Source organism: Rhodanobacter sp. OR87 (assembly GCF_000473345.1).
Taxonomy (GTDB): Bacteria; Pseudomonadota; Gammaproteobacteria; order Xanthomonadales; family Rhodanobacteraceae; genus Rhodanobacter; species Rhodanobacter denitrificans.
Genome location: NZ_AXBJ01000005.1, coordinates 1 through 56,700, shown reverse-complemented (window position 1 = coordinate 56,700; position 56,700 = coordinate 1). Strand labels below are relative to the sequence as shown.

46 protein-coding genes and 1 pseudogene (1 of these 47 only partly in view) are annotated in these 56,700 nt (G+C 68.9%); 27 read left to right on the top strand and 20 right to left on the bottom strand.

The window, feature by feature from the left end; translation table 11 throughout:
* From rsmH to lpxC, 14 genes are all read left to right on the top strand, one after another.
* Positions 1–361: the end of a 16S rRNA (cytosine(1402)-N(4))-methyltransferase RsmH gene (rsmH, locus tag RHOOR87_RS0106190; RefSeq protein ID WP_027484528.1), read on the top strand. It extends 581 nt beyond the left edge of the window; the window shows 361 of its 942 coding nt (coding positions 582–942); its start codon lies off the left edge, out of view; the stop codon is at positions 359–361.
* Positions 358–627: a cell division protein FtsL gene (gene ftsL, locus RHOOR87_RS0106185; RefSeq protein ID WP_007509352.1), complete on the top strand. Its 270-nt coding sequence runs from the start codon at positions 358–360 to the stop codon at positions 625–627. Before rsmH ends, ftsL begins: the two co-directional genes overlap by 4 nt.
* Complete coding sequence (locus RHOOR87_RS0106180) at positions 624–2,441, top strand: penicillin-binding transpeptidase domain-containing protein (protein WP_007509350.1); 1,818 nt, start codon at positions 624–626, stop codon at positions 2,439–2,441. The genes ftsL and RHOOR87_RS0106180 overlap by 4 nt, the downstream gene beginning before the upstream one ends.
* Positions 2,438–3,946: a UDP-N-acetylmuramoyl-L-alanyl-D-glutamate--2,6-diaminopimelate ligase gene (locus RHOOR87_RS0106175; protein ID WP_007509348.1), complete on the top strand. Its 1,509-nt coding sequence runs from the start codon at positions 2,438–2,440 to the stop codon at positions 3,944–3,946. Before RHOOR87_RS0106180 ends, RHOOR87_RS0106175 begins: the two co-directional genes overlap by 4 nt.
* Positions 3,943–5,325 (top strand): UDP-N-acetylmuramoyl-tripeptide--D-alanyl-D-alanine ligase, encoded by a 1,383-nt coding sequence (murF, locus tag RHOOR87_RS0106170; RefSeq protein WP_027484527.1) that lies wholly within the window; start codon positions 3,943–3,945, stop codon positions 5,323–5,325. Before RHOOR87_RS0106175 ends, murF begins: the two co-directional genes overlap by 4 nt.
* Entirely contained in the window at positions 5,315–6,397 is a 1,083-nt protein-coding gene (mraY, locus tag RHOOR87_RS0106165; protein ID WP_015448706.1) for a phospho-N-acetylmuramoyl-pentapeptide-transferase, read from the top strand. The genes murF and mraY overlap by 11 nt, the downstream gene beginning before the upstream one ends.
* Entirely contained in the window at positions 6,397–7,638 is a 1,242-nt protein-coding gene (gene ftsW, locus RHOOR87_RS0106160; protein ID WP_027484526.1) for a putative lipid II flippase FtsW, read from the top strand. The genes mraY and ftsW overlap by 1 nt, the downstream gene beginning before the upstream one ends.
* Positions 7,635–8,708, top strand: coding sequence for an undecaprenyldiphospho-muramoylpentapeptide beta-N-acetylglucosaminyltransferase (gene murG, locus RHOOR87_RS0106155; RefSeq protein ID WP_027484525.1), 1,074 nt, complete (start codon positions 7,635–7,637; stop codon positions 8,706–8,708). Before ftsW ends, murG begins: the two co-directional genes overlap by 4 nt.
* A complete protein-coding gene (murC, locus tag RHOOR87_RS0106150; RefSeq protein ID WP_027484524.1) occupies positions 8,705–10,144 on the top strand; it encodes a UDP-N-acetylmuramate--L-alanine ligase in 1,440 nt (479 codons plus the stop codon). The genes murG and murC overlap by 4 nt, the downstream gene beginning before the upstream one ends.
* Before the next feature lie 2 nt (positions 10,145–10,146).
* Positions 10,147–11,097, top strand: a complete 951-nt coding sequence (locus tag RHOOR87_RS0106145; protein WP_196806972.1) for a D-alanine--D-alanine ligase — start codon at positions 10,147–10,149, stop codon at positions 11,095–11,097.
* Positions 11,094–11,828, top strand: a complete 735-nt coding sequence (locus tag RHOOR87_RS0106140) for a cell division protein FtsQ/DivIB (protein WP_027484522.1) — start codon at positions 11,094–11,096, stop codon at positions 11,826–11,828. The genes RHOOR87_RS0106145 and RHOOR87_RS0106140 overlap by 4 nt, the downstream gene beginning before the upstream one ends.
* Entirely contained in the window at positions 11,825–13,057 is a 1,233-nt protein-coding gene (gene ftsA, locus RHOOR87_RS0106135) for a cell division protein FtsA (protein WP_027484521.1), read from the top strand. The genes RHOOR87_RS0106140 and ftsA overlap by 4 nt, the downstream gene beginning before the upstream one ends.
* Before the next feature lie 123 nt (positions 13,058–13,180).
* The gene (gene ftsZ, locus RHOOR87_RS0106130; protein WP_027484520.1) at positions 13,181–14,368 is read left to right on the top strand and encodes a cell division protein FtsZ; all 1,188 of its coding nucleotides are present in this window, start codon (positions 13,181–13,183) and stop codon (positions 14,366–14,368) included.
* A gap of 453 nt (positions 14,369–14,821) precedes the next feature.
* On the top strand, positions 14,822–15,736 hold the full coding sequence (lpxC, locus tag RHOOR87_RS0106125) for a UDP-3-O-acyl-N-acetylglucosamine deacetylase (RefSeq protein WP_007509325.1): 915 nt from the start codon (positions 14,822–14,824) through the stop codon (positions 15,734–15,736).
* Positions 15,737–15,922: 186 nt separating this feature from the next.
* On the opposite strand, the gene RHOOR87_RS0106120 is transcribed toward lpxC, so the two are convergent.
* The gene (locus RHOOR87_RS0106120; protein WP_027484519.1) at positions 15,923–16,405 is read right to left on the bottom strand and encodes a DUF721 domain-containing protein; all 483 of its coding nucleotides are present in this window, start codon (positions 16,403–16,405) and stop codon (positions 15,923–15,925) included.
* Positions 16,406–16,432: 27 nt separating this feature from the next.
* On the opposite strand from RHOOR87_RS0106120, the gene RHOOR87_RS0106115 reads away from it, so the two are divergent.
* Both RHOOR87_RS0106115 and secA read left to right on the top strand, forming a co-directional pair.
* Positions 16,433–17,362 carry a M23 family metallopeptidase gene (locus RHOOR87_RS0106115; protein ID WP_027484518.1) on the top strand — a complete coding sequence of 310 codons (930 nt, stop codon included), beginning with the start codon at positions 16,433–16,435 and terminating at the stop codon, positions 17,360–17,362.
* Between the two features lie 191 nt (positions 17,363–17,553).
* Positions 17,554–20,295: a preprotein translocase subunit SecA gene (gene secA / locus RHOOR87_RS0106110; RefSeq protein WP_027484517.1), complete on the top strand. Its 2,742-nt coding sequence runs from the start codon at positions 17,554–17,556 to the stop codon at positions 20,293–20,295.
* A gap of 64 nt (positions 20,296–20,359) precedes the next feature.
* Here secA and RHOOR87_RS0106105 read toward each other — a convergent pair whose 3' ends face one another.
* The 10 genes from RHOOR87_RS0106105 to RHOOR87_RS0106060 all read right to left on the bottom strand — a co-directional run bounded on the left by RHOOR87_RS0106105 (position 20,360) and on the right by RHOOR87_RS0106060 (position 30,129).
* Entirely contained in the window at positions 20,360–20,845 is a 486-nt protein-coding gene (locus RHOOR87_RS0106105; protein ID WP_027484516.1) for a hypothetical protein, read from the bottom strand.
* Positions 20,846–20,936: 91 nt separating this feature from the next.
* The gene (locus tag RHOOR87_RS0106100) at positions 20,937–21,788 is read right to left on the bottom strand and encodes a symmetrical bis(5'-nucleosyl)-tetraphosphatase (RefSeq protein ID WP_027484515.1); all 852 of its coding nucleotides are present in this window, start codon (positions 21,786–21,788) and stop codon (positions 20,937–20,939) included.
* Between the two features lie 15 nt (positions 21,789–21,803).
* Complete coding sequence (gene apaG / locus RHOOR87_RS0106095) at positions 21,804–22,187, bottom strand: Co2+/Mg2+ efflux protein ApaG (RefSeq protein WP_007509311.1); 384 nt, start codon at positions 22,185–22,187, stop codon at positions 21,804–21,806.
* A gap of 69 nt (positions 22,188–22,256) precedes the next feature.
* Positions 22,257–23,045 carry a 16S rRNA (adenine(1518)-N(6)/adenine(1519)-N(6))-dimethyltransferase RsmA gene (gene rsmA / locus RHOOR87_RS0106090; RefSeq protein WP_027484514.1) on the bottom strand — a complete coding sequence of 263 codons (789 nt, stop codon included), beginning with the start codon at positions 23,043–23,045 and terminating at the stop codon, positions 22,257–22,259.
* Positions 23,046–23,099: 54 nt separating this feature from the next.
* Positions 23,100–24,104, bottom strand: coding sequence for a 4-hydroxythreonine-4-phosphate dehydrogenase PdxA (gene pdxA / locus RHOOR87_RS0106085; protein ID WP_043795404.1), 1,005 nt, complete (start codon positions 24,102–24,104; stop codon positions 23,100–23,102).
* A gap of 15 nt (positions 24,105–24,119) precedes the next feature.
* On the bottom strand, positions 24,120–25,460 hold the full coding sequence (locus RHOOR87_RS0106080; protein ID WP_027484512.1) for a peptidylprolyl isomerase: 1,341 nt from the start codon (positions 25,458–25,460) through the stop codon (positions 24,120–24,122).
* Positions 25,461–25,495: 35 nt separating this feature from the next.
* On the bottom strand, positions 25,496–27,877 hold the full coding sequence (gene lptD, locus RHOOR87_RS0106075; protein ID WP_027484511.1) for an LPS assembly protein LptD: 2,382 nt from the start codon (positions 27,875–27,877) through the stop codon (positions 25,496–25,498).
* A gap of 150 nt (positions 27,878–28,027) precedes the next feature.
* On the bottom strand, positions 28,028–28,948 hold the full coding sequence (locus tag RHOOR87_RS0106070; RefSeq protein WP_027484510.1) for a histone deacetylase family protein: 921 nt from the start codon (positions 28,946–28,948) through the stop codon (positions 28,028–28,030).
* Positions 28,949–28,958: 10 nt separating this feature from the next.
* The gene (locus RHOOR87_RS0106065) at positions 28,959–29,528 is read right to left on the bottom strand and encodes a cob(I)yrinic acid a,c-diamide adenosyltransferase (RefSeq protein WP_015448697.1); all 570 of its coding nucleotides are present in this window, start codon (positions 29,526–29,528) and stop codon (positions 28,959–28,961) included.
* 1 nt (position 29,529) lies between these two features.
* Positions 29,530–30,129, bottom strand: a complete 600-nt coding sequence (locus tag RHOOR87_RS0106060; protein WP_027484509.1) for a hypothetical protein — start codon at positions 30,127–30,129, stop codon at positions 29,530–29,532.
* Positions 30,130–30,229: 100 nt separating this feature from the next.
* Here RHOOR87_RS0106060 and ubiH point away from each other — a divergent pair, with 100 nt between their 5' ends.
* From ubiH to RHOOR87_RS0106045, 3 genes are all read left to right on the top strand, one after another.
* On the top strand, positions 30,230–31,453 hold the full coding sequence (gene ubiH, locus RHOOR87_RS0106055; RefSeq protein ID WP_015448695.1) for a 2-octaprenyl-6-methoxyphenyl hydroxylase: 1,224 nt from the start codon (positions 30,230–30,232) through the stop codon (positions 31,451–31,453).
* Positions 31,450–32,661, top strand: a complete 1,212-nt coding sequence (locus RHOOR87_RS0106050) for a UbiH/UbiF/VisC/COQ6 family ubiquinone biosynthesis hydroxylase (RefSeq protein WP_015448694.1) — start codon at positions 31,450–31,452, stop codon at positions 32,659–32,661. Before ubiH ends, RHOOR87_RS0106050 begins: the two co-directional genes overlap by 4 nt.
* Positions 32,662–32,741: 80 nt before the next feature.
* A complete protein-coding gene (locus RHOOR87_RS0106045) occupies positions 32,742–33,536 on the top strand; it encodes a dienelactone hydrolase family protein (protein ID WP_007514819.1) in 795 nt (264 codons plus the stop codon).
* Positions 33,537–33,787: 251 nt separating this feature from the next.
* Here the strand turns inward: RHOOR87_RS0106045 and RHOOR87_RS0106040 are convergent, their stop codons facing one another.
* Together RHOOR87_RS0106040 and RHOOR87_RS20710 are read right to left on the bottom strand one after the other, a co-directional pair.
* The gene (locus tag RHOOR87_RS0106040; RefSeq protein WP_015448693.1) at positions 33,788–35,248 is read right to left on the bottom strand and encodes a GTPase; all 1,461 of its coding nucleotides are present in this window, start codon (positions 35,246–35,248) and stop codon (positions 33,788–33,790) included.
* A gap of 695 nt (positions 35,249–35,943) precedes the next feature.
* Positions 35,944–36,510 (bottom strand): hypothetical protein, encoded by a 567-nt coding sequence (locus tag RHOOR87_RS20710; RefSeq protein ID WP_231381736.1) that lies wholly within the window; start codon positions 36,508–36,510, stop codon positions 35,944–35,946.
* Between RHOOR87_RS20710 and RHOOR87_RS0106035 the strand changes: the two genes are divergently transcribed.
* On the top strand, positions 36,505–39,384 hold the full coding sequence (locus RHOOR87_RS0106035; RefSeq protein ID WP_231381735.1) for a hybrid sensor histidine kinase/response regulator: 2,880 nt from the start codon (positions 36,505–36,507) through the stop codon (positions 39,382–39,384). The genes RHOOR87_RS20710 and RHOOR87_RS0106035 overlap by 6 nt on opposite strands.
* 1 nt (position 39,385) lies before the next feature.
* Here RHOOR87_RS0106035 and RHOOR87_RS0106030 read toward each other — a convergent pair whose 3' ends face one another.
* A complete protein-coding gene (locus RHOOR87_RS0106030) occupies positions 39,386–39,805 on the bottom strand; it encodes a DNA polymerase III subunit chi (RefSeq protein WP_007513425.1) in 420 nt (139 codons plus the stop codon).
* A 95-nt stretch (positions 39,806–39,900) separates the two neighbouring features.
* Complete coding sequence (locus RHOOR87_RS0106025; RefSeq protein WP_027484507.1) at positions 39,901–41,391, bottom strand: leucyl aminopeptidase; 1,491 nt, start codon at positions 41,389–41,391, stop codon at positions 39,901–39,903.
* A 102-nt stretch (positions 41,392–41,493) separates the two neighbouring features.
* Here RHOOR87_RS0106025 and lptF point away from each other — a divergent pair, with 102 nt between their 5' ends.
* From lptF to RHOOR87_RS19010, 4 genes are all read left to right on the top strand, one after another.
* On the top strand, positions 41,494–42,612 hold the full coding sequence (lptF, locus tag RHOOR87_RS0106020; protein WP_027484506.1) for an LPS export ABC transporter permease LptF: 1,119 nt from the start codon (positions 41,494–41,496) through the stop codon (positions 42,610–42,612).
* Positions 42,609–43,709: an LPS export ABC transporter permease LptG gene (gene lptG, locus RHOOR87_RS0106015; RefSeq protein ID WP_027484505.1), complete on the top strand. Its 1,101-nt coding sequence runs from the start codon at positions 42,609–42,611 to the stop codon at positions 43,707–43,709. Before lptF ends, lptG begins: the two co-directional genes overlap by 4 nt.
* A gap of 83 nt (positions 43,710–43,792) precedes the next feature.
* On the top strand, positions 43,793–44,812 hold the full coding sequence (gene ltaE, locus RHOOR87_RS0106010) for a low-specificity L-threonine aldolase (RefSeq protein ID WP_027484504.1): 1,020 nt from the start codon (positions 43,793–43,795) through the stop codon (positions 44,810–44,812).
* Positions 44,813–45,037: 225 nt separating this feature from the next.
* Positions 45,038–45,580 carry a dihydrofolate reductase family protein gene (locus RHOOR87_RS19010; RefSeq protein ID WP_043795382.1) on the top strand — a complete coding sequence of 181 codons (543 nt, stop codon included), beginning with the start codon at positions 45,038–45,040 and terminating at the stop codon, positions 45,578–45,580.
* On the opposite strand, the gene RHOOR87_RS0106000 is transcribed toward RHOOR87_RS19010, so the two are convergent.
* On the bottom strand, positions 45,577–46,632 hold the full coding sequence (locus RHOOR87_RS0106000) for an NADP-dependent oxidoreductase (RefSeq protein ID WP_196806971.1): 1,056 nt from the start codon (positions 46,630–46,632) through the stop codon (positions 45,577–45,579). The two genes, RHOOR87_RS19010 and RHOOR87_RS0106000, sit on opposite strands and share 4 nt — an antisense overlap.
* A gap of 199 nt (positions 46,633–46,831) precedes the next feature.
* Between RHOOR87_RS0106000 and RHOOR87_RS0105995 the strand changes: the two genes are divergently transcribed.
* Together RHOOR87_RS0105995 and prmC are read left to right on the top strand one after the other, a co-directional pair.
* Entirely contained in the window at positions 46,832–50,989 is a 4,158-nt protein-coding gene (locus tag RHOOR87_RS0105995) for a hypothetical protein (protein WP_027484502.1), read from the top strand.
* Complete coding sequence (gene prmC, locus RHOOR87_RS0105990) at positions 50,982–51,821, top strand: peptide chain release factor N(5)-glutamine methyltransferase (protein WP_027484501.1); 840 nt, start codon at positions 50,982–50,984, stop codon at positions 51,819–51,821. The genes RHOOR87_RS0105995 and prmC overlap by 8 nt, the downstream gene beginning before the upstream one ends.
* Here prmC and RHOOR87_RS19755 read toward each other — a convergent pair.
* The 3 genes from RHOOR87_RS19755 to RHOOR87_RS0105970 all read right to left on the bottom strand — a co-directional run bounded on the left by RHOOR87_RS19755 (position 51,797) and on the right by RHOOR87_RS0105970 (position 55,365).
* Positions 51,797–51,952, bottom strand: a complete 156-nt coding sequence (locus tag RHOOR87_RS19755) for a hypothetical protein (protein WP_231381734.1) — start codon at positions 51,950–51,952, stop codon at positions 51,797–51,799. The two genes, prmC and RHOOR87_RS19755, sit on opposite strands and share 25 nt — an antisense overlap.
* Before the next feature lie 808 nt (positions 51,953–52,760).
* Positions 52,761–54,650, bottom strand: coding sequence for a 1-deoxy-D-xylulose-5-phosphate synthase (gene dxs / locus RHOOR87_RS0105975; protein ID WP_027484499.1), 1,890 nt, complete (start codon positions 54,648–54,650; stop codon positions 52,761–52,763).
* A gap of 103 nt (positions 54,651–54,753) precedes the next feature.
* Entirely contained in the window at positions 54,754–55,365 is a 612-nt protein-coding gene (locus tag RHOOR87_RS0105970) for an HNH endonuclease (RefSeq protein WP_027484498.1), read from the bottom strand.
* 231 nt (positions 55,366–55,596) lie between these two features.
* On the opposite strand from RHOOR87_RS0105970, the gene RHOOR87_RS0105965 reads away from it, so the two are divergent.
* On the top strand, positions 55,597–56,388 hold the full coding sequence (locus tag RHOOR87_RS0105965) for a SapC family protein (protein WP_027484497.1): 792 nt from the start codon (positions 55,597–55,599) through the stop codon (positions 56,386–56,388).
* Between the two features lie 51 nt (positions 56,389–56,439).
* On the opposite strand, the pseudogene RHOOR87_RS20705 reads toward RHOOR87_RS0105965, so the two are convergent.
* Positions 56,440–56,700: pseudogene (locus tag RHOOR87_RS20705) on the bottom strand (DDE transposase); the annotation flags it as partial.

Here is a 56,700-nt window from a genome sequence, read left to right as displayed (position 1 = left end):
CGAGCCGGGCAAGCATCCGGCCACGCGCAGCTTCCAGGCGCTGCGCATCCGCGTGAACGGCGAACTGGATGCCCTGCAGCAGGGCTTGAATGCCGCACTGGAACGACTCAAGCCCGGCGGCCGGCTGGCGGTGATCAGCTTCCACTCGCTGGAAGACCGCGCGGTGAAGCTGTTCATCCGCGATCACTCCGGCCGCGTGCAGAACAGCCGCCGCGGGCCGCCGGTGCCGGCCGCGCCGGCGCAACTGGCGGCGGTCGGCAAGGCGCAGTTTCCGTCCGACGCCGAGCAGGCGGCGAACCCGCGCTCGCGTTCGGCGGTGCTGCGCGTGGCGGAGAAACTTGCGGCGGAGGGCCGCGCATGAAGGTACTCGGCGCCCTGTGCCTGCTGATGCTGCTGGTCGCGGTGCTGGCCAGCGCGCTCGGCGTGGTGTGGACGCGCCACGAGAGCCGCGTGCTGTTCGTCAGCCTGACCGCGCTGCAGAACCAGCGCGACGAGCTGAACATCGAATACGGCAAACTCGAACTGGAGCAGGCCACCTACGCCGAACCGCGGCGCATCGACGACGAGGCCCGGCAGAAGCTGGGCATGGTCGATCCGCGCCCGCAAGACATCCGGCTGCTGCGATGAGTTGGCGCAACCTCAACACTCCCGCACAGACCGCCAGCCGCCGTCGCGGCGCCGGCCCCAGCGCGCGCCGACGCATGGTGGTGGTGGTCGGCCTGCTCGGCCTGGTCTCGGCCGGCCTGGTCGCACGTGCGTTCGACCTGCAGGTGGTGCGCAAACAGTTCTACCAGCGCCAGGGCGATGCGCGCTTCCTGCGCGAGATGCCGATTCCGGTGTCGCGCGGCACCATCTTCGACCGCAACGGCGAGCCGCTGGCGGTGTCGACGCCGATGATGTCGATCTGGGCGAACCCGGCCGAGGTGCTCGACAGCGACGAGCGCATCCCCGCGCTGGCGCAGGCACTGGGCGTGGACGCGGACGGCCTGAAGGCGCAGCTGGCGCAGCGCTCGGACCGCGAGTTCGTCTACCTGCGCCGGCAGATGGCGCCGGCCGCGGCGCAGGCCGTGCTGGACCTGGGCATTCCCGGCATCAACGGCCAGCGCGAGTTCAAGCGCTACTACCCGTCCGGCGAAGTGACCGCGCACGTGCTCGGCTTCACCAACATCGACGACCGCGGCCAGGAAGGCCTGGAACTGGCCTACGACGACTGGCTGGCCGGCAAGCCCGGCGCCAAGCGCGTCATCCGCGACCGCATGGGCCACGTGGTCGAGGACATCGAGCAGGTGCGCGCGCCCAAGCCGGGGCAGAACCTCACGCTCAGCATCGACCGCCGCATCCAGTTCCTCGCCTACAGCGAACTGAAAAACGCGCTGGAGAAATCGCAGGCCGATTCCGGCTCGATCGTGGTGCTCGACGTGAAGACCGGCGAAGTGCTGGCGATGGCCAACCTGCCCACCTACAACCCGAACGCGCTCGGCGGCAGCAAGCCGGGCCAGCGGCGCAACCGGGCGATGACCGACGTGCTCGAGCCGGGCTCCACCGTCAAGCCGATCCTGATGGCGGCGGCGCTGTCCAGCGGCAAGTACACGCCGACCAGCCCGATCATCGACACCACCGGCGGGCACTGGTATTTCCAGGGCCACGACATCCACGACACGCACAACTACGGGCTGCTCACGCCGACCGGGGTGATCACCAAGTCCAGCAACGTGGGCGCGGCGCGCATCGCCATGACGCTAGACACCACGCTGATGTACGACACCTACCGCGCGTTCGGCTTCGGCAACAGCACCGAGAGCGGCTTCCCTGGCGAGGCCGCCGGTTCGTTGCGCATCGGCCGCAGCTGGCGTCCGCTGGAGAAGGCCATCCTCGGCTACGGCTACGGCCTCAACGTGACCGTGCTGCAGCTGGTCAACGCCTACGCCACCATCGCCGACGGCGGCGTGATGCACAGCCCGAGCTTCATCAAGGGCGGCGACGCCACCGCCAAGCAGATCATTTCGCCGGAAGTGGCGGGCCAGCTGCTGCGCATGATGGAGACGGTGACCGGGCCGGGCAGCACCGGCACGCTGGCGCGCATCGCCAACTACAGCGTGGCCGGCAAGACCGGCACCGCGCACAAGGCCAGCGTCGGCGGCTACGCCAAGAGCAACTACACCTCGGCGTTCGCCGGCATCGTGCCGGCGTCGAACCCGCGCCTGGCCGCGGTGGTGGTGATCGACAACCCGCAGAAGGGCAGCTACTACGGTGGCACGGTGTCCGGGCCGGTGTTCTCCAGGGTGATGGAAGGTGCGTTGCGCCTGCTCGACGTGCCGCCGGACAACATCGGTCGCTGGTATGTCGGCGGCCCGCTGCAGAACGTCGACGGCCTGGTGGGCAGCAAGCCGCCGGTCGATGCGCCGATCGACGACGCCCCGGTCGACGAGGACACGCCATGAGCACCGGCCACCTCGACCAGTTGCTGCTGGGCATCGCCGATGCGCCGATCGCCGCCGCGCCGGATGCCGGCCGCATCGTGGTGTCCGGCCTGAGCCTCGATTCGCGCCGGGTGCGCCGCGGCGACGCGTTCTTCGCCCTGCGCGGCAGCCAGGCGCACGGCATCAGCTTCGCCGCCGGCGCCGAGCAGCGCGGCGCGCGGGTGGTGCTGGCCGAGGCACCCGCACCCGCCAAGGTCGAGCCGCTGGAGGTTCCCGTGCTGTGGATCGACGACCTGCATGGCCAGGTCAGCGAGATCGCCGCACGTTTCTACGAGCGCCCCAGCGAGTCGATGCGGATGGTCGGCGTCACCGGCACCAACGGCAAGACCTCGTGCGTGCAGCTCCTGGCACAGGCGCTGACCCTGCTCGGCCATCGCGCAGCCTCGATCGGCACGCTCGGCGCCGGTGTGCACGGCCAACTGCACGAAGGCGAGCGCACCACCCCCGACGCGGTGACGGTGCAGGAGTTGCTGGCGGAGTTCCGCGCTGCGCAGGTCAGCCACGTCGCGATGGAGGTGTCCTCGCACGCGCTGGAGCAGGGCCGCGTGGCGGCGGTGGATTACGAGGTGGCCGCGTTCACCAACCTCACCCGCGACCACCTGGACTACCACGGCAGCATGGAAGCCTACGGTGCGGCGAAAGCGAAGCTGTTCGCCTGGCCGGGCCTGCGCAGCGCAGTGATCAACATCGACGATACGTTCGGTCGCGAGCTGGCGACGCAGCTGCTGGCCGGCGTGCAGCGCCTGCGCTTCAGCATGGCCGACGACGGCGAGGCGGAGATCGCCGCCAGCGCGATCGTCACCTCGGCCGAAGGGCTGGCGTTCCAGCTGCGCACGCCGTGGGGCACGCGGGCCGTGCGCAGCCATCTGATCGGCCGCTTCAACGTGGCCAACCTGCTCGCCGTGGTGGGCTGCCTCGGCGCGCTGGGCGAGCCGTTCGCGCGCATTGTCGAGGCGCTCGAGCAGCTGCAGCCGGTGAACGGGCGGATGAGCCGGCTCGGCGGCGTGCATGGCCAGCCGCTGGTGGTGGTCGACTACGCACACACGCCGGATGCGCTGGAACAGGCGCTAGCTGCGGTGCGCGCGCATTGCGCCGGCAAGCTGATCTGCGTGTTCGGCTGCGGCGGCGAGCGCGACGCCGGCAAGCGCCCGCTGATGGGCGCGATCGCGGCGCGGCTGGCCGACGTGGCGATCGTCACCGACGACAACCCGCGCGGCGAGGATGGCGACGCGATCGTGGCGCAGATCGTGGCCGGCATGGCCGCCGCGCGCGCGATGACGGTGGAGCGCGACCGTGCGCTGGCGATCGCCGACGCGCTGCAGCTGGCGCACGCCGGCGACGTCGTGCTGATCGCCGGCAAGGGTCACGAAACCTACCAGGACGGCGCCACCGGCAAGCGCCCGTTCGACGATCTGGCGGTGGCGCGTGCCGTGCTGGAACGGATCGGCGGGGAGGCACGCCCATGATGCAGCTCGCCGCCATTGCGCTGTGGACCCACGGCCGCCTGCTCGGCGCCGACGTCGAGGTGACCGGCGTCGCCATCGACACGCGCAGGCTCGAGCCCGGCGACTTGTTCGTGGCGATCAAGGGCGAGCGGGCTGATGGCCACGATTACCTGGCCGAAGCCGCCACGCGCGGCGCGGTCGCCGCGCTGGTCACGCGCAAGGTCGACAGCGCGCTGCCGCAGGTACTGGTGGGCAGCACCGAACTGGCCCTCGGCGACCTGGCCAGCGCGGTGCGCGCGCAGCGCAACGTGCGCGTGGTCGGCATCACCGGCTCCAACGGCAAGACCACGGTGAAGACGCTGGTCGCCTCGATCCTGTCGCGGCACGGTCGCACCCACGTCAGCGAGGGCAACTTCAACAACGAGCTGGGCCTGCCGCTGAGCCTGCTGGCGATGCCGCCGGACACCGAATACGCGGTGTTCGAGATGGGTGCCGGCAAACCGGGCGACATCGCCTACCTGGCTGCCATCGCGCGGCCCGATATCGGCCTCGTCACGCTCATCGCGCCGGCGCATCTTGCGCGCATGGGCAGCATCGAAGGCGTGGCCGAGACCAAGGGCGCGCTGTACCAGGCGTTGCCGGCCGACGGCGTGGCGATCATCAATGCCGACGACGCGTTCGCCAGCTTCTTCACCGGCCTGGCCGGCGCGCGCAAGGTGCTGCGCTTCGGCCTGGAGCAACCGGCCGACATCGGCGCCGGCATCGTCGAGCAACGCGTGGACGGCTCGCGTTTCGTGCTGCATACGCCGCAAGGCGACGCCGGGGTGGCGCTGCCACTGCCTGGCCGCCACAACATCGCCAACGCTCTGGCGGCGACGGCGGTAGCGCTGGCGCTTGAGGTGCCGCTGGCCACCATCGTGGCCGGGCTGGAGCAGGTGCCCAGCGTGGCCGGCCGCCTGCGCCGCGAGACGATGGCCGGCGGCTGGACCCTGATCGACGACAGCTACAACGCGAACCCCGGCTCGATGGCGGCAGCGATCGACACCCTGCTGCTGGCCGCCGGCGAACGCTGGCTGGTGCTGGGCGACATGGCCGAGCTGGGCGCGGATGCGCGCGCATTGCATGCCGGCATCGGCACGCGTGCGCGCGAGCGCGGGGTCGAGCGGCTGTTCGCGGTGGGCCCGTTCGGCACGGCCACGGTCGAGGCGTTCGGCGCCGGCGGCACGCATTTCGACGACAAGGCCGCGTTGATCGCTGCGCTGCGGACGCAGCTGCACGCGGGCGTCACCTGCCTGGTGAAGGGTTCGCGCTCGGCCGGCATGGAGCAGGTGGTGGCGGCGCTAGGCGGTCATCCGGGCACGGCCGGCAAGAACGAAGGGGGTGCGTCCGATGCTGCTTGAACTGACCGACTGGATGGCACGGCACTTCACCGCGCTGCATCTGTTCCAGTACATCACCTTCCGTACGATCATGGCCGCGCTCACCGCGCTGGCGCTGTCGCTGCTGTGCGGGCCGTGGCTGATCAACCGGCTGGCCGCGCTGAAGGCCGGCCAGGTGGTGCGCAGCGACGGCCCGCAGACGCACCTGGTCAAGGCCGGCACGCCGACCATGGGTGGCGTGATGATCCTGCTCTCGGTCACCGTCGCCACCCTGCTGTGGGCCGACCTGCACAACCGCTACGTGTGGGTGGTGCTGGCGGTGCTGCTGAGCTTCGGCGCGATCGGCTTCTACGACGACTACCGCAAGCTGGTGCTGAAGGACAGCCGCGGCCTGGCCAGCCGCTGGAAATACTTCTGGCAGTCGGTGTTCGGCCTCGGCGCGGCGCTGTTCCTCTACCACACCGCTCAGCTGCCCGCGGAGACCGCGCTGTACGTGCCGCTGTTCAAGCACGTGGTGTTGCCGCTGGGGCTGTTCTTCGTGGTGATCACCTATTTCATGATCGTGGGCTTCTCCAACGCGGTGAACCTCACCGACGGGCTGGACGGGCTGGCAATCATGCCCACCGTGCTGGTCTCCGGCGCGCTCGGCGTGTTCGCCTATCTGGCCGGCAACAAGGTGTTTTCCGAATACCTGGGCATCCCCTCGATTCCCGGCGCGGGCGAGCTGGCGATCTTCACCGGCGCGCTGGCCGGCGCGGGGCTCGGCTTCCTGTGGTTCAACACCTATCCGGCGCAGGTGTTCATGGGCGACGTCGGCGCGCTGGCGATGGGCGCGGCGCTGGGTTGCGTGGCGGTGATCGTGCGCCAGGAGGTCGTGCTGCTGGTGATGGGCGGCGTGTTCGTGATGGAAACCGCCTCGGTGATGATCCAGGTGGCGAGCTTCAAGCTCACCGGCAAGCGCGTGTTCCGCATGGCGCCGATCCACCACCACTTCGAATTGAAGGGCTGGCCCGAACCTCGCGTGATCGTGCGCTTCTGGATCATCTCCGTGGTGCTGGTGCTGATCGGCCTTGCCACGTTGAAGGTGCGCTGATGCCGATCTTCGACGCTACCAGCCAGGCCAAACGCCGCAGCGGACCGCGCGGCAGCTTCGACCTGTGGCTGCTGGTCGCGCTGATCGGGCTGGCCAGCGTGGGCGTGGTGATGGTGACGTCCAGCTCGATCGCGGTGGCGGACAGCCAGCACCTCGGCGCGTTCTATTTCCTGAAGAAGCACCTGCTGTTCCTCGGCCTGGGCCTGTTCGCGGCCGGCCTGGCCATGCGCACCGAGCTGAAGCTGCTGGAAAAATATGCGTTCCCGCTGCTGGCGCTGGCGTTCCTGATGCTGCTGGCGGTGTTCGTGCCGCACCTCGGCATGCGCATCAATGGCGCGCGGCGCTGGCTGAACCTGCTGGTCACCACGTTCCAGCCGGTCGAGGCGGTAAAACTCATTCTGGTGGTCTATGTCGCCAGTTACCTGGTGCGCCACCGCGAAAATGTGGAAACGAAATTCCTGGGCCTGTTCAAGCCGGTGCTGGTCGCCGGCATGATCGTGCTGCTGCTGCTGGCGCAGCCGGACTTCGGCTCGGCTACGCTGGTGATCGCGGTGACCATCGCGATGGTCTGGCTGGGTGGCGCGCGGCCGATCTTCCTGTTCCTGATGGGTCTGCCGCTGATGCCGCTGCTGTACGTGGCGGCGACCGGCGAGAGCTACCGCATGAAGCGGCTGACTTCGTTCATGGACCCGTGGAAGGATCCGTTCAACGACGGCTTCCAGCTGACCCAGTCGCTGATGGCGATCGGCCGCGGCGAATGGACCGGGGTGGGCCTGGGCTCCAGCGTGCTCAAGCTGTCCTACCTGCCGGAGGCGCATACCGACTTCATCTTTGCGGTGATCGGCGAGGAACTGGGCCTGGCCGGCGTGCTGCTGGTGATCGGCCTGTTCGGCCTGGCGGTGGGGCGCGGCCTGTACCTGGGCCTGAAGGGTGTCGAGGTGGGCCAGCGCTTTGCCGGCTACGTCGCGTTCGGCGTCTCGCTGATGCTGGCGATGCAGGCGTTCGTATCGGTTGGCGTGAACCTGGGCGCGCTGCCGACCAAGGGACTGACCCTGCCGCTGATCAGCTACGGCGGCTCGTCGATGGTACTGACCTGCGCCATGGCCGGCGTGCTGCTGCGCGCCACCTGGGAGATCAACCGCGCGCTGGACGCGCGGCAGATGGCCACGCGGATGCCGGCGGCGGTCGCCGCGGCCGATGCAAACGTCGCGGCGAAGCCGCGCGAGGCGGTGGCTGCATGAACACGCAAGCACCCGTGCTGATCATGGCCGGCGGCACCGGCGGCCACATCTTCCCTGGCCTGGCCGTGGCCGAGTGCCTGCGCGCGCAGGGCGTGCCGGTGGTGTGGCTGGGCGCAGTCGGCGGGATGGAGACGAAGGTGGTGCCGGCGCAGCGGATCGAACTGCACACGGTGGCGGTCGGCGGCTTGCGCGGCAAGGGCATCAGGACCCGGCTGCTGGCGCCGCTGATGCTGCTGCGCGCGCTGTTCGCCTCGCTGGCCGTGCTGCGCCAGGTGCAGCCGCGCAGCGTATTGTCGATGGGTGGTTACGTGGCCGGTCCCGGCGGCCTCGCCGCGTGGCTGTTGCGCCGGCCGCTGCTGGTGCACGAGCAGAATCGCGTGGCCGGGTTCACCAACCGCAAGCTGGCCGGACTGGCGAAACGCGTGCTGGCCGGTTTCGCCAACGCGTTGCCGCGGGCCGAGTGGGTCGGCAACCCGGTGCGCGAGGCGATCGCGGCGCTGCCGCCGCCCGCCCAGCGCATGGTCGGGCGCGACGGCAAGCCGCGTCTGCTGGTGCTGGGCGGCAGCCTCGGCGCCCGTGCGCTGAACCTGGCGCTGCCGCAGGCGCTGGCCCAACTGACCCCGGCCCAGCGTCCCGAGGTGCTGCACCAGTGCGGCAGCCGCGGTCTCGACGAAGCGCGTGAGGCGTATGCGAAAGCCGGCGTCGAGGCGCAGGTGGTGGCCTTCATCGACGACATGGCGGGCACTTACGGTTGGGCCGATCTGGCCGTCTGCCGCGCCGGCGCGCTGACCCTGGCCGAGCTGGCCGCGGCCGGGTTGGGTGCCGTGCTGGTGCCGTTCCCGCACGCGGTGGACGACCACCAGACGCGCAACGCCGAAGTACTGATGGCGGCCGGTGCCGCCGAACTGATGCAGGAGAACGAACTGGACGTACAGATACTGGCGCAGCGGCTGGCCTTGCTGCTGGGTGACCGCCACCGCCTGCTGGCGATGGCCGAAGCCGCGCGCACGCTGGCCAAACCCGACGCGGCGCAGGTCATCGCGCGCGCTTGCCTGGAGGTGGCCGCATGACGCCGCGTCGCCTGCACGCCCATGAGGACCCGATGAGCACGTTCCGCCGGGTGCACTTCATCGGCATCGGCGGCGTCGGCATGAGCGGCATCGCCGAGGTGCTGCACAACCTCGGCTACGCGGTGTCCGGTTCCGACCGCGCCAACTCGCCGACCGCGCAGCGGCTGCAGCAGCTGGGCATCGTCGTGCACGTCGGGCACGCGGTGGAAAACATCGGCGACGCCGACGTGGTGGTGACCTCCAGCGCGATCAAGCAGGACAACCCGGAGCTGGTCGCGGCCCGCGAAGCGCGCATCCCGGTGATCCCGCGTGCGGAGATGCTGGGCGAACTGATGCGTTTCCGCCGCGGCGTGGCGATCGCCGGTACCCACGGCAAGACCACCACCACCAGCCTCACCGCCAGCGTGCTGGCCGAGGCCGGCTACGACCCGACCTTCGTGATCGGCGGCCAGCTCAACGCGGCCGGCGCGAACGCCCGGCTGGGCAGCGGCCAGTACCTGGTCGCCGAGGCCGACGAATCCGATGGCTCGTTCCTGCTGCTGTCGCCGGTGATCGCCGCGGTCACCAACATCGACGCCGACCACCTGGAGAACTACCACGGCGATTTCGCCGAGGTGAAGAAGGCGTTTGCCGACTTCCTGCACCGGCTGCCGTTCTACGGTCTGGCCGTGTTGTGCGTGGACGATCCCGAAGTGGCCGTACTGGCGAAGTCCACCACGCGCCGCGTGATGACCTACGGCATCGACGCCGCCGACGCCGACGTGCGCGCGCGCAACGTGAGCCAGCACGGCTTCGAGATGCACTTCGAGCTGCTGCTGCCGGGTCGCGACGCGGCGCTGCCGGTGAAGCTCAACCTGCCGGGCCGGCACAACGTGCTGAACGCGCTGGCCGCGTCCGCGATCGGCTGGCAGCTGGGCGTGGAGGCGGAGGCGCTGGCGCGTGCGCTGGAGAACTTCCAGGGCGTCGGCCGGCGCTTTCACCGGCGCGGCGAGATCGCGCTGGACCAGGGCAGCGTGCTGCTGGTCGACGACTACGGCCACCATCCGCGCGAGCTGGCCGCGGTGTTCGCCGCCGCCCGCGGCGGCTGGCCCGGGCGCCGGCTGGTGGTCGGTTTCCAGCCGCACCGCTACAGCCGCACGCGCGACCTGCTGGACGACTTCGCCAATGTGCTGGCCGAGGTCGACGTGTTGGTGCTGACCGATGTCTACCCGGCCGGCGAGGCGCCGATCGCCGGCGCCGACGGCCGCGCGCTGGCGCGTGCGGTGCGCGCGCGCGGCAAGGTCGATCCGGTGCTGGTCGAGCATCCGCGCGAGCTCAAGGAAACCCTGCCGGCGCTGCTGCGCGACGGCGACCTGCTGCTGCTGCTCGGCGCCGGCGACATCGGCGCGGCAGCGGTGGAGCTGGCCCAGCTCGGCAATCTGAGGACGCACAAGTGAGCATGAAGGTGACCGTGGACAAAATCAGCGATCCAGCCCGGTTCGGTCGCGTCGCCGTGGTGATGGGCGGCAGCTCGGCCGAGCGTGAAGTCTCGCTGGATTCCGGCCGCAACGTGCTGGAAGCGCTCCAGGCGCGCGGCGTGGACGCGCATGCGGTCGACGGTATCCCGGCGCTGCTCGATGCGCTGCGCAGCGAACGCTTCGCGCGCGTGTTCAACATCCTGCACGGCCAGCACGGCGGCGGCGAGGACGGCGTGCTGCAGGGTGCGCTGGAGGCGTTGAACGTGCCGTACACCGGCTCGGGCGTGCTCGGCTCAGCGCTGTCGATGGACAAGCCGCGTTCGAAGCGGGTGTGGCAGTCGCTCGGCCTGCCGACGCCGAAGTTCGTGGCCTTGCCGCGTGGCGCCGACGTGCATGCGGCGGCGAAGCAGGTCGGCTTTCCGCTGATCGTGAAGCCGGCCTGCGAGGGTTCCAGCGTGGGCGTCACCCGCGTGTTCGAGGAAGCGCAGCTGGATCAGGCAGTAGAACTGGCGGCGCGGTATCCGGGCGACCTGCTGATGGAAACCCTGATCGAGGGCGACGAGCTGACCGTCGGCATCCTCGGCCGCGAGGTGCTGCCCAGCATCCACATCGTGCCGAAGGGTGCGTTCTACGACTACAACGCGAAGTACATCGCCGAGGACACGCTGTACCTGTGCCCCGGCCTGGAAGGCGATGCCGAGGCCGAGCTGCGCGCGCTGGCGCTGGCCGCGTTCGATGCACTGGGTTGCCAGGGTTGGGGCCGTGTCGACGTGATGCGCGACCGGCAGGGCCGCAACTGGCTGCTGGAAGTGAACACCGCGCCGGGCATGACCTCGCACTCGCTGGTGCCGAAGGCGGCCAAGGCGGCTGGCATCGACTACCAGGAACTGTGCTGGCGCGTACTGGAAACCAGTTTCCGGGAGGGCCTGTGAAGGGAACCGTCCGCCCCGTCGCCTGGTGCCTCGCCATCGCGCTGGTCGCGCTGCCGATCGTCGGCGTGCTGCGCGGCTGGTTTGCGGCCGGGCGCTGGCCGGTGACCCGGCTGACGGTGCAGGCCGAGTTCAAGCACGTCAGCGCGGACGACATCCGCGCCGCGGTGCGGCCGCGCCTGGGCAAGGGTTTCTTCGCGCTGGATCTGGATGCGGTGCAGAAGGCCGTCGCCGCGCTGCCGTGGGTGGAGTCGGTCGAGGCGCGCAAGCGCTGGCCGGACACCTTGCAGTTGCGCATCTACGAGCGCCAGCCGTTCGCCCGCTGGAACGACAAGCAGCTGATCAGCCGGCAGGGGCTGGTGTTCGAGGCGCCGGGCATGGATGGCGTCGGCGCGCTGCCGAGCCTGCATGGCCCGGATGCACGGCTGGCCGAGGTGGTCAGCTTCTATGCGGAAACCCGCAAGGCCTTAGCCGGCACCCACCTGCAGGTCACCGGCGTGGCACTGACCGAACGCGGCAGCTGGAGCGTGGGCATGGCCGACGGCGCGCAGATCGTGATCGGCGACCGCGAGTACGCCGGGCGCCGGCTGCGCCGCTTCCTCGACGTCTACCCGCAGCTGATCGCCGGCCACACCGACGGCTTCGCCTATGCCGATCTTCGCTACACCAATGGATTCGCCGTGCGCTGGCCGCCGACGGCCGCCGTCAACGCTGGAGGTTCGCCCCGCTCATGAAGCCGCGCAATGACAAGCAATTGGTAGTGGGGCTCGACATCGGCACCTCGAAGGTGGTGGCGATCGTCGGCGAGTACGAGCCGGGCGAACCGATCACCGTGATCGGCATCGGCACCCACGTCTCGCGCGGCATGAAGCGCGGCTCGGTGGTCGACATCGAGTCGACCGTGCACTCGATCCAGCGCGCGGTGGAGGAAGCCGAACTGATGGCCGGCTGCGACATCCGCTCGGTCTACGCCTCGATCTCCGGCAGCCACCTGGAAACCCGCAACTCGCACGGCAACGCGGCGATCCGCGACCGCGAAGTCACCGCCAGCGACCTCGAGCAGGTGCTGGAGGCGGCCAGCGCGGTGGCGATCCCGGCCGACCGCAAGGTGCTCTACAAGGAGTCGCAGGAATACCGCATCGACGGCCAGGACGGCATCCGTGCGCCGATCGGCATGAGCGGCGTGCGGCTGGAGGCGAACGTGCACCTGGTCACCGGCGCAGCGGCGGCGGTGCAGAACGTCACCAAGTGCATCCAGCGTTGCGGCCTCACCGTGGACGAGCTGGTGCCGTCGGCCGTCGCCAGCGCGAAGGCGGTGCTGACCGACGACGAGCGCGAGCTGGGCGTGTGCCTGGTCGACATCGGCGCCGGCACCACCGACATCGCGATCTACACCCAGGGCTCGATCCGCTACACCGCCTCGCTGCCGGTCGGCGGCGACCAGGTCACCAGCGACATCGCCTACGGCGTGCACACGCCGACCGCGCACGCGGAGGAGATCAAGATCAAGTACGCCTGCGCGCAGACCGGGCTGGCGCACGCCGAGGAAACCATCCAGGTGCCCAGCGTGGGCGATCGCCCGCCGCGCCGGCTGGCGCGGCAGTCGCTGGCGCAGAGCGTGCAGGCGCGCTACGAGGAAATCTTCGAGATGGTGCAGGACCAGCTGCGCCGCTCCGGCTACGAGAGCCTGGTCGCCGCCGGCGTGGTGCTGACCGGCGGCGCGTCGAAGATGGAAGGCGCGCTGGAGCTGGCCGAGGAGATCTTCCACAAGATGGTGCGCATCGGCGTGCCGCAGCAGATCGAGGGCCTCGGCGAAGTCGTCTCCAGCCCGCTGCACGCCACCGGCGTGGGCCTGCTGCTGCACGGTGCACGCGCCGGCGGCACCCGCGTGGGCGGTTCGGGCGGCGGCAGCGTCGGCGGTCTGGTCGGCAAGTTGCGCGGCTGGCTCACCAGGAACTTTTGAGCAACACGGATCCGGCGGCGCAGGAGGCGACGCCACGGGCGGAGGGATATCCACCCACCACCATGAACCGACAGGAGTCGCCCTTCATGGTTAAAACGACAACAACTCTACGGAGGACGGGAAATGTTTGAACTGATCGATAAACTCGCACCCAATGCAGTCATCAAGGTGATCGGCGTGGGCGGCGGCGGCGGCAATGCCGTGGCGCACATGCTGAATGCCAACATCGAAGGCGTGGAATTCGTCGTCGCCAACACCGATGCGCAGGCGATGAGCAGCTGCGGCTCGCGGACCCACCTGCAACTGGGTGGCAACGTGACCAAGGGCCTCGGCGCCGGCGCCAATCCCGAGGTCGGCCGGCAGGCCGCGCTGGAGGACCGTGAGCGCATCGAGGCGATGCTGGAAGGCGCCGACATGGTGTTCATCACCGCCGGCATGGGCGGCGGCACCGGCACCGGCGCGGCGCCGGTGGTGGCGCAGCTGGCCAAGGAAAAGGGCATCCTGACGGTCGCCGTCGTCACCAAGCCGTTCCCGTTCGAGGGCCGTCGGCGCATGCAGGTCGCGCTGAAGGGCATCGAGGACCTGTCGCAGCACGTCGACTCGCTGATCACCGTGCCGAACGAGAAGCTGCTCAGCGTGCTCGGTCGCGAGGTCACCCTGCTCAACGCGTTCAAGGCCGCCAACGACGTGCTGCAGGGCGCCGTGCAGGGCATCGCCGACCTGATCACCGCGCCCGGCCTGATCAACGTCGACTTTGCCGACGTGCGCACCGTGATGTCGGAGATGGGCCTGGCCATGATGGGCTCGGGTACCGCCCGCGGCGACGACCGTGCCCAGGCGGCGGCCGAGGCGGCGATCAAGAACCCGCTGCTGGAGGACGTCAACCTCAACGGCGCCTGCGGCATCCTGGTCAACGTCACCGCCGGTCCGAACCTGACCATGCGCGAGTTCGACGAGATCGGCCGTATCATCCACGACTTCGCCAGCGAAGACGCCACCGTGGTGATGGGTACCTCGCTCGACCCGGAGATGAAGGACGACGTGCGGGTCACCGTGGTCGCCACCGGCCTCAACCGGGCGATGGCCTCGCGCCAGCAGCCGCCGATCCGCATGGTCGAGACCCAGCAGGTGCAGATGCGGCCGCGCCCGGTGGTGCTGCGTACCGGTACCGGCAACGAGGTGGTCGACTACGCACAGCCGGACATCACGGTCAGCCACGGCCGTGCGGAACCCGCGGCGCCGGCGAAGAATGCCGAGCCGGGCTTCGATTACCTGGATATCCCGGCGTTCCTGCGCCGCCAGGCCGACTGATGGTCCACTGACTTTTGACAGCTTGCACAAGTTAAGGAGATGCGAAAGTATTGAACGAACGCCCGTTGGGTCAGTCACTACTCCCATCGTGCCGTGCCGCCGGCCATCGGCCGGGTCGCGTGCTGCGCGGGGGTGTCGAGACCAGCCATCGGGCAGGCCGTTCGCCGCTTTGCAGCAGCAAGACTGTGCGTCGGGATGGCGCACGGCCAGTCGACGCGGCTTGGCTCGCAGCGACCGGCCCGATACCCCGTGCCGGATTCCCGTCCCAGGCACGGGGTGTCGTGTCGAACCATCGCCTCATCGGGAAAGCCGCAACGGACGTGTCAGCTTTCAAGGATGAAAGAAACATGAAGGCTTAATCAGACTGTACGGTACGGTTTGCTTTTATCACAGGTTAAAACTGTGTTAGCATCCGCCCCTGATTGGCTGCTGCCTACACAGGTACCAACTACGATGATCAAGCAGCGTACGCTTAAGAACGTCATCCGGGCGACCGGCGTCGGTCTGCATACGGGTGACAAGGTGTACATGACCTTGCGCCCCGCGGCGCCGAATACGGGCATCGTGTTCCGCCGTACCGACCTGACCCCGCCGGTGGACATCCGCGCGCGCGAGGACAATGTCGGTGATACCCGGCTGTCGACCACGCTGGCCGATGGCGACGTGCGCGTCTCCACGGTCGAGCACCTGCTCTCGGCGATGGCGGGCTTGGGCATCGACAATGCCTACGTCGACCTGTCCGCGCCGGAAGTGCCGATCATGGACGGCAGCGCCGGTCCGTTCGTGTTCCTGCTGCAATCCGCCGGCATCGAGGAACAGAACGTCGCCAAGCGCTTCATCCGCATCAAGAAGCCGGTGAAGGTGCAGGAAGGCGACAAGTGGGCCAGCTTCGAACCGTTCGAAGGCTTCAAGGTCGGCTTCTCGATCGACTTCAACCACCCGATCATCAGCCAGCGCACCTCGCGTGCCGAGATCGACTTCTCCACCACGTCTTTCGTCAAGGAAGTGAGCCGGGCACGTACCTTCGGCTTCATGCGCGACATCGAGATGCTGCGCGAGCACAACCTGGCGCTGGGCGGCTCGATGGACAACGCGGTGGTGCTGGACGACTACCGCGTCTTGAATGAAGACGGCCTGCGCTACGAGGACGAGTTCGTCAAGCACAAGATCCTGGACGCGATCGGCGACCTGTACCTGCTCGGCCACAGCCTGATCGGCGCCTATCACGCGCACAAGTCCGGTCATGAGCTGAACAACAAGCTGCTGCGCACCCTGATGGCCGATGCCTCGGCCTGGGAAGAGGTCAGCTATCAGGACGATCCGGCCACCTCGCCGATCTCCTATGCCCACCCTGCGCAGGCCATCTGAGCCGGCTGCGGCCCGACTTCCGCTAGTTCCTCACAAGGAAAACGGCCCCGTCGCGAGACGGGGCCGTTTTTTTGTGGCGCAAATCACGTTCGGTAGGCGCGGCGCTTCACGCCTCCGCGACATGGCGGATTACTCCTTAACAAATGGCGTGCTATAAAACCGTCCGCGGCATGCAGACCAGCATCATCACTCGGTGCCGCGCAAGGGGGAATCAGCGGTTTCGGCGAAGGACGCCAGCTCAAGGAACAGCGCCCGCAACTCGGGGTCTGTGAATGATGCGGCGGCGGCCCTGAGGTGGGCGGCGGCGGCAGGCGAAAGCGGTTTCGACCGGTCCGGCGCGGTGGCGGCGGGTGCAGGGGGGATCACTTTCACGGTGACTGAACTGGCGCAGGTGCCAATGGCATGTGCGGCGGCAAGGATTTGCGCCTGCATCAAGCGCAGACGCGATGCCCAGCCCGGTGAAGACGCCAGGAAGACGAGGCGGTCGTTGCGCAGGTTGGCGAATCTCACCTGCTCGCGCAATGGCGATGGCAACGTCTGGCGCAGTGCGCGGTCCAGCGCTTCCAGCGCGTCGGCCTTTCGGGCCAGCGTCGCGAAGGAGCCGCAGTCGGCGAGGGACTTCGGTCCGTTGCCGGTGCGGCGGGAAATGGCTGGAGTGGCGCGTTGCATGGTGCCGGAATTCGACCCAGGAAAGACATGCAGATCATACTCGTATCACGCGCCCGGAAATTGCCGAAGACCCTCGACCTGGCGGATCGCCGCCTGCGTCTGAAGCTGTTTTCGGTGGTCGCGCTGGCGGTACTCGGTTGCATGGGAGCCGGCGTGGCGCTGGCCGCGTTGCTGGCCAGCCCGCGTGACCGGGCGCTGGCTGAGATTCGCGACCTGCAGCAGCAGATCCGGCAGCAGGACACCCAACTGGGCGGCGTGCGGCAGGAGGCCCAGCGCGGCCTCGATGCGCTGGCCGTGAAGCTGGGGCAGCTGCAGGCCCAGTCGACGCGCCTGAATGCGCTGGGCGAGCGGCTGGCCGAGGTCGGCAAGCTCGACGACGGCGAGTTCGATTTCGACCAGCAGCCGGCGGTCGGCGGCGTCGAGGATGCCGGCAGCAGCGCGTATGCCCTGCCACCGGCGCTGGACAACAGCATCAACCAGCTGGCCAGCCAGTTCGACCGGCAGCAGGCGCAGCTGTCGGCGCTGCAGAGTCTGCTGCTGGATGCGCGGATCGAGTCCAACCTGAAGCCGACCGGGATGCCGGTGCAGGGCTATATTTCCTCCTATTTCGGCGTGCGCGCGGACCCGTTCGACGGCCGCTCGGCACGGCATACCGGCATCGACATCTCGACCCCGCTCGGCACGCCGGTACACACCGTGGCCGAAGGCATGGTGACCTTTGCCGGCGTGCGCAAGGGCTACGGCAACGTGATCGAGATCGACCACGGCAACGGCTACATGACGCGCTATGCGCACAACAGCGCGCTGGTGGCGCGTCCGGGCCAGCATGTGCAGGTCGGCGACGTGGTGGCCCGGGCCGGTTCCACCGGCCGCTCGACCGGGTCGCACGTGCATTTCGAGGTCTGGTACGACGGCCGCGTGGTCAACCCGCTGGCGTTCGTGCGCAACCACCGCTGACGCCGGGTTTCCGGCCCGCCATCCCTTGAATCCCGCCCTGGCCGGCGCCATTCAGGATGGCGCCGCGGCCTGGCTTGATGGGCCGCGTCCCGGCGCGGACGGCCCCGTGGGCGGTGCCCGGCGGGCATGTAGTAACATGCCCGATTGGCCCGCGCCTGCCGTGGGCATTTCACTCCCAACCCGGAAGATCGATGTTCAATCGTGCCCTGACGAGCCTGTTTGGCAGCCGCAACGAACGCGTGTTGCGCCAGCTTTCCAAGAGTGTCAACCGCATCAATGCGCTGGAGCCCGAATTCGAGAAACTGAGTGATGACGAGCTGCGCGGCAAGACCGACGCGTTCAAGCAGCGCGTCGCCGCCGGGGAATCGCTGGACAAGCTGCTGCCGGAGGCCTTCGCGGTGGTACGCGAGGCGGCCAAGCGCACCCTGGGCATGCGCCACTACGACGTGCAAATGATCGGTGGCATGGTGCTGCACCAGGGCAAGATCGCCGAGATGCGCACCGGCGAGGGCAAGACCCTCGTCGGCACGTTGCCGGTCTACCTGAATGCGCTGGCCGACAAGGGCGTGCACGTGGTCACCGTCAACGACTATCTGGCCCGGCGCGACTCGGCCCAGATGGGCAAGCTGTACAACTTCCTCGGCCTGACCGTGGGCGTGGTGTACCCGGGCATGGACCACGCCGACAAGCATGCCGCCTACGCCGCCGACATCACCTACGGCACCAACAACGAGTTCGGCTTCGACTACCTGCGCGACAACATGGCGCTCAGCAAGGAACAGCGCTACCAGCGCGGCCTCAACTACGCGATCGTCGACGAGGTCGACTCGATCCTGATCGACGAGGCGCGCACGCCGCTGATCATCTCCGGTCCGGCCGAGGATTCCCCGCAGCTGTACATCGCGGTCAACAAGATCGTGCCGCGGATGGTCCGTCAGACCGAGGAGAACGGCGAGGGCGACTACTGGGTCGACGAAAAGCAGAAGCAGGTGCACCTGTCCGAGGCGGGCATGCAGCACGCCGATGAACTGCTGCGCGCCGCCGGCGTGATCGAGCAGGACAGCGGCCTGTACGATTCCAAGAACCTGGCGGTGGTGCACCATCTCAACGCCGCGCTGCGCGCCAACGGCATCTACCAGCGCGACGTGGACTACATCGTGCGCGACGGCGAGGTGATCATCGTCGACGAGTTCACCGGCCGTACCCTGCCGGGCCGGCGCTGGTCCGACGGCCTGCACCAGGCGGTGGAGGCGAAGGAGGGCGTGCCGATCCAGCGCGAGAACCAGACGCTGGCCACGGTGACGTTCCAGAACCTGTTCCGCATGTACAAGAAGCTGGCCGGCATGACCGGCACGGCCGACACCGAGGCGTTCGAGTTCCAGAGCATCTACGGCCTGGAGGTGGTGGTGATCCCCACCCACAAGCCGATGATCCGCAAGGACAACCCGGACATGATCTTCCTGTCGCAGACGCCGAAGTACAACTCGGTGATCGAGGACATCCGGGCTTGCCATGAGCGCGGCCAGCCGGTGCTGGTCGGCACCACTTCGATCGAGGTGTCCGAGCTGCTCTCCGGCCTGCTGAAGAAGGCCGGCGTGGCGCACGAGGTGCTGAACGCCAAGCAGCACGAGCGCGAGGCGCACATCGTGGCCCAGGCCGGCGCACCCGGTCAGGTCACCATCGCCACCAACATGGCCGGCCGCGGCACCGACATCGTGCTCGGCGGCAGCCTGGATGCGGCGCTGGCGGCGTTGCCGGCCGAGGCCACGGAGGTGGATCGCGCCCGCGTCAAGGCCGAGTGGAAGAAGCTGCACGAGCAGGTGGTCGCCGCCGGCGGCCTGCACATCATCGGCACCGAGCGGCACGAGTCGCGCCGCATCGACAACCAGCTGCGCGGTCGTTCCGGTCGCCAGGGCGACCCGGGTTCCTCGCGCTTCTACCTGTCGCTGGAGGACAACCTGCTGCGCATCTTCGGCGGCGAAGGTCTGGTGCGCTGGATGAAGCGCTTCGGCATGAAGGACGACGACGCGCTGGAAGACCGCATGATCAGCCGGCAGATCGAGAAGGCGCAACGCAAGGTCGAACAGCACAACTTCGACATCCGCAAGCACCTGCTGGAGTTCGACGACGTCGCCAACGACCAGCGCAAGGTGATCTACCGCCAGCGCGACGAGCTGCTCGACGGCGACGACGTGCAGGCCACCGTGGCCGACATCCGCGACGACGTGGTGCAGAGCATGGTGCGCGCCTACGTGCCGGACGACAGCATCGACGAGCAGTGGGACCTGGCCGGGCTCGACCGCGAGCTGGAAAGCGAGCTGGGCCTGTCGCTCGACCTCAAGCGCTGGATCGAGCAGCAGCACGAGATCGACGCGAAGATGATCCTCGAGCACGTGCGCAGCGCGGTGAGCGAGCTGTTCCAGGCGAAGGAGGCGCAGATCGGCGCCGAGACCATGCGCCAGCTGGAAAAGCACATCATGCTGACCGTGGTCGACAATGCCTGGAAGGATCACCTCGCCAGCATGGATTACCTGCGCCAGGGCATCTACCTGGTCGGTTATGCGCAGCAGGACCCGAAGCAGGCGTTCAAGCGCGAATCGTTCAAGCTGTTTTCCGACATGCTCGAGCGGATCAAGGCCGAAGTGGTGCAGATGCTGGCGCGGATCCGCATCCGCAGCGAGGAGGAAGTCGCCGCGATGGAGGCCGAGCAACGGCGCCTGGCCGACCGCCTGCAGAAGCAGATGCTGGCCAGCGGCGGCGGCGCGCCGGCGGAAGGCGCGTTCGGCGGCGGGGCGGCGGAGCCGGCGGTCGGTGCCGGCATGCGCCTGGCGCAGCCGTCCGCGCAGCACGACGGCCCCAAGGTTGGCCGCAACGACCCGTGCCCGTGCGGTTCCGGCAAGAAGTACAAGCACTGCCACGGCCAGCTGGCCTGAGCCACGGACCGCTGAAAAAAAAGCCCCGCTTCGAGCGGGGCTTTTTGGTTGTAAGCGGTGTGGTTTATTGCTGTTTTTGGCAACTCGTGACGTACTGGCCCTTGTAGGCAGTGGTAACCCACGAGCCGCCGGTGGATCCGCCCACGCACGAGAGCTCCCAAGTCTGTTGGAGTCCGCCCGAGCAAGTACTGATGCTGGCCGTGTCCCCTGGCGTGCAGCTCATGCCTCCCCAGGGTGGGGCGGGCCAGGCTTGCATCGGCTGCTGCATGTTCCTGATATGCCTGACGAGGACCACGTCGAAGTCACCGAGCGCCGCCGGGTCGAGGCTGCCCACGTTTCCCAGCCTGGACTTTCGCATCGCTCGGCTCAGCGTATCGCGGATCGCCTGGTGCTCCGCGCTTCCGCGCGGAACGATCAGCTGTGTCGTCGTGGTACTCGATACCTGCGTGGTTTGGTCGGCTTCGCCGGGTGGCAGTGCCTTGGCAGCGTTTCCGGACGCCAAGGACATCGCGACGAGCAGGGGCAGCATGCGAATGGTAGAGGGCTTCATGAAACCTCCGTTCATGGCAGATATTTCGACACCCCGAGTACATCCACGGTAGATCACGAATCGTGGATATTCAGTTCCCGTTCGTATCGCATCAATCCTCGCCGCCCGGCGGCCGTTTGCGGTGCGGCTCGGCGTTGACCGCGATGTACTGCAGCTCCTCGCCGTCCAGCTGCAAGGCGGTGAGCTGCCCGCCCCAGACGCAGCCGGTGTCGATCGCGTGCACGCCGAGCCCGGCGAAGCGGCCCAGCGTGGACCAGTGGCCGCAGACGATGCGGGTGTCGCGCCGGCGCATGCCGGGCACCTCGAACCACGGATACAGTCCGGCCTTCTGCGTGCCGGGGATGCCCTTGGCCTCGAAGTCGATGCGGCCGTTGACGTCGCAGTAGCGCATCCGGGTCATCGTGTTGATGGTGGCGCGCTGGCGATCCAGGCCCTGTAGCCGGCTGGTCCACTGCGCCGGCCGGTTGCCGAACAGGTTGCGCAGCAGCCGCGGGTGGCGCGGGCTGGACAGCTCGCGCTCGACATCCTGCGCCGCGCGTTGCGCCTGGCGCAGCGTCCACATCGGCGCCAGGCCGGCGTGCACCATGGTCCAGTTGAGCTGCTCGTCGTGGTGCAACAGTTTTTGCGAGCGCAGCCATTCGAACAGCACCGGCGCGTCGTCGGCGAACAGTACCTCGCGCAGCTCCGGATTCACTCGCGCCTGCGCGTCGGGCCGGCGCTGGGCGATCGCCAGCAGGCTCAGGTCGTGATTGCCGAGGGTGACCACGCTGTGCTCGCGCAGGCCGTGGATCAGCCGCAGCGTGTCCAGTGATTGCCCGCCGCGGTTGACCAGGTCGCCGCAGAACCACAGCCGGTCGCGTGCCGGATCGAAGCGCAGCTTCTCCAGCAGGCGCTGCAGTTCGGGGTAGCAGCCCTGCACGTCGCCGATCGCGTACGTAGCCATGTCAGCGCAGGGCCATCAGTGCAGCGTACGCGGGATGGACAGGGTGAAGGTCGGGATGGGCGCCTCGAACTCCGTGCCGTCATCGGCCAGCATCTGGTAACTGCCGCCCATGGTGCCGACCGGCGTCTCCAGCACCGCGCCGGAGGTGTATTCGAAATCGTCGCCGGGCCGCATCCACGGCTGTTCGCCGACCACGCCTTCGCCGGTCACTTCCTCCACCTTGCCGTTGGCGTCGGTGATCATCCAGCGGCGGGTGAGCAGGCGTGCGGGCATCTCGCCGGCGTTGCGCAGGGTAACGGTGTAGGCGAAAACGTAGCGATTGTCACCGGGCTTCGATTGATCGGGGACGAAGCGGGTTTCGACCTGCACGTCGATCGTGTAGGAAGATTTTTCAGTCATGCCGGGATTGTAAGGCCTGCCGCCGCGAATGGGGCGGGCAGCGTCGCGACCGCGCTACGGTTTCCGCGTTCAGGGGTTGCCGTAGATTTTGGCCAAGCGCACGAAATCGGCCGGGGCGAGGGTTTCGGCACGCGCCTTCGGGTCGACGTCGGCGCGACGGATCGCGTCGGCGTCGAGCAGTTGCCGCAGCGCATTGGCCAGCGTCTTGCGGCGCTGGCCGAACGCGGCCTTGACCACGGCATGGACATGTTCGGGCGGCGCATCGTGCAGTTCGTGGGCCGGTAACGGCTGCAGCCGCACCACTGCGGACTCCACCTTCGGCGGCGGGCGGAACGCCTCCGGCGGTACGTCGAACAGCGGTTCCACGCGACAGGCCAGCTGCAGCATCACCGATAACCGGCCGTACACCTTGCTGCCCGGTTCGGCAGCCATGCGCTCGACCACCTCCTTCTGCAGCATGAAGTGCATGTCCTGGATCGCCGCGGCGTGCTCGACGCAGTGGAACAGGATCGGGCTGGAGATGTAGTACGGCAGGTTGCCGGCGATGCGCAGCCTCGGCACGCCGTGGCTGTGGGCGAGCGCGCTGAAGTCCACCTTCAGCACATCGGCGTGGATGATGTGCAGCTCGCCCGCGGTGGCGGCACGCGCCTGCAGGCCGGGGATCAGGTCGGTGTCCAGCTCGATCGCGGTGAGCCGGCCGGCCGCCGCCAGCAGCGGCAGGGTCAGCGCCCCCTCGCCTGGGCCGATCTCGACCACGAAGTCCTCCGCCCGCGGCGCGATCGCGCTGACGATCCGGTCGATGTAGCGCCGGTCGTGCAGGAAGTGCTGGCCGAAACTTTTCTTGGGGCGCGCGTTCATGGGGCGGGAGCGAATGAGGAGGGGTGAGGAACGGGAGCGGCGGTCCGGCTGCTTTTACTCACTTCGCACTCCTCTCTTCTCGTCTCGCCGCTGCACCAGCGCGAGCGCCATGTTCGCCGCGGCGATCAGGCTGGCCGGGTCGGCGCGGCCGCTGCCGGCCAGGTCCAGCGCGGTACCGTGGTCGACCGAGGTGCGGATGAACGGCAGGCCGAGGGTGAGGTTCACGGTGCGGTCGAACGCCTCGCTCTTCAGTACCGGCAGTGCCTGGTCGTGGTACATCGCCAGCACTGCGTCGTAGCGCGCACGCTGTGCCGGCACGAACGCGGTGTCGGCGGGCAGCGGACCGAGCAGATGCATGCCCTCGCCGCGCAGCGCGTTCAATACCGGAATCAGCGTGTCGATTTCCTCGTGGCCGAGGTGGCCGCCTTCGCCGGCGTGCGGGTTGAGGCCGAGCACCGCGATGCGCGGCGCGGCGATGCCGAACTTGCGCTGTAGCTCGGCGTGCACGATGCGCAGCGTGCGGGTCAGCGCGGCCGGCGTGATCGCCGCCGGTACCGCCGCCAGCGGCAGGTGGGTGGTGGCCAGCGCCACCCGCAGCTCCGGGCTGGCCAGCATCATCACCACGTCGGTGTGCGCGCGTTCGGCGAAGAACTCGGTGTGCCCGCTGAAGCGGACGCCGGCGTCGTTGATCGAGGCTTTCTGCAGCGGCGCGGTGACCACCGCGTCGTAGCGGCCGGCCATGCAGCCGTCGGCGGCTTCGGCCAGCGTGTCCAGCACGTGCCGGGCGTTGCGCGGGTCGGGCCGGCCGGGCACCTCGTCGACGGCCAGCGGGATGTGCTGCACGCGCAGCGTGCCTGGGCGGCGCATGGGCGGCGCGCTGCCGTCATCATCGGCCAGTTCGACGGCGAGGCCGCAGCGTGCGGCCGCCCGCTGCAGCAGGTTGCGATCAGTGATCGCCACCAGGGTTGCCGCCAGCGGCGTGGTGGCCAGTCGAACCAGCAATTCGGGGCCGACGCCCGCCGGCTCGCCCGCGGTCAGCGCGAGCCGGGGCAGTGGCATGGTGTCCAACCGCCTTTATGGCGCGCTGGTGGCGGCCCGATCGTCCGCCGCGCGCAGCTCGGGCACCAGGATGTCGACATAGGCGTTCGAACGCAGGTCACGCAGGTAGTCGTCGTAGGCCTGCTCGGACTTGCGCGTGCCGATGGCCTGGCGCGCCTGGTCGCGTTCGATCTGCACGGTCTGGTCGCTCTGGCGCTCGCCGAGCCGTTGCAGGATGTGCCAGCCGGCAGCGCTCTGGAACGGCGGCGACACCTGGTTGTCCTTCAGCTGGCCCAGTTGCGCGGCGATGGCCTGGCCCCACGCCTGCGGCGGGAACCAGCCCATGTCGCCGCCGATGTTGGCGGTGGTGTCGTCCTTGGAGTTTTCCTTTGCCAGGGTGGCGAAGTCCTCGTGCTTGTCGACGATGCGGTGGTACAGGTCCTGCGCCTTCTGTTCGGCCTGGGCCGGGGTCAGCAGCTCGCTCGGCTTGATCAGGATCTGCCGTGCATGCAGCTCGGTGACCATCTTGCGGCTGCTCTGGCGCTGGTCGACCAGCTTGAGGATGTGGAAACCGGTCGGCCCACGCAGCGCCGCACTGACCTCGCCGGGCTTCATCGAGGTGATGGTGTCGGCGAACGCGGGCGGGATTTCGTCGAGCCGGCGCCAGCCGAGGTCGCCGCCCTCGAGCGCATCGGGTGCGTCCGAGTAGCGGATCGCGGCGGCGTTGAAATCCATGCCGCCCTTGATCGCGGCCAGTGCCTGCCCGGCCTTGGCCTGGCTGGCCTGGATCGCGGCGGCATCGGCGCCGCCGGGAATGCTGATCTGGATGTGCGCCAGGTGCACTTCGCCGGCCTTGTAGGTCGGGCTGCTGAGCAGGTTGTCGATTTCGCTGTCGGTGACCGAGACCGAATCCTGCACCACGTTCTGGTGCAGCCGCTGCACGGTGATCTGGTCGGCCAGCTGTTCGCGGAACGAGGCGAAGCTGGCGCCGCTGCGCTCCACCTCGGCACGCAACTGCTCGGGGCTGAGCTTGTTCTGCTGGGCCACGCCCTGGATGGCCTGGTCGACGTCGGCGTCGGAGACGTGGATGCCCTGATCCTGTGCCTTCTGGATCTGCAGGCGCATCAGCACCAGACGGTTCAGTACCTGCTGCTGCAGCACATTCATCGGCGGCAGCTGCTCGGTGTGGCCGGCGTACTGCTGCTGCACCGAGAGCACGGCGTCGTTCAGTTCGCTCTGCAGGATCACGTCGTCGTTGACCACGGCCACGATGCGATCCAGCGACTGGTTGGCCGGGGCGGCCGGGGTCAGCAGCTGGGCATGGGCGGGGAGCAGGATCGCGAGCGCGAGCAGGAGAAATGCAAGGGATTGCTTCATCAGTGGAAAGCCTGATTTCGCCGGGGCGAATGCGTTTATTGATAGCCGAGAATATCACGGCGCAGCAGTGGATCGATTTGGCCGCCGGTGGAGCCCAGTCCCTTGAAAACCACCTCGAACATGACGGCATTGTCGCGATGGTTGGTGTTGCCGCCTGTCGGGGCCGGACCGAAGCCGTAGTAGCTCTGGTTCACGTAGCTGCGCCCCACCAGCCGCAGCGACACGCAGCAGCTGTCGTACTCCACGCCGGCCAGCGCATCGACGCTTTCGCGATCCTTCACCGAATAGGTCCATGCACCCACCAGCCGCCAGCGCTCGGACACCGGGTAGACCACCGAAGCGCCGTATTGTTCCAGCAGGCCGCGACGATAGCGGTAGGAGAAATTGAGGATGCCGTCGGTGCGCAGGCGGCGCTGCAACTGCACCGCCGCCAGGTCGGTCAGGCGGGTGTTCGGGCTCCACTGGTAGGCGCTGTCCAGCCGCCAGCGCTCGCTGAGCTGCACGTCGAGCTGGGCCACGTAGGCCGAGCGGACCCAGTCCGTGCCCAGCACTTTCTGCGGGCTGAAATAGTGGATCTGGCCGATGCTGGCCGACACCCGCTCGACGCCGCCGTCGTCCAGCAGGCGGGTGGTGAGCGCGGCGGTGAGGTTGTTCGCGTCCATCTGGCGGTCGGCGCCGGAGAACTGGTTGGTCGAGAACAACTGCCAGTAGTCGAACGACATCGTCCGGGTGTCGAACAGCGGCAGGTTGTTCTGGTTGCGGTACGGCACGTACAGGTAGTACAGCCGCGGCTCCAGCGTCTGTGTGTAGCTGTCGCCGAACAGCGTGGCGCTGCGGTCGAACACCAGGCCGCTGTCGAGGCTGACGATCGGCAGCGAACGGCTCGGCGACTGCTGGTCGAACGGCGTGGTCGCACCGCTGCCGAGCAGGCCGTAATAACCGTAATTCCGGTAGCTGCTGTCCAGCTGGTAGGCGGTGTAGCGATAGCCGAGCCGCGGACGCACGAACCAGGCCGAACTGCCGAAGTCCGCTTCCAGGTAGGGGTAGAGGTCCTCGCGCTGGCCCTCGACGAAGCCGGTCTTGCGGAATGCCACCGCCGAGCTGTCCACGCCGAATTCCAGCCAGCGCGACAGCGGCACGTCCATGCTGAACTTCGCGTACGGCAGCTGCTTGTACGGCAGGCCGCTGTCGGTCACGAACGGATTGACGTTCTGGTAGATGGTGCCGCCGAAGGAGGCGTTCCACCACTTGCCGCCGCCCGCGATCGCGGCGTTGGAGGCCAGCGTATAGACGGCCGAATGGGACAGGGCGTCGCCGTAGTCGTACAGGTAGCTGCTGTCCGAGGCGTGGTTGTACGAGCCCACGAACTGCCAGCCTTTCCACAGCTGCGTGCGGTCGGCGAACTTCACCAGGTAGCGCGAGTCGCCCCTGGTGTCGGCGAGGCCATCGCTTTTGCTGTGGTCGTCCGGCACGTATTCCACGTTGAGCTGGCCGCGACTGCCCGGCGTCAGGTAGCGGAATTCGCCGGCAAGCATCGCGCCGCGCGCGCTGTAGTAGCGCGGGTCCAGCGTGGCGTCGTAGTTCGGCGCCAGGTTCAGGTAGTACGGCGTGCTGATCTCGTAACCCGAGCGGCTGGTGTGGCCGATGGTCGGGTAGAGGAAGCCGGTCTTGCGGCGGTCGTCGACCGGGAAGCTGAAATACGGCAGGTACAGGAACGGCACGTTGCCGAGGCGCATGGTGGCGTTGCGCGCCACGCCGACGCCGGTTTCCTTGTTGATGGTGATCGACTTGGCGCGGAACTCCCACAGGTGGTGGCCGACGTCGCAGGTGGAGTAGGTGGCCTGCGAGTAGCGCGTGTGCTGCGCATCCAGCATCTGGCCCTGGCCGGCCGTGCCGTTGCCGCGCGCGTCGAGCATCTGGTAGCGCACGTCGTCGGCGATGCCGCGGCTGGCGTCGGTGTTGCCGCGCATGCTCGAGGCGGCCAGCAACTGGCCGGCGTCCTGGTAGCGCACGTCGCCGCGGGCGTCGTAGTCGGTGTTCTGGTCGTTGTAGTCGATGCGCTCGGCCTGCAGCTGCTGGTCGGCACGCTGCAGCTTCACTTCGCCGGACAGGTGATAGACCGACCGGTTGGAGCTGTCCACGTGCTGCGCCTGCACCAGGGTGGGGCTGGTCTCGCGCAGGCTGGTGTCCCTGCCCAGGCTGGGATCGTAGAACTCCAGCAAGGCGTTGGGCCGGCACATCGCGTAGTTGAGCGGGCGCGGCGCACAGTGGAACGAACCCAGCGGACAGGCCTGGTCGGCCGGGGCGGTGGGGTGGGCGGGCGGAACCTGGGGGCTGCTGGCATCGGCCTGGCCGCCGAACAGGGCCAGGGCGGCGGCGACTGCCAGCAGGCGGCGTGGAGGTAGCTTGGGCGTCACGGGAAATCTGCCGGCTTCGAAGGCTCGTTAAGCTAACAGAAAGACCCCCGGGGCGGCAGGTGAACGTTTTCTCGCCGCACGTCGGGATTCAGCCTGGGCGGGTGCCGAGCGGGGAAATTCGATGCGGAATGCAGCGCGCCGCACGGCGTCTTACTCGACGAGGGCGCCGACGTGCGCGCTCACGCTGGTCGCCAGCGCGGCCAGGTCGTAGCCGCCTTCCAGGGTGGAGACAAGCCGCCCACCGGCGTGTGCGTCGGCCAGCGCCGCCAGGCGTTCGGTGATCCACGCGTAGTCCTCGTTGCCCAGCCGGATGTCGGCCAGCGGGTCGTTGCAGTGGGCGTCGAAACCGGCCGAAACCAGCACCAGCTGCGGCTTGAACGCATGCAGCCGCGGCAGCAGCACGCCGTCCCACAGCTCGCGGAACTCGTGCGAGCCGGCGCCGGGCGACAGCGTGCCGTTGACGATGTTGCCCACGCCGCGCTCATCCTCGCGGCCGCTGTCCGGGTACAGCGGCCACTGGTGGCTGGAGGCGAACAGTACGCGCGGCTCGCGCTCGAAGATGTCCTGGGTGCCGTTGCCGTGGTGCACGTCGAAGTCGGCGATGGCGACTCGCTTGAGCCCATGTGCGGCCAGCGCGTGGGCGGCGCCCACCGCGACGTTGTTGAACAGGCAGAAGCCCATGGCCCGCTCGCGTGTGGCGTGGTGGCCGGGCGGGCGCACCGCGCAGAATGCGCGCAGCGCGGCACCGCCGAGCACCGCGTCGACCGCCGCGACCACGGCGCCGGCCGCGCGCAGGGCCGCCTCGGTCGAGCCGGGGCCCATCACGGTGTCCTGGTCCAGGGCGAGCATCTCGCCCGCCGGCGCGCCGAGCAGGACCTCGCTGAGATGTGCCGCGCCGTGCACGCGCAGCAACTGCTCGCGGGTGACCGGGGGTGCCTCGAGGCGGTCGAGCGCGGCGAAGCGGTCATGGTCCAGCGCCCGCAGGATCGCCTGCAGGCGCGCCGGCCGCTCCACGTGTCCCGGGCCGGGATCGTGCTGCAGGCAGGCAGGATGGGTGTACAGCCGCAGCATGGCGGCGGACCTAGGTCGCGGAAGGCTTGCGGCGGCGCTCGTGCTGCCACAGCACCTCGCCGTGGCCGCTGGCTCGGGCCAGCACGCGCGAGATCACGAACAACAGGTCGGACAGCCGGTTCAGGTAGCGCTGCGGCTGGGTGCGGATCTGCTCCGTCCGCGACAAGGTGATCACCGCGCGTTCGGCGCGACGGCACACGGTGCGCGCCAGGTGGCCGCAGGCCGCGGCCATGCCGCCGCCGGGCAGGATGAACTCCTTCAGCGGCGGCAGCGGTTCGTTGAGGCTGTCGAGGATGCGCTCCAGCCGTTCGATGTCGCTGTCCTCGACCAGCGCCATGCCCGGGATGCACAACTCGCCGCCGAGGTCGAACAGGTCGTGCTGCACCTGGGTCAGCGCCTCGCGCACTTCGTCATCGACGCCGTCGGCAGCCAGCAGCATGCCGATCGTGCTGTTGAGCTCGTCCACCGTGCCGTAGGCGTTGACCCGCGGCGAGTCCTTGCCCACGCGCGAGCCGTCGCCGAGACCGGTCGAACCGTCGTCGCCGGTGCGGGTGTAGATCCGCGAGAGGCGGTTGCCCACGTCAGTGCCGGGCGTGGCTGCCGCGCGGCGCGGCGTGCGCCAGCTGGGTCGCCAGCACGTGCAGCACCGCGCCCAGCGCCACGTAAACGGCCGTGCCGGCGAGGAACGGCAGGTACCAGTCGCCGAGGTTGCCGAGCCACGCGCCGAAGCTGCGCGGCGCGGGCACGCTGGCGCTGATCCAGTAGAAGCTGCCGTTGGAGACCAGGTAGCACACGCCCTCGGCCACCAGCAACGCACCGGCTGCGAGGGCCAGCGTGCGCAGGCCCAGGCCCTGCTGGCGCTGCGCCAGCCAGCTGCCGCCCAGCCACAGCGCGCCGTAGGAAGGGACCAGGAACCAGTAGGCCGGCGACACGCAGTAGTGGCTCCAGAAGTCGACGCCCTGGCCGCTGATCACCAGGTAATCCACCAGCACGGCCTCGGCCATCAGCAGCGGGAAGGCCCAGCGGCCCTGCCCGCGCAGCCAGAAGCCGGCGAGGAAGAACACGCCCCACGAGGCGTCCCACAACGCGTGGTGCAGCAGGGAGGGATGGAAGCGGGTGACGCCCATCACCAGGGCCAGGCCCAGGAAGATGGCCAGGCGTCGGGTCGTTGAGGTTGCCATGCGGGACTCCGTGCAGCTCGGCGGGATACAGGTCTGCCAGTTTAGCCCAATGCGACCGGCCCGATGTGTCGGCGTCGCGCCGGCGCGTATCATCCGTCGCATGAACCCTTCCGCATCCCCTGCAGGCGGCAGCGTGTTGGTCATCGGCGGCGGCCTGGTCGGCGCCAGCCTGGCGATCGCGCTGGACGCCGCCGGCATCGCCGCCACCCTGGTCGAGGCCGCCGCGCCGCGCACCGATGCTCAGTCCAGCTACGACGAGCGCAACCTGGCGCTCGCCCGTGCCACCGTCAACGGGCTGGAGGCGATCGGCGTGTGGCGCCACGCCGCCGCCCATGCCACGCCGATCCGCCACATCCACGTCAGCCGCGCCGGCGAGTTCGGCAGCGCACGCCTCGACGCGGACAGGCACGGCGTCGACGCGCTGGGCTGGACCTTGCCGGCGCGCGAACTCGGCGCGGCGCTGCTGCGCCGGCTCGACGAATGCACCCGGCTGACCCGGCTGGCGCCGGCGAAACTGGCCTCGCTGCAGCCGTTGTCCGGCGGCTGGCGCGCCCAGGTCGAAAGCGCCGACGGCACGCGCAGCCTCGACACGCCATTGCTGGTCGGTGCCGACGGCACGCAGTCGTTCGTGCGCGCTCAGCTGGGCATCGACGCCGAAAGACATGACTATCGGCAGACCCTGTTCGTTTGCACGGTGACGCCCGAACGCGGGCACGCGCACCGGGCGTGGGAGCGCTTCTCCGATGAAGGGCCGGTTGCCCTGCTCCCGCTGGCCGAGCGCCGCTGCGGCCTGGTGCTCACGGTGGCGGGCGCCGAGGCCGACGCGGTCGCCGCGCTGGACGACGCCGGTTTCATCGCCCTGGCGCAGCGCCGTTTCGGCTGGCGGCTGGGTCGGCTGAGTCGCCCGGGCAAGCGGCATCCGTATGCGATCCAGCGGGTCGCGGCCACCCGCTTGACCGCGCCGCACGCGGTGCTGGTGGGCAACGCCGCGCAGACCGTGCACCCGATCGGTGCACAGGGTTTCAACCTTGGCCTGCGCGATGCGCTGACCCTGGCCGAGCTGGTCGCCGCCGCGCCCGATCCGGGCGCAGCCGATCTGCTGGCGCGCTACGCCGCGCGGCGCGCGCCGGACCGCGAGGGCACCATGGCGATGAGCCACGGCCTGGTGCAGCTGGCCTGCCTGCCGCAACCGCTGCTGGCGCCGCTGCGCTCGCTGGCCCTGCTGGCCTGCGACCGCTTGCCGCCGCTGCAGCGCGCGCTGGCGCGGCGAGGCATGGGCTTCCGCGGCGAGCCGCCACGGGCGGTGCTGGAGCGCCTGCCATGAACACGCCATTGCAGGACATGCCTTCGCGCCGCCGCGCGCCCGCGCTGGACGTGGCCGTGGTCGGCGGCGGCATGGTGGGCGCCGCCGCGGCGCTGGCCCTGGCGCGGGCTGGCTTCAGCACCGCCCTGCTGGAGGCCCGCGCTCCGGCGGCCTGGGACGCGCGTGCCGAAGTGGACTTGCGCGTGGTCGGGTTGGCACCGTCGTCGGTCGCGCTGCTCGACGAGTTGGGCGTCTGGACGTCCATTCGCGACGCTCGCGTCGGCCCGTACACGCACATGCACGTGTGGGATGCCGAAAGCGGCGCGGCGATCGACTTCGACGCCGCCAGCGAGGGGCGCGACCGGCTCGGCTGCATCGTCGAGAACAGCCTGGTGCAGTGGACGCTGTGGCAGGCGCTGTCGGCAGCCGGCGTGCGCGTGTCGTGTCCCGCCGAGGTGAAGGCGTTCGAGGCGCGCGAGGACCGCATCCAGCTGGAACTGGCCGGCGGCGAGACCCTTTCCGCCGGGCTGCTGGTGGCAGCCGACGGCGCCGGCTCGCCGCTGCGCGCGCTGGCCGGCATCGGCACGCGCGGCCGCGACTATGCACAGCGCGCGGTGGTGGCACACGTCGCCACCGAGCGGCCGCACCAGGACACTGCATGGCAACGCTTCCTGCCGGGCGGGCCGCTGGCGTTGCTGCCGCTGGCCGACGGGCGCAGCTCGATCGTGTGGTCGCTGCCGGAGGCCGAGGCGCAGCGCGTGCTGGCGCTGGATGAGCAGGCTTTCCTCGATGAGCTCGGCGTGGCCAGCGACTTCCGGCTCGGCCGCATCTTCGCCACCACGCCGCGCGCGGCGTTCCCGTTGAAACTGCAACTGGCCGAGCGCTACCAGGCCGAGCGTTTCGTGTTGCTCGGCGACGCCGCGCACGCGGTGCATCCGCTGGCCGGGCAGGGCGTCAACCTGGGCCTGCGCGACGTGGTCGAACTGCGCGACACGCTGCTCGACGCGCGTGCCGCCGGCCGCGACATCGGCGCTGCCCACGTGCTGCGTCGCTACGCGCGCCGCCGGCGCAGCGCCGATACGCTGGATGCGCTGGGTTTCGACGCGCTGGCGCGCATCTACGCGTGGCAGTCGCCGGCACTGGTGGCCGCGCGCGGCATCGGCGTACGCCTGCTGGATCGGCTCGCGCCGCTGAAGCGGCAGCTCTCGGAGCACGCTGCCGGACTTTGAGCCTTTACCCACCCCTGCGACCGAAGGAAGTCCCTTTGGGACAAGCGGGGGAGGGAGTCAACCCTGACGGAGGATCGACCATGCGTATCGCCCGACTCTGCTGTCTGCTGTTGTTCGCCGGTTCAAGCCTTGCCGCCCAGGCGAAGATGGTGCATCGCCCGGTCGAGTGGACGCAGGACGGCACCCGTTTCCACAGCGTGCTGCTCTACGACGACGCGTCGAGCGCGAAGCGGCCGGGCCTGGTGATGGTGCCGAACTGGTACGGCATCAACGACGTGGCCGTAAAGAAGGCCGAGATGATCGCCGGCAAGGATTACGTGATCCTGCTCACCGACATGTACGGCGCCGACGTGCGCCCGCAGCCGGGCAACGCGGCGCAGGCACAGGCGGCGGTGAAGCCGTTGTACGGCGATCGCGCGCTGATGCGCAAACGGATCAACGTGGCGCTGGACCAGCTGAAGGCGCAGGCGGCCAGCGCGCCGCTCGACGCGTCGAAATTGGCTGCGATCGGCTTCTGCTTCGGCGGCTCGGCCGTGCTCGACCTCGCCCGCAGCGGCGCCGGCGTGGCCGCGGTGGTGTCGTTCCACGGTGGCCTGGACACCGACGACCCGACGCTGGCGAAGCACATCAAGGCGCGCGTACTGGCGATGAACGGCGCCGACGACAAGGGCACCATGCCGGACGCGGACAAGTTCATGGACGAGATGCGCATGAGTCCGGTCGACTGGCAGTTCGTGGTGATCGGCCACGCGGTGCACTGCTTCACCGAGGTCGGCGAGAACTCGCCCGGCTGCCGCTACGACGAACGCGCCGCCACCCGCAGCTACCGCCTGATGCACGACTGGCTGCGCGCGGCGTTCGCGGGCACGCCGTAGGATTCTTGGTGGACGCGATGGCGCTGGTGGTTATGGAGCAGGGGATTTCATCTGCCAGCGGCAACCGAGTCACTTTTTCTCTTGTGTGACCCGGTAGGAGCGCACGCTGTGCGCGATGTTCTTGCTTTGTTCGAGGCGGGAGTTTTTAGAGCCAAGAGCTTTCGGCTGCCGCAGGGGGACGAAGGCTCTTGAGCTCTTCTCCGGGTACGGAAAGGCGCGACCGCCGTACGCGTCACTCGCAGTGGCACGCCTCAAGCCTTGCCCTCACGCACCGCGTCCATCGTCAGCGTGGCCAATTGGCGCAGCCGCGTACCGCCGGCGTCGGCGAGCAGTTCCTTCAGGCGCTCGCCGGCGTCGTGCTGGTCGAGGCTTTGGCGTTCGGCCAGCGAGGCGGCCAGCGCGCGGCCCATCGAGTCGAAGATCAGCGCATAGGCGAACGCGTGCAGTACACCGCCGCCCAGCGTGCCGAGGCCGGGGAACGCCTTCAACGCGTTGCCGGCGACGGCCAGCACGATCGAGCTGCCGGTGCGCAGGGTGAGCCTGGCCTGCTGCACGAAATCCTCGATCTGCACGTCGCTGACCTTGACGCCGTAGAGCTCGGCGAGCGCGCGGGTGAGGCCGGTGGCAAGCACGCCCTGGATCACCAGGTCGCTGCCCGGCGCCACCGCGGCGAGTGCGCCGACGATGGCGCGGCGCGCGTACTGGCGGACGATGCGTTCGGCTTGCTCGGCGCGGGTTTGCGCTTCGAGCGTGCCGGTGCGTTGATGCAGGCCGGCCAGCACGGCGTTCTCGCGCAGATCCTCCAGGCCTTCGGCGCCGGACGCGGTGAGCCGTTCGAGCGCCTGCAGCAGCGGCTCGATCGCGGGCTTGCGCTGGCGCTCGACTGACTCGGTGCGGCCGTCGGCGAGCTGGCGCTGGTAGCGCTCGCTGCCGCCGGCGCTGATCGCCAGCACCGCGCTGGCGATGCCGCGCGCGTGCCGGCGCAGGCGCTCCAGCAATTGATCGCGCTCGGCCTCGCTCCACTGGTCGGACTTGTTCAGCACCAGCAGCAGCGGCTTGCCGAAGTCGGCCAGCCAGCGCAGTTCGTCGGCCTGGCGGCGGCTGAGGTCGCCGGCGCACAGATAGACCACAGCGTGCGCGCGCAGCGCTTCCTCGCGCGCCAGCGTTTCGTGCGCCTCGCCGCCGGCCTCGCGACTGCCGGGCACGTCGGCCAGCACCAGCGTGCGGCCGTCCGGCAGCTTGCCGTCGTAGTGGCCGACGCCGCGGGTGGTGCCGCCGCGCACGTCGCTGGCGACCTGTGCGTGCGGCGCCAGCGCGCGGACCAGGCTGGACTTGCCGCTGGAGATTTCGCCGAACAGCGCCACGTAGATGCGCGAACTGGCGCGGCGGCGATCGAGCTCGCCCAGCTCCGCCGTCAGCGCGCCGGTGTCGGCGCCGCGGTCGCGCAACCGGCCGATGCGCTGCTCCAGGCTGCTGCGATCGGGCGCCGGCGGCGGCCGGCGCCGGCGCCGCGGGCGCAGCAGCCACCACAGCACGGCGAGACCGGCCGCGGCAAAGATCAGCAGCACGCCGCCCAGCGTCCACTGCAGCCACGACGGCAAATCCAGGAAACGCTGCGCCAGCGCCAGCGCGCGTTCGGCGGCGGCGAACAGCAGCCACAGCAGCGCGGCCATGGCCAGCGCGGTGAGCAGCAAGCGCGGGCGTCGGGACATCCGTGCATTCCATTCTGGGCAGGGTCGGATTGTGCACTGTAGCGTGCTTACCTGCATCGTCGCCTGTGCTCATTTACATCGCGTATCCCGCATTGTTCACGACCCTGTTTAACTCAATTTATTGACAGTGAACTTGCTCTTACGCTCCAATGGGTAGAGGGAGGGGTCTCGATAAGTCATGGATGATGGCTGTGGTTTTTGGCTAACGCTGCGATTTACTTCGAAGAGGATTGAATTATGTTGGACGCATTGGCTGAATTCTTTGGCATCACCGCATTTAAAGTGGTTGACGGGCAGAAGGGGTAAGAAAAACAGTCGCCATAACTGGCGGCTGTTTCTTTGTGACTGGCTGGCTTTTGGTAGCTCTCGGAGTGAATGCCAATACAGTCGGCAGTGGCTATCAAGTGTGGAGGGTCATGCAATTGCCGGCCTTGTCGCATGGCTTGGGCTTGAAGTTGTTTGAGCTTCCTCGTTAGCCTGTGCTGATTCGATAGCGAGCCTCATTGCTAGGCTGAGTTCGGCGCCCGTGCTGTAACCGAGGTGGCCACCGCTGCTCTTGAGGTTCTTACGGGAAAGCTGAAATGTTGCCTACCCTTTTGCTGAGCGCTGCTTTAGCGCTATCTGCGTTTGTAGCAACAGCGAACGCCAGCACTGCAACTGTTCTGCCCCTTTCGAAGGGTAACGCTGCGGGTCCGCTACCGACGCCGCAGTTCCGGCGTTACCAGACCGCGGATGGTCTGCCCGGCAGTACGGTCTATTCCGTGGTGCAGGACAAGCAAGGCCTCATGTGGTTCGGTGTCGGCGTCGACCTGGTGCGCTATGACGGCGTTGATTTCCAGACTTTCAGCCATCACTCGGACGACCCGGCGTCGTTGCCCGAGGGTTCGGTGTACAGCCTGTTCGCGGATCACGACAACCAGCTGTGGGTGGGAGGGTTCGGTTCGGGGCTCAATCGTCACGAACGGGAGAGCGGTGGTTTCCAGCATTGGCGTCATGATCCGGCGGATCCACAAAGCTTGGCCAGCGATAACGTATGGTCGATAACGCAGACGCCGGACGGCGATCTGTGGGTGGCTACGGATGCCGGGCTCGATCGCATGCTTCCCGATGGCCGGCATTTCGAGCATGTGCGCAATCCTTTGGGGAAGAATCCGGATGAAGGATTCGGCGCCGTGCGTGCCTTGCTGGCCGAACCAGACGGAAAGCTGTGGATCGGCTCCAGCCTTGGCGTGTTTGTGCGCGAGGTGGATGGCCGCGTGCATCAGATATCGCTCGATTCGCGTCTGCAGGCGCTGAAGGTGTGGCGGATCCAGGGCGGCGGCGACGATGTGCGGATCGCAGTACGCGGCGGCCTGTTGCGGGTGGGCGCCGATGGCAAGGCGTGGCTGTATGCGCCCGGACAGATCCCGTCCATCGACGTGTACAGCAGCACCGTGGATCAGGCTGGGCATTTGTGGATCACCACGCGCAATGGACTGTATCTGGACGATGGCGGCCCGCAGATTCACCTCATCTCCGGCCAGCCGATGCTGTTGGGCAGCCTGCCCGCGCAACAGGTCTGGCAATCGCTGTGCGACATCGAGGGGGGCCTGTGGTTCGTCATGGGGGACGGCGGCATCGCCTATCTCGCACCTGGCTGGAACCAGTTCACCCGGTTCACTCATGTGCCTGACGACTCCCACAGCTTGCGCGGCAACGCGGCGACGTCGGTGCTGGCGAGTTTCGATGGTCGGTTGTGGGTGGGTGGACATGGTCTTGTGGACAAGCTCGACCCTATTACCGGTGAGGTCCAGCATGCGATCTCCGGCTTGCAGGGGAACGTGCTGGACATGGCGGAGGATGTGCGCAGGCGCTTGTGGATTGCCAGCGAGGGAGGTGTCTACCGGTATGCCGACGGCAAGTTGGTCGAAGTGGATCTGGCCGCGTCCCAGGTCGCGCATCCGCGTCGACTGACGATGGGCCCGGATCGCCGGATGTATCTGGTGTCGTACCGCGATGGCCTGTTCCGGATTAACGCCGATACGCTGGCGGTCGATCCCAAGCCTGTCGCATCTGCGGATGACACCGGCTTTGTGGGCAATCGGTTGACGCCTTACAACAGCCTGGGCTGGTACGCCGATCAGGAGCGGCTGCTGCGCTGGGATCCCGTGCGCAACGAACTTGAGCCGATCGGGGGGGTGTCGGACGAGGGCTACATCTATGCGCTCGAATTCACGGCAGACGGGTTCTGGGCGGCACGCGACAAGATGTTCGAACATTACCGGCTGGATGGTGGCAAGGTGGTGCGTGACCAGTTGGTTCCGATTCCGTCGAGTTGGCCATCGATGGTGCTGATCGCTCTGCATGTCGATCGTCAGGAGCGATTCTGGTTGTTCTGCAAGAACGGTTTGTGGAGATTCGATCCGCACAGCGGCGAGTTGAAATCGTTCGGCTTGCGCAATGGCCTGGTGAATAGCGAAGTTCGTGGCGACTCGCCGGCCGTCACGCTGGATGGCACGATCTATGTTGCCAGCTTGGGCGGTGTCTTCGGTTTTCAGCCGGATCGCGCGCCGACAACAGCCCACCCGGCAGAGGTGGTGGTTACCGGTGTTAGCGTGCGTCATGCGGGTGCCGTCCGCGAGTTGCCGGTTCGGGCGGAGCCGATCCAACTGGCGTGGAGTGACCGCGAGTTGCGGGTCGAAGTGCGCTTGAGTTCGTACGTCGACCCGACTGCCAATCGCTATCGTTTCCGCCTGCGCGGTTTCGATACCGCGTGGGTGGATACCGGCAACCATGGCGAGCGCGAGTTCGCCGGGCTCGGTGCGGGCGACTACACGCTGGAAGTGATGGCCGCGGGTACCGACGGCGCATGGAACATGCTGGCGACGCCGTTGAGGGTCCATGTGCAGGCGTCGCCGTGGCGGCGCTGGTGGGCGTGGGCGATCTACGTGCTGCTCGCGGCCGCGCTGGTCGGCCTGGTGCTGCGCAGCTGGCGCCGGCGCCTGGCGCAGCGGCACCACGTGCAGCTGGTCGAGCAGCAGCGGCAGCTGGCGGAGACGGCGAGTGCGGCGAAGACGCAGTTCCTGGCCACGCTGAGCCACGAGATCCGCACGCCGATGACCGGCGTGATGGGCATGGCCGAACTGCTCTTGAGCACGCCGCTGAATCGCCAGCAGCACGACTACACGCAGGCGATGCAGCGCTCCGGCGGGATGCTCTTGAAGCTGCTGAACGACGCGCTGGACCTGGCGCGGATCGAGGCGGGCCGGCTGGAGCTGGAACCGGTGCCGTTCGATCCGCGGCAACTGCTGGAGGACGTGGCGCAGCTGGAGCAGGGCCTGGCGCACGCCAAAGGCATCCGCTTCGTGCTGGCGCTGGCCGACGAGCTGCCGGCGCAGCTGCTGGGCGATGCGGTGCGGATCAAGCAGATCCTGCTGAACCTGGCCAACAACGCACTGAAGTTCACCGAGCACGGCAGCGTGACGCTGAGCGCGCAGCGCCAGCCCGAGGGCCTGCAGTTCAGCGTGAGCGACACCGGCCCGGGCATTCCCGAGGCCAGCCAGGCGCGGCTGTTCCAGCGCTTCGAGCAGGCGGAGAGTCCGCAGCGGCGCGCCGGCAGCGGGCTGGGGCTGGCGATCTGCCGCGAGCTGGTGGAGATGATGGGCGGCAGCATCGAGCTGGAATCGCGGCTGGGCCACGGCAGCACGTTCCGCGTGCGGCTGCCGCTGGTCGAGCCGGCGGCGCCGGCGCCGGTGGAGCGGCCGAGCGGTCGCCGCTACCGGCTGCTGCTGGTGGAGGACGACACCATCGTGGCGGCGGTGATCCGCGGCCTGCTGGAGCGCGAGGGCCACGCGGTGGTGCACGTGGTGAACGGGCTGGCGGCGCTGGCCGAGCTGGCGCACGCGCAGTTCGACGCGGTGCTGCTGGATCTGGACCTGCCGGGCGTGGACGGTTTCCAGATCGCGCGGCTGATCCGCCAGCGCGAGCCGGCCGGGCGGCACCTGCCGATCGTGGCGGTGACCGCGCGCCAGGGCAGCGAGGACGAGGCGAAGGCGCGCGCGGCGGGCATGGACGGCTTCCTGCGCAAGCCGCTCAGCGGCGAGCAGCTGGCGGCGGCGCTGGCGCGGGTGGTCGACGGCGCGGCCGCGCCGGCGTGAATCACATGTCGTACTTGTGCAGCTCGAAACCCAGTCGCTGGTATTCGCGCCAGCGCGTGCGTGAACCCTCGCGTTCGGCCGGGTCGGCGGCGACCACTTCCAGCACGCGCTGGTAGCGGCCGGCGGGGCAGCTCTCGCGCAGGTTGATCAGCAGCGGCCGGTCGGCGCTGTCCACGCCCGGCGGCACGATCAGTACCGCCGTCTCGTCGTCGTCATCGTCGCCGGCCAGCTGGTGCGGGATCATGGCGTCGTCGTCGAACGCCCACAGCAGTTCGTCCAGCGCTTCGGCCTGGGCAAAGTCGCGAGCCAGGATCAGCATCGGCTGCCCGCCGGCGAATGCCTTGTTCGCCAGCTCGCAGACCAGCAGCAGCGGCTGTTCGCGAAAGCGCGGCTTGTCGATCAGGTAGAAGTCGGCGCGCATAAGGTCGGGAGTGAGTGGCGAGAAGAGGGAAGTGAGAGTAGGGCGATGGGCATGATGCCTCAAACCTTCATCGCTCACTCCTCACTTCGCGTCACTCACTGCTCGCTCCGGTCCAACAGCCACTGCGCCAGCAGCGTCACCGGGCGGCCGGTGGCGAGGCCCTTGCGGCCTTCCTCCCAGGCGGTGCCGGCGATGTCCAGGTGGGCCCAGCGCTGGCCGTCGGTGAAGCGCGACAGGAAACAGCCGGCGGTGATCGCGCCGGCGCTCTTGCCGCCGATGTTGGCGACGTCGGCGAAGCCCGATTCAAGCTGCGCCTGGTAGTCGTCCCACAGCGGCAGGCGCCAGGCGCGGTCCAGCGTTTCCTCGCCGGCGGCGAGCAGTTCGGCGGCGAGGTCATCGTGCTTGCTCATCAGGCCGGTGGCGTGCTTGCCCAGCGCGATCACGCAGGCGCCGGTGAGCGTGGCCGCGTCGACCAGCGCCTGCGGCTGATACGTCTGCGCCGCATAGGTGAGCGCGTCGCACAGGATCAGGCGGCCTTCGGCGTCGGTGTTGAGCACTTCGATGGTGAGTCCGGACAGGCTGGTCAGCACGTCGCTGGGGCGGTAGCTGTCGCCGTCGGGCATGTTCTCCACGGCCGGCACCACGCATGCCAGGTTGAGCTTCAGGCCCATCTTCACCGCAGCGACGAACGCGCCGAGCACGCCGGCAGCGCCGCCCATGTCGAACTTCATCTCTTCCATGCCGGCGCCGGGCTTCAGGCTGATGCCGCCGGAGTCGAAGGTGACGCCCTTGCCGACCAGCACGTACGGCTTGGCGCCGTCGTGGCCGCCCTTGTATTCGAGCGCGATCAGGCGCGGCTTGTTGACCGAGCCGCGCGCCACCGCCAGCAGCGAGCCGAAGCCGAGCTTCGCCATCGCGGCTTCGTCCAGCACGCTGCAGCTGACCTTGCCCTGCGCCTCGGCGAAGGCCTGCGCCTGCGCCGCGATGTAGGCCGGGTTGCAGATGTTCGGCGGCAGGTTGGCCAGTTCGCGCGCGAAGCGCACGCCCTCGGCGATCGCCACCGCCTGGTCCAGCCCGCCTTGCGCGTCGGTGCCGGCGGCGAACGTCAGCGCGGCCAGCTCCGTCTGCTTGCTCTTGTCGCGCGGCTTGAACGTGGCGGTGTAGCGGTACGCGGCGTGGTCGCAGGCCAGCGCGGCGATGCGCACGCGCCAGGCGCTGTCGCGACCGGGCACCTCCACCTCGCTGAGGTAGGACACCGCGTTCGCCACCGGCAGGCGGCCGAGCGCGCGCGCCGCCTCGACGTTCACCTTCTGGTAGCGCGCGGCGTCGAACGATTTCTGCGCGCCGAGTCCGACCACCAGCACGCGTTGCGCGGCGACACCGGCCGGCGCGAACAGCACGGTGGTGGAACCGGCCTTGCCGCTGATGTCGCCGCTCTCCACCTGGCGCTTGATCATGCCGCCGGCGGCGCTGTCCAGCTGGGCCGCCGCACTGGTCAGCACGCCCTGTTCGTAGACGCCGACCAGCACGCAGGCGCTGTCGACGGTGGCAGGAGCGGCGGAGCCGAGGCTGAACTGGAGCGTCATCGAGGTGGTTCCTGCAGGGGTCCGGCTGGCGGCCGGACAGGCTAGACTTGCGGTTTGCCGGCGCCGATCGGGCCTGGCCGTACAAGCGGACAAGTTTATCGCATGCTGAGCATCCTCGACCGCTACTTCCTGCGCGAGCTGGCGCAGACCGTGACCGCCACCGTGGTGGTGCTGCTGGTGGTCGTGGCCGGCAGCGCGTTCGCCAAGGTGCTGGAGCAGGTGGCCAACGGCAGCTTCCCGGCCAGCGTGATGTTCCAGGTGCTGGGTCTGCGCACGCTCGACGGCCTCACCAACATGCTGCCGCTGGCCAGCTTCGTCGGCGTGCTGCTGGGGCTGGGGCGGATGTACCGCGAGAGCGAGATGCACGTGCTGTCATCGTCCGGCATGGGACCGCGCGGATTGCTGCGTCCGGTGCTGCTGCTCGGCGCGCTGCTGGTCGCGCTCACCGCGCTGGTTTCGCTGTGGCTGGGGCCGTGGGCGGTGCGCACCAGCGACGCGCTGGTGGCCGAGGCGAACCGCTCGGTGATCGCGGCCGGCCTCGACGCGGGGCGCTTCACCGAACTGCCGGGCAAGGGCGGCATCATCTTCGTCGACAGCCTGAGTCGCGACGGCAGCAAGCTGGGGCGCACGTTCGTGGCAACGCAGAGCGAGGGCAAGAATGGCCCGCCGCACCTGAAGGTGGTCAGCGCGACCAGCGGCGAGCTGTACCAGGAGAGCAACGGCGAAGGCCGCTTCATCGCGTTCAAGGACGGCTGGCAGTACGACATTCCGCTCGGCGCGAACAACTGGCGGCAGATGCAGTACCGGCGCAACGACACCTCGCTGTCCAGCGTGCAGGCCGACGACGATGATCCGGCGCACTCCAAGAGCAGCTGGGCACTGTTCCGTTCGGACGACCCGACCGACCGCGCCGAATTCGCCTGGCGCGCCAACGCGCCGCCGTTGACCTTCGTGCTGCTGCTGCTGGCGTTGCCGCTGTCGCGGCAGAGTCCGCGCGAACCGAAATACGGCCGCCTGCTGCTGGCGGTGGTCACGTTCTATCTCTATTACACGCTGCTGGCGCTGGGCCGTGCGCAGATCGGCAAGGGCCACTGGCATGGCGAGGCGCCGCTGTGGGCGCTGCATGCGCTGGTGCTGGCGCTGGCGCTGTGGATGCTGTGGAAGCAGTACGCTCCGCGCAAGCTGCGCAAGCGGCGCGTGCTGCCGGGCTTGCCGGCATGACGGTGTTCAACATCAAGCGGGTCGACCGGCTGGTCGCGCTGAGCGTGCTCGGCTCGATGCTGATGGTGTGGCTGGTGCTGACTGGCTTCGATGCGGTGAGGATACTGCTGGTGCAGCTGGGGCACGTCGGCAAGAACGGATACAACACGAGCAGCGCGCTGGCCTATGTGCTGGTGACCTTCCCGCGCCGCGCCTACGAGATGTTCGGCAACGCCGCGTTGATCGGCGGCCTGCTCGGCCTGGGCGGGCTGGCCGGCACCGGCGAGCTCACCGCGCTGCGCGCCGCCGGCATGTCGCGCCTGCGCATCGCCGGCTCGGCGGTCGGCGTGGTCGCGGTGCTGATCGTCGGCGTGGTGGTCATGGGCGAGACGCTGGCGCCGTGGGGCGACCAGCAGGCGCAGGCGATGCAACTGCGCACGAAGACCGGCAGCCTCGGCATGGGCACCAGCAGCGGGCTGTGGGCACGCGACGGCGCCAGCGTGATCAACGCCCGCGGCACCTCGCTGAAGCAGCGCGACGGCGTCGGCGTGGTGCAGCTGAGCGACGTGCGCGTATTCACCTTCAGCCCCGACGGCAGGCTAGACCGCTTCATCTGGGCCAGGACCGCCGAGCACAACGGCCGGCAGTGGGTGCTGCACGACGTGCGCATCACCACGCTGGATGCGCAGGGCACCCATGCCAGCGTGGCGGCCGCGCTGCCGTGGCAGTCCAGCCTCGATCCGCAGGTGCTGGCGCAGTCGGTGATCCAGCCGCAGTACCTTTCCATGCGCGACCTGCGCCGCAACATGGACTACCTGGAGGGCAACGGGCAAAGCCCCGGCACCTACGCGGTGGCGTTCTGGGGGCGCGCGCTGTATCCGCTCAACGTGCTGGTGCTGGTGCTGTGCGCGATGCCGTTCGCGTTCGGCTCGCTGCGCTCCGGCGGCCTCGGCAAGCGCATGTTCATCGGCACCCTGCTTGCGCTGGGCTGGTACTTCCTGCAGCAGGCGATGGTCAACTTCGGCACCGTGTACGGCATGCCGCCGCTGCTGGCGAACCTGCTGCCGGCGCTGATCCTGGTGGCCGCCGCCTGGTTGTACTTCCGCCGCCGCGTCTGAGTGCGCCGCCGGGGCGCGCGCACTTGCCCGCGGCGCCGGATACGGCCAAGCTGGCCTTCTTTGCCGACCGCAAGGGGTGAGCCGTGGAATGGGTGGATCTGCGCAGCGATACGGTGACGCGTCCGACCGCGGCGATGCGCGCGGCGATGCTGGCGGCCGAGGTCGGTGACGACGTCTACGGCGAAGACCCGGCCGTCAACGCGCTGCAGCAGCGGCTGGCCGGTGAACTCGGTTTCGACGCCGGCCTGTTCGTGCCCAGCGGCACCCAGTCCAACCTGCTGGCGTTGATGAGCCATTGCGAGCGCGGCGACGAATACCTGGTCGGCGCGGACGCGCACACCTACAAGTTCGAGGGCGGCGGCGCGGCGGTGCTCGGCTCGATCCAGCCGCAGCCGATCGTGCAGGCGGCCGACGGCAGCCTGCCGCTGGAGCGCATCGAGGCGGCGATCAAGCCGGTCGACCCGCATTTCGCGCGCACCCGCGTGCTGGCGCTGGAGAACACCTGGCATGGCCGCACGCTGCCGCTGGACTACCTGCAGGCGGCCCACGACTTGGCACGCGCGCACGGTCTTGGCCTGCACCTGGACGGCGCGCGGCTGTTCAATGCGGCAATCGCCTGCAACGTGCCGGCGCGCGAGATCGCGCGCCACTTCGACACGGTGTCGGTGTGCCTGTCCAAGGGGCTCGGCGCGCCGGTCGGTTCGGTGTTGCTCGGTTCGCACGCGCTGATCGACAAGGCGCGGCGCTGGCGCAAGGTCGCCGGCGGCGGCTGGCGCCAGGCCGGCATGCTCGCCGCGGCGGGCCAGTACGCGCTGGATCACCACGTGGCGCGGCTGGCCGACGACCATCGCCGCGCCGCTTATCTCGCCGGACGTCTGCGCGAGATCGCCGGCGTCGACCTGCTCGGCCAGTACACCAACATGGTGTTCATCGACGTGCCCGCCGAGCGCCTGCGCGAACTGGACGTCCATCTGCGCAACGCCGGCATCCGCATCAGCATCGGCTACCTGCCCACGCTGCGGCTGGTGACGCATCTGGATGTCGACGACGCCGGCATCGAGCGCACGGCCGCGGCATTTGCGGAATTTTTCGGGCGCGGTTGAGCGGCAGCGGCACGCCGGCCAGCCGCTCGACATCGGACCGGCGCAGCTTGTTGGCGCGCCCGATCCCGCCGCCATCGACCCTGCCTGCCGGGGCCGCGGGCACCACCCGCCGGCGTCCGTGCGGCGGCCGCCAAAAAAAACCGCCTGGCCGTGTCGAGTCCGGGAAACCTCGCTCGTCGCTTTCGGGTCCGGCCGATCCGGCCAGCCTGAAGAAGGACATTGATCATGCGCAAGTTGACCTCGCACCTGTTCATCTCGCTGGATGGTGTCGTCGAGGCGCCGGACAGGTTTCTCCGCGACGACCTGTATCAGGACCTGTCTCTGTTCGACGAGGAGACCGTGACGGGGCAGGATGCCGTGCTGTTGGGACGCAGAACGTACGAGGAATGGGCGATGTTCTGGCCCGGCGCTGAAATCGAGCCGTTCGCCAGCTTCATCAACCAGGTACCGAAATATGTCGTTTCAGGCAGCTTGCGGAGCCTCGACTGGGCGCCGTCGAGGCTGCTTTCCGGCGACGTCCTCGACGAGATCGCGGCGCTCAAGCGCCAGGCCGGGCAGGCGATCGGCGTCCACGGCAGCATCAGCCTCGTACAGGCCCTGCTGGCGGCCGGATTGCTCGACGAGTTGAGGTTCGTCCTGTGTCCGGCGGTAGCCGGCCAGGGCCGTCGCCTGCTGTCCCGCGAAGGGGAGCCGATCCAGCTCGACCTGCAGTCGGCGCGCACCACACCGGGCGGATTGCAGTATCTGGTATTCCGGCCGCGCCGTTAGCCGGCGTCGCCCACCCGCGCGGTTCGGCCCGCGTCGATGGCGGGACGCGCATCCACCCGCAACACCAGCTTTCCCCGGTGGCTGCCGTCGAACAAGCGGTTCAACACTTCCGGCGCGTTTTCCAGTCCCTCGGCAACGGTTTCCTCGGCCTTCAGCCGGCCGTCGCGGATCCACCCGGCCAATGCCTGCACCGCCTCGCGCGTCCTGGTGCAGTCGAGCGCCAGGAAGCCGCGCATGCTGAGCCGTTTCATCACGAGGATGCCGTAGTCGTCGCCCGGCCGTTCGGCGCTGTTGTAGCCGGAGATCAATCCGCACAGGGCGACGCGGCCGCCGATCACCATCCGTGACAGCACCGCGCGCATCACCTCGCCGCCGACGTTCTCGAAATTCACGTGCACGCCATCGGGGGTAGCGGCCTTGAGTTGCTGTTTGAAGTCGGCCGCCTTGTAGTCGACGGCGGCATCGAAGCCGAGTTCGGCGGTGAGGTGGCGGCATTTGTCGGGGCCGCCGGCGATGCCGACCACGCGGGCGCCCATGATCTTGCCGAGCTGGCCGGCGACGGAGCCGACCGAGCCGGCAGCGGCGGAGACCACCAGGGTTTCGCCGGCTTGCACCGGGGCGATCTCGGTCAGGCCGTAGTAGGCGGTGACGCCGCTCATGCCGGCTGCGCCAAGCAGGGTGGGCAGCGGGATGCCGGGGTCGGCAGGCAGGCGCACGTAGCCTTTGGCGCTTTCGTGCAGTACCAGGTAGTCCTGCCAGCCGGTGAGGCCCTGCACCAGATCGCCTTCGTGGTACTGCGCCGAACGCGACTGCACCACGCGACCCAGGCCGAGCGCACGCATCACCTCGCCGATCGCCACCGGCGGCAGGTACTGCGGGATGTCGCGCATCCACACGCGGTTGGTCGGGTCCATCGAGAGATACAGCACACGCACCAGGACTTCACCGTCCTTCAGCTCCGGCACGGGCTGTTCGACCAGGTCGAAATCCTCGCGCCGGACCAGGCCTTCGGGGCGGGTCTTGAGGCGCAGCTGGCGATTGAGCTGGGACATGCGGTGCACCGTGACGGAGAGGCGTTCCACTATACGGCGCCCGTTGCCGCGATCAGGCAACCCCGTTGTGCATCGTGCTGCGTTGAATCGTTGATCGGCATCCGTTTGCACCGGAACCGTCGCCGGCGGCGGGCATGGCTGTGTGCCTGTCGTGTTCCTCTTACACTGTGCCGGCCGCACGGCACACGGGGAGAACTGCATGCTTGCTCGAACGCTCGGACTGCTGGGTCTGTGGTTGCTGCTGGCGGCGCCGTTGCCGGCGCAGGACGTACCGTCACCCTTGCGCGACTGGCAGGGCTGGGTGCTGCATGACGTGCCGCAGCACGATTGTCCGTTCCTCGCCACCCAGGCGCCGAACGCCGGCAATCGCCTGTGCGCCTGGCCCGGCCGCCTGCTGCTCGATGCCGGCAAGGACGGCGCTCGCTTCAGCCTGGATGTGCGCGTGGATGCGCCAAGCTGGGTGGCGCTGCCTGGCGATGCGCGGAGTTGGCCGCAACAGGTCAGCGCGAACAACCAGGCGGTCACCGTGTTGCAGCGAGGCGATCAGCCAATGGTGTGGCTGGCACCCGGCGATTATCAGTTGCGCGGCACGCTGCCGTGGGCGGCGCGTCCGGCGCGCCTGCGCGTGCCTTCGACGATCGGGTTGGTGGCGCTGAGCGTCGACGGTGCAGCGGTCACGCGCATCGAGCGCAACGGCGAGCAGCTCACCCTGGGCGAGGCCGCCGCCGCGCAACGCGCCGCCGACGCGCTGTCGCTGCGCGTCTATCGCCGCCTCGCCGATGGCCTGCCGGCCACGCTGGAAACGCAATTGCAGTTCAACGTCGCCGGCAGCGCGCGCGAGCAATCGCTCGGCCCGGTGCTGCCGGAAGGTTTCGTGGCCACCGCCTTGTCCGGCGACTTGCCCGCACGGCTGGAGAACGACGGCCAGCTGCGCGTGCAACTGCGGCCGGGGCAGTGGACGATCACGCTGCAGGCGCGCAGCGTCGCGCCGCTGGCGAAGGTGGCGCTGAAGCTGCCGGCGGCGCCGTGGCCGCGGCAGGAGATCTGGAGTTACGCCGACGATCCGGCGCTGCGCAACACCCGGGTGGAAGGCCGCGCCACCGACGCGGTGCAGGCCGGCGTGCCGGGCGAGTGGCGCGAGCTGCCGGCGTTCGTGCTGGACGACGGCGCGGGCCTGGCGATCGAGCAGGGCACGCGCGGCGACGAGGGCGGCAAGGGCGACCAGCTGCACCTGCAGCGCCAGCTGTGGCTGGGTTTCGACGGCGGCGGGCTCAGCGTGGCCGATCGCCTCAGCGGCGAGCTGCGTCATCACCAGCGCCTCGACGTGGCGGCGCCATGGCAATTGCAGCGGGCCAGCCAGGATGGCGCGCCGCTGCTGGTCAGCCAGGGCGAGGGCGGCCGCAGCGGGGTCGAACTGCGCGAACAGCAACTCGACCTGGACGCTGGCCTGCGCCTGCCCATGCACCGCGGCGCGATCCCCAGCGCCGGCTGGCAGCTGCCGCTGGAGAGCATCGACGCCACCTTGCACCTGCCGTACGGCTACCGTCTGCTCGGCGCCACCGGCGTGGACCGCTCGCCCGATTCGTGGGTGGCGCAGTGGAGCCTGCTCGACTTGTTCGTAGTGGCCCTGATCGCGCTGCTGGCCGGCCGCCTGCTCGGCTGGCCGTGGGCGCTGCTGGCCGCTGGCTATCTGGCGCTGGCGCAGCACGAGAGCGCCGCGCCGTTGTGGACGCTGGCGGTGACGCTGGCGCTGGCGTTGCTGCTGCGGGCGTTGCCGGAAGGGCGCTTGCGTTTGGCGGCGCGCGCCGGCGCGGTGGCGATCTTCGCACTGGCGGTGCTGTGGACGCTGCCGTTCGTCGCGGCGCAGTTGCAGTACGCGTTGCATCCGCAGTTGGAAGGCGCAGGCCAGAGCCGGATTGTTTCGGCGGGTTATGCCGAGCAGGCAGCACAGGAAGAGGTTTATGCGAAGGCGCGGATGAAGCAGTCGGCACCGGCGCGTGCCCCCGTGGCGCCGGCACCGGTCGCCGAAGTTTCCGCCGACGCGGCGATGCCGCCGCCACCACCACAACCGGCACCTGCGATGGCGATGCAAAACGGTTCGAGCCTGTCGCTGGAAGCCATCACCGTCACAGGGTCAGCCGTGCAGAACCTGAGTGGCGCATCGACCCTTGCCGGCAGCGCCGCCGACAGCCGCAGCCCGACCCAGGCCGGCGCCGGCACGCCGCACTGGAACCAGGGCAACGACTACCGGCTCGGCTGGTCCGGCCCGGTGACGGCGGAGCAGAGCACGCACCTGGTGATCGCGCCGGCGTGGCTGGTGCGGTTGCTGCGGGTGCTCATGGTGGGGCTGCTGGCGCTGCTGCTGGCGAAGCTGGTGCCGCTGCTGCTGACGCCGCTGCGCGGTCGCTGGCGCGACTGGCGCGGCGGTGGTGCGGTGAGCGCCGCCTTGCTGGCCGTCGCGCTGTTGCCTGCCGCCCTGCATGCGCAGAACCTGCCCAGCCAGGATTTGCTGAACCAGCTGCGCGACCGGCTGACCGAGGCGCCGAAGTGCGCGCCGGCCTGCGCCGCCGTGGCGCAGGCGCAATTGCAGGCCAGCGGCGACACGCTGGAGGTGGCATTGGAGGCGCATATCGGCGCCGCGGTTGCGCTGCCGCTGCCGCAAACCGATGACGCCCTGCAGCTGCTCGACGTTGGCGTGGACGGCCATGCGAATGCCCCGCTGAGTCGTCGCGGCGATCAGCTGCTGCTGCGGCTGGAGCGTGGCGTGCATCGGGTCAGCCTGCGCTACCGCATCGGCGTGACCGACAACGCCAGCCTGCGCTTCGTGCTGCGCCCGCAGCGCATCGCGTTCAGCGGCCAGGGCTGGCTGCTGGCCGGGGTCGACGACGGTCGCCCGCTCGGCGACAGCATTGCCTTGCAGCGCGTGCGCGCGGCCACCGATGGCAAGGACCTGCCGCCCGTCCAGAATTTCCCGCCTTACGTGCGGCTGACCCGCCGCCTGCAGCTGGGCGTGGACTGGACCGTCGAGAACACGGTCGAGCGGATCGCCCCGCAGGACGGCGGCTTCAGCGTCGCGTTGCCGCTGCTGCCGGGCGAGCATCCGCTGGGCGACGGCGTGCTGGTCAGGGATGGCCGCATCAGCATCACCTTCAACGCGAACAGCGGGGTGGCGAGCTGGAGCAGCCGGCTCGATCACGCGACGACGCTGGCGCTGAAGGCGCCAGCGCTGGGCGAGCGTGCCGAAGTGTGGGAGATCCACGCCGCGCCCATGTGGCATGTGGACGCAAAGGGCGTGCCGACCAGCGCCAGCGACGACGGGCTGTTGTACCAGCCGCTGCCGGGCGAAAGCCTGCAGCTGGCCTTCAGCCAACCGGCGGCGATCGCCGGTGACAGTCTCGCGTTCGACGGTGTGCAGCTCACCAGCCGCGCCGGCGAACGGGCCACCGAAACCACGCTGAGCCTGCGCGCGCGCAGCACGCGCGGCGGCGAGCACGCGATCGGCCTGCCGGCCGGTGCCGAGCTGCTGGATGCGAATCGTGACGGCGAGTCGATCAACCTGGCCGTGCGCGATGGCAAACTGAGCTTGCCGCTGCTGCCGGGTGAACACGGCTACACGCTGCGCCTGCGCGAGCCGTACGGCGTCGCCGCGCGCACGCGCACGCCGCTGATCGCACTGCACGCGCCGGTGGCGAACGTCGACCTCACGCTGCAGCTGCCGCAGGATCGCTGGGTGCTGTGGACGTGGGGGCCGACCACCGGCCCGGCAGTGCTGTACTGGTCGCAGCTGGTGGTGCTGCTGTTCGCCGCGTGGCTGCTGGCGCGCTACGCGCCCACGCCGCTGCGCTTCCGCCACTGGCTGCTGCTCGGGCTGGGTTTCTCCGCGTTCGCCTGGAGCGCCTATGCGCTGGTGGTGGCATGGCTGATCCTGCTTGGCCTGCGCGCACGCAGCACCTCGCCGGAGCAACTGGGCAGCACGACCTTCAACCTGATGCAACTGGGGCTCGCGCTGCTCACCGTGCTGGCACTGGTGGTGCTGGTGGGCGCGGTGCCGAAGGGCCTGCTCGGGCTGCCGGACATGCACGTGGCCGGTAATGCGTCCAATGCATGGAACCTGCGCTGGTTCGCTGACCAGAGCGCGAATGTGTTGCCCGGTGCCGGCGTGTTCAGCGTCTCGCTGTGGGCCTACAAGCTGGCCATGCTGGCCTGGGCGCTGTGGCTGGCGTGGTCGCTGATCGACTGGCTGCGCTGGGCGTTCGAGGCGTGGATGCGCGGCGGTTACTGGCGCAAGCGCAAGTCCAAGCCAGGGGTGACGCCGCCGCAGTTGCCACCCTCGGCGACGGAGTCGCCGCATGCCTGATGTCCGCAGCATGCTGGCTGTTGCGGCCGATCGGCTCGGCGAGCGCGCCGACGCCGAGCTGCTGCTGCTGCACGTGCTGCAGCAGTCACGCAGCTGGCTGTTCACGCACGCCGACGACGTACCGGATATGGACGTCCAGACGACTTATGCCGCCCTGGTCGAACGCCGCGCCGCGGGCGAGCCGGTGGCCTATGTCACCGGCCGGCGCGGCTTCTGGTCGCTGGACCTGGAAGTGAGCCCGGCCACGCTGATCCCGCGTCCGGAAACCGAGCTGCTGGTGGAGCTGGCGCTGCAGCGCCTGCCGCCCGATGCCGCCTGCAGCGTGGCCGACCTCGGCACCGGCAGCGGCGCGATCGCGCTGGCGATTGCGCGCGAGCGGCCACGCGCCCGGGTGGTCGCCACCGACGCCAGCGCCGCCGCGCTTGCCGTCGCCCGGCGCAATGCGCAACGTCATGCCCTCGGCAACGTCGCCTTCGTGCACGGCGACTGGCTGGCGCCACTCGCCGGCCAGCACTTCGACCTGATCGCCTCCAACCCCCCGTACATCGAAGCCGCCGACCCGCACCTGGCGCAGGGCGACCTGCGCTTCGAGCCGGTCAGTGCACTGGCCTCGGGCGACGACGGCCTCGACGCCATCCGCTGCATCGTCGACGGAGCCCGCGCGCACCTCGTGCCCGGCGGCTGGCTGTTGTTCGAACATGGCTGGAACCAGGGCGATGCGGTGCGCGCACTGCTCGCCCATGCCGGCTACACCGGGGTATTCACGGCGCAGGATCTGGAGTCGCGCGATCGGGTGAGTGGCGGGAGCTATTTCGCGCGCTTGAATTCATAGTCAGCTTTCATCAGCGCATTGGCAAACTCGGGATCCACGTCGTCGAGTTCCTTGACTGCCATGAGGCCTGTATCCACCCACTCACGTTCCGGTGTGGTTGGCAGGTAGGGATGCCCCAGTTCTGCCAGCATGCGGGTGAGCTGCTGGTTGGCGTGAATATAGACACCGTAGCCTGGCGTTCCTTGGCATACGCGCATTGAGTAGTGTCAGTGCCTTCCTGACTGAGCATACTGCTCCATCCCGGTCGATCACGGACCGACCCCCATAACGTCGAAAGCGCTGCTGCACGCACTCATCATCTGGGTACCTTTGCCCCGTGTGACGACCGCCCGCCCAGGACATGCTTTCGGCCAGTTCGCCCATGCTGCCGCGGCCTTTGGCCAGATAGGCGACGATGCCCATCGGCAGGAGGACCAACACGGCGACGTGGCGCGGGCGATCTTCTCGGCGGCGTGGTGGACGGCGAGCCGGTCGACGCGGACCGGTTGTTGCGGCAGCGGTGGCGGGGTGGCGGGGTGGCGGCCAGCCAGGCCTGGCGGATGCTGGCCCAGTAGTCGCGGCGATCCCGGGCATGTCGTTGACGACGTACTCGGCCAGTGCCTTCAGGCCCATGGCGATCAGTATCCACTCGCCGACTTGCGCGCCAGCGCCAGTGCCGACGCCCCCGGCGATGCCGCCGATCAGGGCGGCGCCACCGGTGCTGGTGAGCATGACGATGAGGCACTGGCGCAGCACTTCGACGATGTCGTTCACGACACCCTGGAGATTCAGGTCGCGGAAGTTGCGCAGGATCCAGCAGACCGCCAGCCCCTCGGAAAGCCTGATGGCTTGCCGCACGCTGTCAGCGCGAGCCGAGACCAGCCTTGCCTTTGCCGCCGCCGCGTCGATGGGAGTGGGGCCGCGCGGGCAGTCGGTGTGCCCGCCGGCCCGGTGACGGGCTCAGGCGCTGGCCTGGCTCAAGGCTCCCGCCTGCGGGAAGCGCGCACGGATCGCGTGGCGGATGCCGGGCAGGTCCAGTCCGGCCATGCTCAGCACTTCCTCGCGGCTGCCGTGTTCCAGATAGACGTCCGGCAGGCCCAGGTGCAGGATCGGCAGCACGATGCCGTGCGCGGCGAGGCATTCGGCCACGGCGGAGCCGGCGCCGCCGGCGACCGCGTTGTCTTCCAGGGTGACGAAGCCATCATGGGTCTTCGCCAGTTCCACCAGCAGCGCCTCGTCCAGCGGCTTCACGAAGCGCATGTTGACCAGGGTGGCGTCGAATTCGGCGGCGATCGCGGCGGCGGGTGCCAGCATCGCGCCGAAGCTGAGCAGGGCCAGGCCGTGGCCGCGCCGGCGCAGCTCGGCCTTGCCGATCGGCAGGGTGTCGAGTTCCTGGTGGATCGCCACGCCGGGGCCGGTGCCGCGCGGGTAGCGGATGGCGGCGGGGCCGTGATGGTGGAAGCCGGAGGAGAGCATCATGCGGCACTCGTTCTCGTCGGCCGGCGCCATGATGACCATGTGCGGCAGGCAGCGCAGATAGGTCAGGTCGAAGCTGCCCGAATGGGTGGCGCCGTCCGGGCCGACCACGCCGGCACGGTCGATGGCGAAGGTGACGTCGAGGTTCTGCAGCGCCACGTCGTGGATCGCCTGGTCGTAGGCGCGCTGCAGGAAGGTGGAGTAGATCGCCACCACCGGTTTGGCGCCTTCGCAGGCCATGCCGGCGGCCAGCGTCACCGCGTGCTGCTCGGCGATCGCCACGTCGAAGTAGCGCTCGGGGTACTCCTTCGAGAAACGCACCAGGCCGGAGCCTTCGCGCATCGCCGGGGTGATGCCGAGCAGGCGCTCGTCGGCGGCGGCCTGGTCGCACAGCCAGTCGCTGAAGATGTCGGTGTAGGTGGGCCTGGCCGGCGCAGGCTTCTTGACCACGCCGGCTTCGGGATCGAACGGACCCACCGCGTGGTATTCGATCTGCGCCTGTTCGGCCGGGGCATAGCCCTTGCCCTTGGTGGTGATCACGTGCAGCAGCTGCGGGCCGGGCAGGTTCTTCACCGTGCGCAGTGCCTGCAGCAGCTGCGGGATGTTGTGGCCGTCGATCGGGCCGGTGTAATGGAAGCCCAGCTCCTCGAACAGCGTGGAAGGCACGAACATGCCCTTGGCGTGCTCCTCCCAGCGCTTGAACCAGCGGCCGGCGAAGGACTGCTTCGGGATCGCCCGCTTGGCCCGCTCGCGCAGCTGGTTGAGGCGGCGGCTGGCCATCGCGCGCGCCATCATCTTGGTCATCGCGCCCACGTTCTCGCTGATCGACATGCCGTTGTCGTTGAACACGACGAGCATGTCCGGCTCGACGTCGCCGCCGTGGTTGAGCGCCTCGAACGCCATGCCGGCGGTCATCGCGCCGTCGCCGATCACGGCCACCACCTTGCGCTTGTCGCCTTTGCGCTGCGCGGCGATTGCCATGCCCAGCGCGGCCGAGATCGAAGTGGACGAATGGCCGACGCCGAAGGTGTCGTACGCGCTTTCCTCGCGGCGCGGGAACGGCGCCAGGCCGTCCTTCTTCTTGATCGTGGTGATGCGGTCGCGGCGGCCGGTGAGGATCTTGTGCGGGTAGCACTGGTGGCCGACGTCCCACACCAGGCGGTCGTGCGGCGTGTCGAATTCGTGGTGCAGCGCCACGGTCAATTCCACCACGCCCAGACCGGCGCCGAAGTGGCCGCCGGAGCTGGCCACGGATTCGATCAGGTACTGGCGCAGCTCGTCGGCGACGGCGGGCAGATCCTCGTCGCCCACGCGGCGCAGGTCGGCCGGCGTCTCGATCGGCGCCAGGTGGGGGTAATGGGAAAGGTCGTTCATCTGCGTATTGTTGGCCCAGCGCGGGGGCGGGGCAAGGGCGGGCAGGTGAACGGAACCTGGCGGCGTCCAGGCGGAACCGGGCCGCGCCCGCCACCGGCTGGATTCAGGCGGCCACCGGCATGTTCATCGAGCGCCGGTCGCGCGGCAGCCGGCTGACCAGGAATTCCATCTGGTCGGCCAGGATGTTGCGGTTGGACAGGATCAGGTGTTCCACCCAGCTCGGCCGGTACGGCACCGCCAGCAGCGGCATGTCGGCCTCCTGCGGGGTGCGGTTGCTCTTCTTCAGATTGCAGGCGAGGCAGGCGCTGACCACGTTCTCCCATTCGTCCCGGCCGCGCTTGGAGATCGGCAGCACGTGGTCGCGGGTCAGTTCGGCGCGGGTGAAGTGTTCGCCGCAGTACAGGCAGATGTGGCGGTCGCGCGCGAACAGGGCGGTGTTGGTCAGGGCGGGGGCGGGGTCGATCGCGTGCTCGCGGCAGTGGCCGGTGCTGGCGATGATCGGGTGCAGGTGCATCCGGCTCTGCGTGCCGAGTAGGCGGTTGTGCCCGCCGCGCACGGTGAGGCAGGGGTCGCCCAGCGTCCAGGCGACGGCGTCGCGGACGTAGAGGCACACCGCCTCCTGCCAGCTGATCCAGTCGAGGATGCGGCCGGCGGCGTCTAGCGACAACACGCGGGTCGCGTTGAGGTCGGCCCGACTTGGCACTTCCATCAGCATGTAAATCGTCCTTCAGCCAGGGCGTCGAAAGAGCGTTTCGGCAATGCGGGAATGCTTGTCCGGGGCCAGCATAGAACAATTTCGTTGCAATTCGCATGCGAATCAGGCACGGCACCCCGTGCGTACAGTCGCCGTGCCGGGTGGGCGCTGATATGATCGCCAGTCAACACAGACCCGACGCCGGGTTTGGTAGGGGCGCTTGGTGGTGACCCGGCACGGCGGTGGGCAGAGGTGGACAACGTGGCTGAAGTTCTTTTCTACGAGCAACCGGTACCGCTCAACCGTGTCGAGCACAAGGACCTGCGCATGAAGGCCGTGCCGAACGTCAAGTTCGCCATGAACGCCCATTCCGTGCCGCTGACCGGCGTGGAGTTCGGCGTCGCCGCGCGTGACCTGCTGATCGTGTTCGCCGGCACCAGCGTCGCCGATGCCGGCCCGGTAGCTCTGCTCGGCTTGCGCCAGAACGAAAACCTGTACGTCGACGCCAACGGCCAGTGGGCGCCGGATACGTACGTTCCCGCGTTCGTGCGCCGCTACCCGTTCGTGCTGGCCGAGAAGCCGGCCGGGCAGGAAGGCGACGACTTCACCGTGTTCCTCGACGAGCGCTACGAGGGATTCAATGCCACCGAAGGCCAGCGCCTGTTCAAGGAGGACGGTACCGACAGCGAACTGCTGGCCAACGCCGTGGGCTTCCTCGGCGATTTCCAGCAGAACGTGACACACACCAAGCGGTTCATGGAGCAGCTGAACAAGCACGACCTGCTGGAGCCGCGCACCGTGCAACTGCAGAAGGAAGGCAAGGACGGCCAGCAGGGCAAGTCGATCAACCTCAACGGCATGTTCGTGGTCAACGAGGCCAAGCTGCGCGAGCTGGACGAGAAGACCGCCCAGGAGTTCCTGCGCGAAGGCATGTTCGGCTGGATCTACGCGCACCTGCTGTCGCTGACCAACATCGACCGCCTGGCCCGCCGGCTGGACGTGCGCGAGCAGGCCGAGGCGGCCGCCGGCGCGGTCGCGAACTGATCCTTCCGTTTCGCCCCACGAAAAAGCCGCCTTCGGCCTAATGCCAGTCAGTTAAGACAGACTGGCATTTTTCGTGGGGTATTTGTGGGGTCGGCGTTTGACTTCACGGGGACAAGATCGTTGTCGTCGTGCGGGCAACAGATAGATGTGGGCTTGCTGTCGGAGGCGGGCGAGTCGTTTGGGAAAGGCGCCGGGTGTTTCCAGCGGGGCGTATCGCAACTCGGCCACGATGGCGCGCGTGAACCCCTGGAAGCTGAGCCGGGTCGGTGGCACGCCCAGCTCACCAGCGGTTTGGTGCATTTCCCAGCGCAG

Bases quoted from the DNA above. Each gene is read 5' to 3' on its own strand.
- ubiH (WP_015448695.1), top strand. From the start codon at position 30,230: ATGAACCCTTCCGCATCCCCTGCAGGCGGCAGCGTGTTGGTCATCGGC.
- RHOOR87_RS0106115 (WP_027484518.1), top strand. From the start codon at position 16,433: ATGCAGATCATACTCGTATCACGCGCCCGGAAATTGCCGAAGACCCTC.
- RHOOR87_RS0106105 (WP_027484516.1), bottom strand. From the start codon at position 20,845: ATGAAGCCCTCTACCATTCGCATGCTGCCCCTGCTCGTCGCGATGTCC.
- RHOOR87_RS0105970 (WP_027484498.1), bottom strand. From the start codon at position 55,365: ATGCTGATGGAAGTGCCAAGTCGGGCCGACCTCAACGCGACCCGCGTG.
- ftsZ (WP_027484520.1), top strand. From the start codon at position 13,181: ATGTTTGAACTGATCGATAAACTCGCACCCAATGCAGTCATCAAGGTG.
- RHOOR87_RS19755 (WP_231381734.1), bottom strand. From the start codon at position 51,952: ATGCTGGCAGAACTGGGGCATCCCTACCTGCCAACCACACCGGAACGT.
- mraY (WP_015448706.1), top strand. From the start codon at position 5,315: ATGCTGCTTGAACTGACCGACTGGATGGCACGGCACTTCACCGCGCTG.
- RHOOR87_RS0106060 (WP_027484509.1), bottom strand. From the start codon at position 30,129: ATGGCAACCTCAACGACCCGACGCCTGGCCATCTTCCTGGGCCTGGCC.
- RHOOR87_RS20710 (WP_231381736.1), bottom strand. From the start codon at position 36,510: ATGCACGCGGCCATCCACCTCGCGCACAAACACGCCAAGGCTGGAGCC.
- RHOOR87_RS0106100 (WP_027484515.1), bottom strand. From the start codon at position 21,788: ATGGCTACGTACGCGATCGGCGACGTGCAGGGCTGCTACCCCGAACTG.
- RHOOR87_RS0106050 (WP_015448694.1), top strand. From the start codon at position 31,450: ATGAACACGCCATTGCAGGACATGCCTTCGCGCCGCCGCGCGCCCGCG.
- RHOOR87_RS0106180 (WP_007509350.1), top strand. From the start codon at position 624: ATGAGTTGGCGCAACCTCAACACTCCCGCACAGACCGCCAGCCGCCGT.
- ftsW (WP_027484526.1), top strand. From the start codon at position 6,397: ATGCCGATCTTCGACGCTACCAGCCAGGCCAAACGCCGCAGCGGACCG.
- lptG (WP_027484505.1), top strand. From the start codon at position 42,609: ATGACGGTGTTCAACATCAAGCGGGTCGACCGGCTGGTCGCGCTGAGC.
- rsmA (WP_027484514.1), bottom strand. From the start codon at position 23,045: ATGAACGCGCGCCCCAAGAAAAGTTTCGGCCAGCACTTCCTGCACGAC.
- apaG (WP_007509311.1), bottom strand. From the start codon at position 22,187: ATGACTGAAAAATCTTCCTACACGATCGACGTGCAGGTCGAAACCCGC.
- murC (WP_027484524.1), top strand. From the start codon at position 8,705: ATGACGCCGCGTCGCCTGCACGCCCATGAGGACCCGATGAGCACGTTC.
- RHOOR87_RS0106030 (WP_007513425.1), bottom strand. From the start codon at position 39,805: ATGCGCGCCGACTTCTACCTGATCGACAAGCCGCGCTTTCGCGAACAG.
- RHOOR87_RS0106175 (WP_007509348.1), top strand. From the start codon at position 2,438: ATGAGCACCGGCCACCTCGACCAGTTGCTGCTGGGCATCGCCGATGCG.
- RHOOR87_RS0105995 (WP_027484502.1), top strand. From the start codon at position 46,832: ATGCTTGCTCGAACGCTCGGACTGCTGGGTCTGTGGTTGCTGCTGGCG.
- pdxA (WP_043795404.1), bottom strand. From the start codon at position 24,104: ATGCCACTGCCCCGGCTCGCGCTGACCGCGGGCGAGCCGGCGGGCGTC.
- ftsA (WP_027484521.1), top strand. From the start codon at position 11,825: ATGAAGCCGCGCAATGACAAGCAATTGGTAGTGGGGCTCGACATCGGC.
- RHOOR87_RS0106000 (WP_196806971.1), bottom strand. From the start codon at position 46,632: ATGTCCCAGCTCAATCGCCAGCTGCGCCTCAAGACCCGCCCCGAAGGC.
- secA (WP_027484517.1), top strand. From the start codon at position 17,554: ATGTTCAATCGTGCCCTGACGAGCCTGTTTGGCAGCCGCAACGAACGC.
- RHOOR87_RS0106025 (WP_027484507.1), bottom strand. From the start codon at position 41,391: ATGACGCTCCAGTTCAGCCTCGGCTCCGCCGCTCCTGCCACCGTCGAC.
- RHOOR87_RS0106045 (WP_007514819.1), top strand. From the start codon at position 32,742: ATGCGTATCGCCCGACTCTGCTGTCTGCTGTTGTTCGCCGGTTCAAGC.
- murF (WP_027484527.1), top strand. From the start codon at position 3,943: ATGATGCAGCTCGCCGCCATTGCGCTGTGGACCCACGGCCGCCTGCTC.
- lptF (WP_027484506.1), top strand. From the start codon at position 41,494: ATGCTGAGCATCCTCGACCGCTACTTCCTGCGCGAGCTGGCGCAGACC.
- RHOOR87_RS19010 (WP_043795382.1), top strand. From the start codon at position 45,038: ATGCGCAAGTTGACCTCGCACCTGTTCATCTCGCTGGATGGTGTCGTC.
- ftsL (WP_007509352.1), top strand. From the start codon at position 358: ATGAAGGTACTCGGCGCCCTGTGCCTGCTGATGCTGCTGGTCGCGGTG.
- dxs (WP_027484499.1), bottom strand. From the start codon at position 54,650: ATGAACGACCTTTCCCATTACCCCCACCTGGCGCCGATCGAGACGCCG.
- RHOOR87_RS0106120 (WP_027484519.1), bottom strand. From the start codon at position 16,405: ATGCAACGCGCCACTCCAGCCATTTCCCGCCGCACCGGCAACGGACCG.
- RHOOR87_RS0106040 (WP_015448693.1), bottom strand. From the start codon at position 35,248: ATGTCCCGACGCCCGCGCTTGCTGCTCACCGCGCTGGCCATGGCCGCG.
- RHOOR87_RS0106080 (WP_027484512.1), bottom strand. From the start codon at position 25,460: ATGAAGCAATCCCTTGCATTTCTCCTGCTCGCGCTCGCGATCCTGCTC.
- RHOOR87_RS0106145 (WP_196806972.1), top strand. From the start codon at position 10,147: ATGAAGGTGACCGTGGACAAAATCAGCGATCCAGCCCGGTTCGGTCGC.
- murG (WP_027484525.1), top strand. From the start codon at position 7,635: ATGAACACGCAAGCACCCGTGCTGATCATGGCCGGCGGCACCGGCGGC.
- lpxC (WP_007509325.1), top strand. From the start codon at position 14,822: ATGATCAAGCAGCGTACGCTTAAGAACGTCATCCGGGCGACCGGCGTC.
- prmC (WP_027484501.1), top strand. From the start codon at position 50,982: ATGCCTGATGTCCGCAGCATGCTGGCTGTTGCGGCCGATCGGCTCGGC.
- RHOOR87_RS0106070 (WP_027484510.1), bottom strand. From the start codon at position 28,948: ATGCTGCGGCTGTACACCCATCCTGCCTGCCTGCAGCACGATCCCGGC.